The sequence below is a fragment of the Pseudomonas sp. TE3911 genome (assembly GCF_054062775.1).
Map to the genome: position 1 here is coordinate 2,465,809 of NZ_JBSSFP010000001.1, position 52,471 is coordinate 2,518,279.

At 57.4% G+C, this 52,471-nt stretch carries 70 protein-coding genes (1 of these 70 cut by a window edge); 32 read left to right on the forward strand and 38 right to left on the reverse strand.

Annotated features, from left to right (window positions below):
* Positions 1-68: 68 nt before the first annotated feature.
* Both ACVWXD_RS11185 and ACVWXD_RS11190 read left to right on the forward strand, forming a co-directional pair.
* The gene (locus ACVWXD_RS11185) at positions 69-329 is read left to right on the forward strand and encodes a hypothetical protein (RefSeq protein WP_122753971.1); all 261 of its coding nucleotides are present in this window, start codon (positions 69-71) and stop codon (positions 327-329) included.
* 80 nt (positions 330-409) lie between these two features.
* Positions 410-655, forward strand: a complete 246-nt coding sequence (locus ACVWXD_RS11190; RefSeq protein WP_457370999.1) for a hypothetical protein — start codon at positions 410-412, stop codon at positions 653-655.
* A gap of 105 nt (positions 656-760) precedes the next feature.
* On the opposite strand, the gene ACVWXD_RS11195 is transcribed toward ACVWXD_RS11190, so the two are convergent.
* From ACVWXD_RS11195 to ACVWXD_RS11245, 11 genes are all read right to left on the reverse strand, one after another.
* Entirely contained in the window at positions 761-1,525 is a 765-nt protein-coding gene (locus tag ACVWXD_RS11195) for a C40 family peptidase (RefSeq protein ID WP_457371000.1), read from the reverse strand.
* A 2-nt stretch (positions 1,526-1,527) separates the two neighbouring features.
* Positions 1,528-2,280, reverse strand: coding sequence for a phage minor tail protein L (locus tag ACVWXD_RS11200; protein ID WP_457371001.1), 753 nt, complete (start codon positions 2,278-2,280; stop codon positions 1,528-1,530).
* Between the two features lie 11 nt (positions 2,281-2,291).
* Positions 2,292-2,630 (reverse strand): phage tail protein, encoded by a 339-nt coding sequence (locus ACVWXD_RS11205; protein ID WP_095184924.1) that lies wholly within the window; start codon positions 2,628-2,630, stop codon positions 2,292-2,294.
* Positions 2,630-5,686, reverse strand: coding sequence for a phage tail tape measure protein (locus ACVWXD_RS11210; protein ID WP_457371002.1), 3,057 nt, complete (start codon positions 5,684-5,686; stop codon positions 2,630-2,632). Before ACVWXD_RS11210 ends, ACVWXD_RS11205 begins: the two co-directional genes overlap by 1 nt.
* A gap of 27 nt (positions 5,687-5,713) precedes the next feature.
* A complete protein-coding gene (locus ACVWXD_RS11215; protein WP_457371003.1) occupies positions 5,714-6,016 on the reverse strand; it encodes a DUF1799 domain-containing protein in 303 nt (100 codons plus the stop codon).
* Positions 6,017-6,033: 17 nt separating this feature from the next.
* Entirely contained in the window at positions 6,034-6,414 is a 381-nt protein-coding gene (locus ACVWXD_RS11220; RefSeq protein ID WP_457371004.1) for a phage tail assembly chaperone, read from the reverse strand.
* A 3-nt stretch (positions 6,415-6,417) separates the two neighbouring features.
* Positions 6,418-7,074, reverse strand: coding sequence for a phage tail protein (locus ACVWXD_RS11225; protein WP_457371005.1), 657 nt, complete (start codon positions 7,072-7,074; stop codon positions 6,418-6,420).
* Positions 7,075-7,147: 73 nt separating this feature from the next.
* A complete protein-coding gene (locus tag ACVWXD_RS11230; RefSeq protein ID WP_457371006.1) occupies positions 7,148-7,564 on the reverse strand; it encodes a phage tail terminator-like protein in 417 nt (138 codons plus the stop codon).
* Positions 7,561-8,157 carry a hypothetical protein gene (locus ACVWXD_RS11235; RefSeq protein ID WP_457371007.1) on the reverse strand — a complete coding sequence of 199 codons (597 nt, stop codon included), beginning with the start codon at positions 8,155-8,157 and terminating at the stop codon, positions 7,561-7,563. Before ACVWXD_RS11235 ends, ACVWXD_RS11230 begins: the two co-directional genes overlap by 4 nt.
* 113 nt (positions 8,158-8,270) lie before the next feature.
* On the reverse strand, positions 8,271-8,576 hold the full coding sequence (locus tag ACVWXD_RS11240) for a hypothetical protein (RefSeq protein WP_427584153.1): 306 nt from the start codon (positions 8,574-8,576) through the stop codon (positions 8,271-8,273).
* A 112-nt stretch (positions 8,577-8,688) separates the two neighbouring features.
* Complete coding sequence (locus tag ACVWXD_RS11245) at positions 8,689-9,057, reverse strand: hypothetical protein (protein ID WP_427584154.1); 369 nt, start codon at positions 9,055-9,057, stop codon at positions 8,689-8,691.
* Between the two features lie 81 nt (positions 9,058-9,138).
* Between ACVWXD_RS11245 and ACVWXD_RS11250 the strand changes: the two genes are divergently transcribed.
* Complete coding sequence (locus ACVWXD_RS11250) at positions 9,139-9,519, forward strand: hypothetical protein (protein ID WP_457371008.1); 381 nt, start codon at positions 9,139-9,141, stop codon at positions 9,517-9,519.
* Here ACVWXD_RS11250 and ACVWXD_RS11255 read toward each other — a convergent pair.
* The 21 genes from ACVWXD_RS11255 to ACVWXD_RS11355 form a co-directional block, all read right to left on the reverse strand.
* Positions 9,516-10,019, reverse strand: a complete 504-nt coding sequence (locus ACVWXD_RS11255) for a DnaT-like ssDNA-binding protein (RefSeq protein WP_457371009.1) — start codon at positions 10,017-10,019, stop codon at positions 9,516-9,518. The two genes, ACVWXD_RS11250 and ACVWXD_RS11255, sit on opposite strands and share 4 nt — an antisense overlap.
* Positions 10,020-10,078: 59 nt before the next feature.
* Positions 10,079-10,663, reverse strand: coding sequence for a hypothetical protein (locus ACVWXD_RS11260; protein WP_457371010.1), 585 nt, complete (start codon positions 10,661-10,663; stop codon positions 10,079-10,081).
* Between the two features lie 47 nt (positions 10,664-10,710).
* Positions 10,711-11,676 (reverse strand): major capsid protein, encoded by a 966-nt coding sequence (locus ACVWXD_RS11265; protein WP_042572010.1) that lies wholly within the window; start codon positions 11,674-11,676, stop codon positions 10,711-10,713.
* A gap of 12 nt (positions 11,677-11,688) precedes the next feature.
* Complete coding sequence (locus ACVWXD_RS11270) at positions 11,689-12,417, reverse strand: hypothetical protein (RefSeq protein WP_017479625.1); 729 nt, start codon at positions 12,415-12,417, stop codon at positions 11,689-11,691.
* Between the two features lie 430 nt (positions 12,418-12,847).
* Complete coding sequence (locus ACVWXD_RS11275; protein WP_457371011.1) at positions 12,848-13,933, reverse strand: minor capsid protein; 1,086 nt, start codon at positions 13,931-13,933, stop codon at positions 12,848-12,850.
* Complete coding sequence (locus ACVWXD_RS11280) at positions 13,908-15,326, reverse strand: DUF4055 domain-containing protein (RefSeq protein WP_457371012.1); 1,419 nt, start codon at positions 15,324-15,326, stop codon at positions 13,908-13,910. Before ACVWXD_RS11280 ends, ACVWXD_RS11275 begins: the two co-directional genes overlap by 26 nt.
* Positions 15,323-16,624 carry a terminase large subunit domain-containing protein gene (locus ACVWXD_RS11285; protein WP_457371013.1) on the reverse strand — a complete coding sequence of 434 codons (1,302 nt, stop codon included), beginning with the start codon at positions 16,622-16,624 and terminating at the stop codon, positions 15,323-15,325. The genes ACVWXD_RS11280 and ACVWXD_RS11285 overlap by 4 nt, the downstream gene beginning before the upstream one ends.
* Positions 16,611-17,072, reverse strand: a complete 462-nt coding sequence (locus tag ACVWXD_RS11290; RefSeq protein ID WP_095184938.1) for a DUF2280 domain-containing protein — start codon at positions 17,070-17,072, stop codon at positions 16,611-16,613. The genes ACVWXD_RS11285 and ACVWXD_RS11290 overlap by 14 nt, the downstream gene beginning before the upstream one ends.
* Positions 17,073-17,103: 31 nt before the next feature.
* The gene (locus ACVWXD_RS11295; RefSeq protein ID WP_457371014.1) at positions 17,104-17,727 is read right to left on the reverse strand and encodes a putative metallopeptidase; all 624 of its coding nucleotides are present in this window, start codon (positions 17,725-17,727) and stop codon (positions 17,104-17,106) included.
* Between the two features lie 45 nt (positions 17,728-17,772).
* Positions 17,773-17,955 carry a YodC family protein gene (locus ACVWXD_RS11300; protein WP_457371015.1) on the reverse strand — a complete coding sequence of 61 codons (183 nt, stop codon included), beginning with the start codon at positions 17,953-17,955 and terminating at the stop codon, positions 17,773-17,775.
* Between the two features lie 65 nt (positions 17,956-18,020).
* On the reverse strand, positions 18,021-18,272 hold the full coding sequence (locus ACVWXD_RS11305; protein ID WP_457371016.1) for a hypothetical protein: 252 nt from the start codon (positions 18,270-18,272) through the stop codon (positions 18,021-18,023).
* Positions 18,269-18,460: a hypothetical protein gene (locus tag ACVWXD_RS11310; protein ID WP_457371017.1), complete on the reverse strand. Its 192-nt coding sequence runs from the start codon at positions 18,458-18,460 to the stop codon at positions 18,269-18,271. The genes ACVWXD_RS11305 and ACVWXD_RS11310 overlap by 4 nt, the downstream gene beginning before the upstream one ends.
* Positions 18,460-18,690, reverse strand: a complete 231-nt coding sequence (locus ACVWXD_RS11315; RefSeq protein WP_054915219.1) for an Acb2/Tad1 domain-containing protein — start codon at positions 18,688-18,690, stop codon at positions 18,460-18,462. Before ACVWXD_RS11315 ends, ACVWXD_RS11310 begins: the two co-directional genes overlap by 1 nt.
* Positions 18,691-18,747: 57 nt before the next feature.
* On the reverse strand, positions 18,748-19,092 hold the full coding sequence (locus ACVWXD_RS11320) for a hypothetical protein (protein ID WP_457371018.1): 345 nt from the start codon (positions 19,090-19,092) through the stop codon (positions 18,748-18,750).
* Entirely contained in the window at positions 19,089-19,424 is a 336-nt protein-coding gene (locus ACVWXD_RS11325; RefSeq protein WP_457371019.1) for an MFS transporter, read from the reverse strand. Before ACVWXD_RS11325 ends, ACVWXD_RS11320 begins: the two co-directional genes overlap by 4 nt.
* Before the next feature lie 593 nt (positions 19,425-20,017).
* Entirely contained in the window at positions 20,018-20,695 is a 678-nt protein-coding gene (locus ACVWXD_RS11330; protein ID WP_457371020.1) for a hypothetical protein, read from the reverse strand.
* Positions 20,692-21,306: a recombination protein NinG gene (locus tag ACVWXD_RS11335; protein WP_457371021.1), complete on the reverse strand. Its 615-nt coding sequence runs from the start codon at positions 21,304-21,306 to the stop codon at positions 20,692-20,694. The genes ACVWXD_RS11330 and ACVWXD_RS11335 overlap by 4 nt, the downstream gene beginning before the upstream one ends.
* Positions 21,303-21,818: a hypothetical protein gene (locus ACVWXD_RS11340; RefSeq protein WP_401379748.1), complete on the reverse strand. Its 516-nt coding sequence runs from the start codon at positions 21,816-21,818 to the stop codon at positions 21,303-21,305. The genes ACVWXD_RS11335 and ACVWXD_RS11340 overlap by 4 nt, the downstream gene beginning before the upstream one ends.
* Positions 21,811-22,611, reverse strand: coding sequence for a hypothetical protein (locus ACVWXD_RS11345; protein WP_457371022.1), 801 nt, complete (start codon positions 22,609-22,611; stop codon positions 21,811-21,813). Before ACVWXD_RS11345 ends, ACVWXD_RS11340 begins: the two co-directional genes overlap by 8 nt.
* The gene (locus ACVWXD_RS11350; protein WP_457371023.1) at positions 22,598-23,575 is read right to left on the reverse strand and encodes a phage replication protein; all 978 of its coding nucleotides are present in this window, start codon (positions 23,573-23,575) and stop codon (positions 22,598-22,600) included. The genes ACVWXD_RS11345 and ACVWXD_RS11350 overlap by 14 nt, the downstream gene beginning before the upstream one ends.
* Positions 23,576-23,899: 324 nt before the next feature.
* Positions 23,900-24,115 (reverse strand): helix-turn-helix domain-containing protein, encoded by a 216-nt coding sequence (locus ACVWXD_RS11355; RefSeq protein ID WP_099601558.1) that lies wholly within the window; start codon positions 24,113-24,115, stop codon positions 23,900-23,902.
* 87 nt (positions 24,116-24,202) lie between these two features.
* Here ACVWXD_RS11355 and ACVWXD_RS11360 point away from each other — a divergent pair, with 87 nt between their 5' ends.
* From ACVWXD_RS11360 to ACVWXD_RS11415, 12 genes are all read left to right on the forward strand, one after another.
* Positions 24,203-24,871: a LexA family protein gene (locus ACVWXD_RS11360; RefSeq protein WP_457371024.1), complete on the forward strand. Its 669-nt coding sequence runs from the start codon at positions 24,203-24,205 to the stop codon at positions 24,869-24,871.
* Positions 24,871-25,110 (forward strand): hypothetical protein, encoded by a 240-nt coding sequence (locus ACVWXD_RS11365; protein WP_457371025.1) that lies wholly within the window; start codon positions 24,871-24,873, stop codon positions 25,108-25,110. The genes ACVWXD_RS11360 and ACVWXD_RS11365 overlap by 1 nt, the downstream gene beginning before the upstream one ends.
* Before the next feature lie 124 nt (positions 25,111-25,234).
* Positions 25,235-25,534, forward strand: coding sequence for a hypothetical protein (locus ACVWXD_RS11370; RefSeq protein WP_457371026.1), 300 nt, complete (start codon positions 25,235-25,237; stop codon positions 25,532-25,534).
* 17 nt (positions 25,535-25,551) lie between these two features.
* Positions 25,552-25,785 carry a hypothetical protein gene (locus ACVWXD_RS11375; RefSeq protein WP_457371027.1) on the forward strand — a complete coding sequence of 78 codons (234 nt, stop codon included), beginning with the start codon at positions 25,552-25,554 and terminating at the stop codon, positions 25,783-25,785.
* The gene (locus tag ACVWXD_RS11380; protein ID WP_457371028.1) at positions 25,782-26,000 is read left to right on the forward strand and encodes a hypothetical protein; all 219 of its coding nucleotides are present in this window, start codon (positions 25,782-25,784) and stop codon (positions 25,998-26,000) included. Before ACVWXD_RS11375 ends, ACVWXD_RS11380 begins: the two co-directional genes overlap by 4 nt.
* A gap of 133 nt (positions 26,001-26,133) precedes the next feature.
* Positions 26,134-27,225 carry an AAA family ATPase gene (locus ACVWXD_RS11385; protein ID WP_457371029.1) on the forward strand — a complete coding sequence of 364 codons (1,092 nt, stop codon included), beginning with the start codon at positions 26,134-26,136 and terminating at the stop codon, positions 27,223-27,225.
* Positions 27,226-27,229: 4 nt separating this feature from the next.
* Positions 27,230-29,437: a S8 family peptidase gene (locus ACVWXD_RS11390; RefSeq protein ID WP_457371030.1), complete on the forward strand. Its 2,208-nt coding sequence runs from the start codon at positions 27,230-27,232 to the stop codon at positions 29,435-29,437.
* 251 nt (positions 29,438-29,688) lie between these two features.
* Entirely contained in the window at positions 29,689-30,120 is a 432-nt protein-coding gene (locus ACVWXD_RS11395; protein ID WP_081797892.1) for a hypothetical protein, read from the forward strand.
* A gap of 215 nt (positions 30,121-30,335) precedes the next feature.
* On the forward strand, positions 30,336-30,554 hold the full coding sequence (locus tag ACVWXD_RS11400) for a DUF2388 domain-containing protein (RefSeq protein ID WP_401379801.1): 219 nt from the start codon (positions 30,336-30,338) through the stop codon (positions 30,552-30,554).
* Positions 30,555-30,769: 215 nt separating this feature from the next.
* Positions 30,770-31,180, forward strand: a complete 411-nt coding sequence (locus ACVWXD_RS11405) for a VOC family protein (protein ID WP_099601551.1) — start codon at positions 30,770-30,772, stop codon at positions 31,178-31,180.
* Between the two features lie 171 nt (positions 31,181-31,351).
* Positions 31,352-31,603, forward strand: coding sequence for a DUF1654 domain-containing protein (locus tag ACVWXD_RS11410; RefSeq protein ID WP_099601550.1), 252 nt, complete (start codon positions 31,352-31,354; stop codon positions 31,601-31,603).
* Positions 31,604-32,042: 439 nt separating this feature from the next.
* Positions 32,043-32,426 (forward strand): response regulator transcription factor, encoded by a 384-nt coding sequence (locus ACVWXD_RS11415; protein ID WP_099601549.1) that lies wholly within the window; start codon positions 32,043-32,045, stop codon positions 32,424-32,426.
* Between the two features lie 75 nt (positions 32,427-32,501).
* Here the strand turns inward: ACVWXD_RS11415 and ACVWXD_RS11420 are convergent, their stop codons facing one another.
* Positions 32,502-32,798, reverse strand: coding sequence for a cupin domain-containing protein (locus ACVWXD_RS11420; protein ID WP_095184960.1), 297 nt, complete (start codon positions 32,796-32,798; stop codon positions 32,502-32,504).
* Between the two features lie 138 nt (positions 32,799-32,936).
* Between ACVWXD_RS11420 and ACVWXD_RS11425 the strand changes: the two genes are divergently transcribed.
* The 7 genes from ACVWXD_RS11425 (at position 32,937) to ACVWXD_RS11455 (ending at position 38,758) form a co-directional block, all read left to right on the forward strand.
* Positions 32,937-33,233 (forward strand): hypothetical protein, encoded by a 297-nt coding sequence (locus tag ACVWXD_RS11425; RefSeq protein WP_095184961.1) that lies wholly within the window; start codon positions 32,937-32,939, stop codon positions 33,231-33,233.
* A 257-nt stretch (positions 33,234-33,490) separates the two neighbouring features.
* Positions 33,491-34,411 carry a hypothetical protein gene (locus ACVWXD_RS11430; protein WP_457371031.1) on the forward strand — a complete coding sequence of 307 codons (921 nt, stop codon included), beginning with the start codon at positions 33,491-33,493 and terminating at the stop codon, positions 34,409-34,411.
* 569 nt (positions 34,412-34,980) lie between these two features.
* Complete coding sequence (locus tag ACVWXD_RS11435) at positions 34,981-35,175, forward strand: hypothetical protein (protein ID WP_095184965.1); 195 nt, start codon at positions 34,981-34,983, stop codon at positions 35,173-35,175.
* Between the two features lie 168 nt (positions 35,176-35,343).
* Positions 35,344-36,150 (forward strand): phage recombination protein Bet, encoded by an 807-nt coding sequence (gene bet / locus ACVWXD_RS11440; protein WP_457371586.1) that lies wholly within the window; start codon positions 35,344-35,346, stop codon positions 36,148-36,150.
* Complete coding sequence (locus ACVWXD_RS11445; RefSeq protein ID WP_457371032.1) at positions 36,147-37,775, forward strand: YqaJ viral recombinase family protein; 1,629 nt, start codon at positions 36,147-36,149, stop codon at positions 37,773-37,775. The genes bet and ACVWXD_RS11445 overlap by 4 nt, the downstream gene beginning before the upstream one ends.
* Positions 37,772-38,365, forward strand: coding sequence for a hypothetical protein (locus ACVWXD_RS11450; RefSeq protein ID WP_457371033.1), 594 nt, complete (start codon positions 37,772-37,774; stop codon positions 38,363-38,365). The genes ACVWXD_RS11445 and ACVWXD_RS11450 overlap by 4 nt, the downstream gene beginning before the upstream one ends.
* A 69-nt stretch (positions 38,366-38,434) precedes the next feature.
* Entirely contained in the window at positions 38,435-38,758 is a 324-nt protein-coding gene (locus ACVWXD_RS11455) for a hypothetical protein (RefSeq protein ID WP_457371034.1), read from the forward strand.
* Positions 38,759-38,768: 10 nt separating this feature from the next.
* On the opposite strand, the gene ACVWXD_RS11460 is transcribed toward ACVWXD_RS11455, so the two are convergent.
* Positions 38,769-39,317: a hypothetical protein gene (locus ACVWXD_RS11460; protein WP_457371035.1), complete on the reverse strand. Its 549-nt coding sequence runs from the start codon at positions 39,315-39,317 to the stop codon at positions 38,769-38,771.
* Between the two features lie 64 nt (positions 39,318-39,381).
* On the reverse strand, positions 39,382-40,029 hold the full coding sequence (locus ACVWXD_RS11465) for a hypothetical protein (RefSeq protein ID WP_457371036.1): 648 nt from the start codon (positions 40,027-40,029) through the stop codon (positions 39,382-39,384).
* 44 nt (positions 40,030-40,073) lie between these two features.
* Between ACVWXD_RS11465 and ACVWXD_RS11470 the strand changes: the two genes are divergently transcribed.
* The 8 genes from ACVWXD_RS11470 to ACVWXD_RS11505 all read left to right on the forward strand — a co-directional run bounded on the left by ACVWXD_RS11470 (position 40,074) and on the right by ACVWXD_RS11505 (position 49,060).
* Positions 40,074-42,050: a DNA cytosine methyltransferase gene (locus tag ACVWXD_RS11470; protein WP_457371037.1), complete on the forward strand. Its 1,977-nt coding sequence runs from the start codon at positions 40,074-40,076 to the stop codon at positions 42,048-42,050.
* Between the two features lie 220 nt (positions 42,051-42,270).
* Positions 42,271-42,585 (forward strand): hypothetical protein, encoded by a 315-nt coding sequence (locus ACVWXD_RS11475; RefSeq protein ID WP_122822516.1) that lies wholly within the window; start codon positions 42,271-42,273, stop codon positions 42,583-42,585.
* Positions 42,586-42,879: 294 nt separating this feature from the next.
* Positions 42,880-43,269, forward strand: coding sequence for a hypothetical protein (locus ACVWXD_RS11480; protein ID WP_457371038.1), 390 nt, complete (start codon positions 42,880-42,882; stop codon positions 43,267-43,269).
* A gap of 49 nt (positions 43,270-43,318) precedes the next feature.
* Positions 43,319-44,110 (forward strand): DNA-methyltransferase, encoded by a 792-nt coding sequence (locus tag ACVWXD_RS11485; RefSeq protein WP_181640103.1) that lies wholly within the window; start codon positions 43,319-43,321, stop codon positions 44,108-44,110.
* A 50-nt stretch (positions 44,111-44,160) separates the two neighbouring features.
* Entirely contained in the window at positions 44,161-44,703 is a 543-nt protein-coding gene (locus ACVWXD_RS11490) for a hypothetical protein (RefSeq protein ID WP_242461005.1), read from the forward strand.
* A gap of 222 nt (positions 44,704-44,925) precedes the next feature.
* Positions 44,926-46,119: a tyrosine-type recombinase/integrase gene (locus ACVWXD_RS11495; RefSeq protein WP_457371039.1), complete on the forward strand. Its 1,194-nt coding sequence runs from the start codon at positions 44,926-44,928 to the stop codon at positions 46,117-46,119.
* A gap of 20 nt (positions 46,120-46,139) precedes the next feature.
* The gene (locus tag ACVWXD_RS11500; RefSeq protein WP_081797888.1) at positions 46,140-47,726 is read left to right on the forward strand and encodes an ABC-F family ATPase; all 1,587 of its coding nucleotides are present in this window, start codon (positions 46,140-46,142) and stop codon (positions 47,724-47,726) included.
* A 158-nt stretch (positions 47,727-47,884) separates the two neighbouring features.
* A complete protein-coding gene (locus ACVWXD_RS11505; protein WP_260367185.1) occupies positions 47,885-49,060 on the forward strand; it encodes an MFS transporter in 1,176 nt (391 codons plus the stop codon).
* Here ACVWXD_RS11505 and ACVWXD_RS11510 read toward each other — a convergent pair.
* Positions 49,054-50,091 (reverse strand): alpha/beta hydrolase family protein, encoded by a 1,038-nt coding sequence (locus tag ACVWXD_RS11510; protein ID WP_032891141.1) that lies wholly within the window; start codon positions 50,089-50,091, stop codon positions 49,054-49,056. The two genes, ACVWXD_RS11505 and ACVWXD_RS11510, sit on opposite strands and share 7 nt — an antisense overlap.
* Positions 50,092-50,302: 211 nt before the next feature.
* Positions 50,303-50,914: an FMN-dependent NADH-azoreductase gene (locus tag ACVWXD_RS11515; RefSeq protein WP_032891140.1), complete on the reverse strand. Its 612-nt coding sequence runs from the start codon at positions 50,912-50,914 to the stop codon at positions 50,303-50,305.
* A gap of 125 nt (positions 50,915-51,039) precedes the next feature.
* On the opposite strand from ACVWXD_RS11515, the gene ACVWXD_RS11520 reads away from it, so the two are divergent.
* Both ACVWXD_RS11520 and ACVWXD_RS11525 read left to right on the forward strand, forming a co-directional pair.
* Positions 51,040-51,948, forward strand: coding sequence for a LysR substrate-binding domain-containing protein (locus ACVWXD_RS11520; RefSeq protein WP_122754008.1), 909 nt, complete (start codon positions 51,040-51,042; stop codon positions 51,946-51,948).
* Positions 51,945-52,301: an MmcQ/YjbR family DNA-binding protein gene (locus tag ACVWXD_RS11525; protein ID WP_012723994.1), complete on the forward strand. Its 357-nt coding sequence runs from the start codon at positions 51,945-51,947 to the stop codon at positions 52,299-52,301. Before ACVWXD_RS11520 ends, ACVWXD_RS11525 begins: the two co-directional genes overlap by 4 nt.
* Here ACVWXD_RS11525 and ACVWXD_RS11530 read toward each other — a convergent pair.
* Positions 52,290-52,471, reverse strand: the final stretch of a protein-coding gene (locus ACVWXD_RS11530) for a DUF1294 domain-containing protein (RefSeq protein WP_032891498.1). It continues 202 nt past the right edge of the window; the window shows 182 of its 384 coding nt (coding positions 203-384); its start codon lies off the right edge, out of view; its stop codon occupies positions 52,290-52,292. The two genes, ACVWXD_RS11525 and ACVWXD_RS11530, sit on opposite strands and share 12 nt — an antisense overlap.

Here is a 52,471-nt window from a genome sequence, read left to right on the forward strand (position 1 = left end):
GGATGGAATACCAGTAACCGGGTTGATCGGCAGCGTAGTAGCTTTGTGCCTCTCAATTGGAGATCGCTATGGACGGAGAAGACGAACTTTCGCGCGCACTTGTTGAAGCACTGAAGAAGACTGAAGTCGGGAAGAGGCTGACCGTTAACTTCAAAGGCCAGCCTCATCCAGTTGATGTGAAGTACCGCTTCGCAGGTGGATGGATAGTTGAGCAAACTCTCATACCAGGCATGTCGTTAGAGCTCACCCGAGGAGAGGATGGCGTCCTCGAAGGAATTGATATCACCATTCAGCCCAATGACGGGTTGAAGGAGATTAAAGTCGATTAAAGGATTTCCCAGTCCTTCGCCTGCAAGCCCAAGGACTGGGGTTGCACCAATTTCGGCGCGTTTATGACCTGGAGGTCAGCATGACAACACCAATAAGCTCCACCGAGGCAGGGATCATCGCCGCATTCGGCGCGATATCGCTTTACTTGCGCTCGCGACCGGACTACGACGCGGCCGAACTCCAAAAGTATGTAAGTTTCTTCAAGAATACCCGTCAGCCGTCGGCAGATTCGGGGGCGTTTAACCTTGCCCTAGACGCTGTCGGGGGTGATCTGAGCAATGTTCAAGAAGCCATCAAAAACGGCGTGGGGGCTAAGCCTCTTTAATTGATGGGCGCATTGTCGCGAATTACAACTCCGGCAATGCGCACTTTTCCATCTTCAGTTACTTCAAATGGCTGATTCATATATATCTCCTGCGGCCATGCCGCGTCATGTTGGTTGTTTAGCGTCTTTGTGCCTGAGGATCAGGCGCGTTCGGTCGTGCCAGGGGCCGCCAAAGACGATGATTTCCGACGGCCTGCCGTACAGGTGGTGTAGCAGGAATGGGCCCGGGCCGAATGTGCCCGACTCTTCGCCTGGTAGCGCTGGGTCAGTGCCCAGGTAGATCCCCGCATGATTAGGGTGAGCCGTGCGCCCGACCTGCATAACAATCAGATCCCCTCGCTGTGGCCGGTCGACACGCACAAAGCCCGCAGCCTCGTAGTTCGCCTCGTACAGGCTGGCGTTCTCTGCGCGCTCCCACCAGCCATCGACGCGCTGGAAGGCTTCAAACTCCAAACCCCATTCGCGTGCAAACCAATCAGCGCAGACTTGCCAGCAATCCCAGGCCCCATGCACGAACGGGCGATTGAGCAGCGGCGTGCTGCCCGTAGGCGTGATCGTCCTTAAATCCCCCTCCGGCCACGACAGAATGTGCCAAGGCAAGGCCGTGGCCTCGCACATGGCCAAGTCATGCGGTGACGGCCTGCTGGTAGCGTCCGGGTGCGAGTGAACGATGCCGATCACTTCGCCCAAGTCCTCCGCCGCGGCGTAGTCCTCGGGGTCGAGCCTGAACTCTTCGCTCGGCTCCGTGGCAATGTTCCGGCACGGGAAATACTTCTGCTTGCGCCCGATGGCCAGCAGTAGGCCGCAACACTCTTTCGGATATTGGGCCGACGCGTGCGCCTGGATAGCCGCGATGATGTGCTTGCGCATGGTCAGCTCCGGGCAATCAGGGAAACGGCGGGAAATCCACCGAAGGACAGTTCGTTGTTCTCGCCGAAGCGCAGCTTGCAGGAAGACAGGCAGCCCTTGCACTGATCCTTCGACGGATCGTCTGTTGGGTTGTCTTCGTCATCAAACATAGCCGCGCCGGTATAGCCGCAGTCCGGCCCGCGGTAACCGTTGGTCATGGCCCAGTGGCAGAAGGTGGTCATCTGCCGGCCGGGCAAACCATGGTTGTCGATCTCACCCGGGGAAGACAGCTCCCAGACCACCGCCTCGCCGTCTTCGCTGGTTTTCTGGTCGATGTACCAGATCTCCAGCGCTTCCTGTGTCGGGTCAGCAGTTGGGTTGCCGTCAGGATAGTTCGCTGCGTCCAGGTACTGCGCCAGCGTCTCACGGACCGTCAGCTTGAACTTCAGCATGTCCTCGAAGGCCAGGCACAATGCCGTGACCCGCCCGTTGACGTTGCCGGCAGCGAACGTGGGCCGAGAGGCAGTGCCGTCGCTGCTCGAAGAAATGCCTTCAATCTGAACAGGCCAGGCCGCGTACTCCTGGCCCTGCCAGATAATCGACTTGGCGGGCAGATCCTCTTCAGAGCCTTCGTAGGCAAGCAATTCCTCTGGCGTGTGCGGGATAGCGTGACCGTGGAAGCGCAGGTAATCGGCGCCGTATTCGGTACCGTCAATTTCGAACAGGCGAATCTCGCCGCCGGGCTCCAGTTTCTGGATGTCCGTGATCAGTGCCATGGGCTGTTATCTCAGGGGTGAAAGGTTTGCTGGAAGGTCGCGGTGATGGCGTAGACCTGGCCGCCTCGGTGCACTGGCTTGTAGCCGTTGCACTTGTAGAGGCCAAGTTCACCCAGGGGCGGCTCCCAGAGGAAGCCCTTCGCCCCTTTGTGCCGGTCAAGGAACGCCATGATGTCCTTGATGCGCCCCTTCAAACCGGTGAAGGTCACCGGCCAGGACTGCGACCGGTTGTTGAGGCCATCCTCGACCGACTGCTCGTAGCCATCGCCAAACTTCTTGGAGCGAACGCGCTGGGCTATATCACCCTCTGCGCCCTTCTCCGTCGCCCAAGTGAAACGTTCGATCGCCATCAGCGCCCCTTGATTGCTTTGTTGATGACGCCACCCTGGCCCATGTCTTTGTTGCGCATCTGTTGGTATTTCTGCTCAACGAACGCGGCCAGCTCCTTGCCGAACAGGTCATAGCCGGGAGCATCAGCCGAGGACGAGGCGTTACCCTCGCCATCGATGTGCACCTCGACATTGATCTGCGTACCTCCCGTAGCGGCCCCGCCCATGGCCATAACGCCAAGCTTTCCGCTGGATGTTCGGGTGAGAGGCATGATCGCCTCTGGTCCGGCCTCGCCTGCTATCCCCATGTCACCGTTCGCCATGCCAAACGAGGTTGGCTTACTCACGATGGAATTCGTGAACGCGCCGCCGTCGGCGAACATCTGCACACCGCCCGACCATGCGCCGCCCAAAGCCTGGGGAAAGTAAGTACTGGAGTAGCCAGCCGAGGACGCGCCGAGGTTCGACGATGTAGCGCCAGCGGAACCGGCAGCCATGCCATTACCGCCGCCAGCAGCGCTACCACCGAAGTAGCTGGCCGCTGCGCCAACCAAGCTGCCCAGCAAGGCCGAACTCGCCTGACGGGTCGCGATACGCGCCATATCCGCCAAAATCGACTTGGTGAAGTCCGCAAAGGAAAGCTTCCCAGTCATGGCGAAGTTGACGATCGAGTCCTCCATGGAGCTGAAGGCGTTGCCGAATAGGCTTTTGGTCTGGCCAGCGATGTTCTGCGCCGAGTCCAGGTAGTTGTCCCATGCCGCAGTCGCCCCCTTCGTCCAATCGCCCTGCGCATTCTCCACATCCGCATAGTTCTGCCGGATCTGGTCCGTCGCGGCCTTATTCGCATCTGCGAGCGCCTGCGACTTCCGTTTGAACTCCTCCTCCGACATGTTGCGCGACGGGTCAGACTTTTGGTTGGCCAACTCCAGCGACTGCTGAGCAAATCGGTCTTGCTGGCTGTTCAGTTCGCCGCTGAGCGCGTTCTGGCGATCGCCCTGCCCTACGCCGAGAACTGCGCGCTGACCTGCAAGCTCCAAGGCCCGCTGTTGCTGCCCCAGCGCCTGCACGTATGTGCTGATTGCCCGCTCTTGCTTAGCGAGGCGCCCGGTCTCGTTGGTAGCCAACACTTCAAGCTGGCTGTCGGCATCCTTCTGCGCCTTGACCATACCTGCGCGCGCGTCGGCGATCTTCTGGTCCAGCTGGATGCTTTGCGCAGCCGACGTGGACTTCTTGCCCTTCGCTGCCTCCAGCGCCGCAATCTCAGCCTCATAGGCCGCCGTCGTCTGGTCGAGCTGGTTGCCGATCAGCGCCTGGCGCCGCAGCAGATAGTCTTCCTCGGACAGCAGGCCTGCCTTCTGCGCCGCTTCCAGTTCCTTCTGGTAGTTTTTGTAGGTGTCGGTGATGGCCGCCAGTTCGTTCTTGGCGTTGTTGAAAGCGGTCAGGTCGACCTGTGTGCCGGCGGCCTTGGGGTCCTTGAACTTGTCGTTGATGTTGGAGATGTTTTTATCGATCGTGGCCTGGGCCAGGCGCGGGTCGTTCGGCGAAACCTTGCGGATGTCGTCGAGCTGTTTTTTGTAATCCTTGAGTGCCTCGGTGCGCTTCTGCTCATTCGTCCAGGAGGACTTGGTGAGCGCGTCAATCTTCTGCATCGACGTGACAGCAGCCTGCTGAGCCTTTGAACGCTCGCCTTCCTGCTTCGCAATATCAGCCTCTGCGTCGCGCTGGTCCTCCAGCATGTTCAGTTGATTGGTGTAGTAATCAACCATCACCTGCTTGTTTTGGAAGAGGCCGATATCGCCGGATTGCGCGCTTGCCAGGTTCCGGCGAGCCTGCTCAATATCGGAACCAATATCTGTACGGCCGATGTTCTTGAGGTTGTCGGCGGCGCGCGCTACAGCGTTGTAACCCTTCTCCCAAAAACTGAGGTTTTCCAGGATCTTCGGTGTGCGCTCATTGATCGCGTCAGCGTATTGCTCGGTCGCCAGCTTCACTGCGCCGGCGTGGTCGCCCTGCTCCTCAAGTGCGGTGATCTGCGAGTAAACCGAGGCTGTCAGGTAGTGGTACTGCTCGTTCAGTGCAGCTGAGGCCTTCACAGGGTCATCAGCCAGCTTCACGAACTCGGCCACCGTATCGCTGATCGCCTTTCCGGTGGCTTCCTGCATCGACACTGCGGCCTGGGTAATGCTAGTGAAGCTGTCTCCGGCGATCTTGCCGTTGTCGGCCAGCAGCGCCAACACGGCGGCGGCCTGCCCGGTGGTGCCCACGGTTGCGCTGACCTGCCGCGCCATGTCGCCCAGTTGCCCGGCGCTGACACCGGCGTAGTTACCGGTGAGGATCAGTGACTTGTTGTAGCTGTCCTGTTCTTCGCTGCCTTTGTAGTACGCGTATGCAAGACCGCCAACAGCAGCCGTTGCCAGCGCCAGCGGCCCTAAAATCGCGAGCAGCCCAGCAGCGCCCGCCCCGGCACCAGCGCCCAACTGAGCCACGGCACGCACGCCGCTACCCCAGTCACCCGACGACAACGCATTACCGAGCTGAACAACGTTTTCCTGGGCCTGACGTGTGCCGAGACGCAGTTTGTCGAATCCTGTGGTTGTCTTTTCGAGCTTGGCGTAATCCTTGTCGATTTTACCCAGGGCGCTGTTGTACTGGTCCTGGCTGATTCGCCCGGCATCCAGGTGCTTGCCAAGTTGCTCGACCTGGGTGTCCAGCTTGGCCAGTGCAGCCCGAGCCGGGTCAATGGCACCCAGCAGGCTGTTCAGGGCCTTCTGTTCGTCGAGTGCAGACTTGGCCAGCGCGATCTGCTGCTTGTCCAGCTGAGCGGAGATCTTCGCTGCCTCGGCCTCGCCATAGGCACCGGTCTTGGTCAGCTTGGCGAGAGCGTCACGCTGCTTCGCCAGGTCCTGGGTGGTTTTGGCACTGGTGGAAAGCGATTTCTCCAGCGCCTGCATTTCGTTCATCAGCGAAACAGCGGACTGCTCGGCCCGGCCGCCGGCCTTCGCCATTTCGTCCAGGCTCGTCTTAGCCTGGATTGCATCGGCCGAGTCGATTTTGACGCCGAGCTCTGCAATATTCATCGACTCACCTTGAATAAGTGCCCGTGGTTACGGGCTGTTTTCCCTTTCCTCCGCCATGACGCGCAGGGCTTCGCCTTCCAGCACCTGAAGGTCAGTGAAGATTTCAGCGAGTTTCTTTTTCTTGATGCCGAGGAACCCGGCCACGTCGCGGATGCAGCTGTAGTCGAGGCCGATCGCACCGCCGGCGCCTGCTCTCCACTGGGTCGACATGCGGTTGAAAAGCAGGAAGGCCGGCCAGTTGCAGGGCCAGACCTCCACTTCCTCAACCAGATCTCCAGGGGCAAGGCCGAACATCCCGATAATCGCGTCGGGCACGCTCGGCGAGTACATGGCGCGGGCGGCGTCGGTCAGTTTCCCAGGCGGGCCTGGCTATACGCGCCTTCATAGGCCTTGACGACGGACTCTGCAGCGCCCTGGCATGACTTCACGAATGCGACGATGTTGTCGTCGTTGTATTCGTCATCGAAGCCCCAGCCGACTACCAGGTCTTTGATCTGCTGTGTTTGCTGCTCGGTGTCCACGGCGACCACTTCCGACCAAGAAGGCTTCTCGCCCAGCGCGGCCCGCGCCTTGTTCCGCGCCTCGTTCCACTCATCGAACAGAGCGGCAAGCTCGGTACGATCCCGGTACTTGAAAGTGAACTCGACCTTCTCGGGTTCGCTGCCGACGATCGGGATCAGCACCGGCGCATAGAACGTAGCGCTTTGCGCAATACGAATTTTGGCCATGGGTTACACCACCGCAGTCAGGTAACGGGTCGGCTCCGACTGCAGGGCCAAGTTGACGGTACGGGTCAGCAGGTTGTTTCGCGATACCGCTGGTTGCTTGGAAAACGACGTGTAGGTGCCGTACAGCAGAGTGTCGTTGCCGGGCAGGTTGAGGCGTGCGGCTTCAACCTGCTTGCCGGCGTCAGCCTTCAGCAGAACACTGTTGAACGCCTGGGCCGGGTCGTCGGCGATGGTGAGCACCATGCTTGCCGCCGATTTGTCGGTGGGGATCTGCTTGCCCTGGTCATCTTCGAGGAAAACCACGTCGAGGTAGTTTTGCTCTCCGCCGGAGAAGGCCACGTCCGAGATCTGCGGGATCTGCACCCAGGTCAGCACCTTGCGCATAGTACCTGCGCCGCCTGCCGCCGGGAAAACCTGAGTATCGGTGGTGTCGATACCTTCCAGGGTGATAGCCGTGGCGGTGGCCGCCTTCACGCGCACCACCTTGCTATCCAGTTTGCTCCAGCCGGAAGTGAGCAAAACGATATCGCCAGCAGCAATGTTGCCGCCGACAACAGTAGCCACCGCCTCGCTCGCATTGCTGATGGCAGCGAACGCCAGTGCCGCGCCGTAGGTTGCGGCGTGCTGGAAGGTGCCGCCGTTCGGGAGTTTGTAGCCCATGGGGTATTTCCTCTTTGCAGATGTGAAAAAACCCGCTCAATGGCGGGTCTCTGGGTTTGCCCAATGGGCGGGATCAGTTGGTGTCGGCTCGGTACAAGAACGAGACCGGGACGGTGTAGGTCGAATCGCCAGTGATGCCTGGCCCTTGGTCGACTGGCGACATTGTCACCACGGTAGCCGCGCCCTTCGTGTCCCGCGCGTAAAGAGGGAACAGGTCGGTCAGTTCTGCTGCGATTGGATTCGTCTTAGCCTTGCCGGTGTCGGCCGGCGCAACAATGCTCACCTGGAACACTCCGGTGAACAGCCGGTGATCGCCCCCGAGCGTGTTGCTCGCAGTGTCGCCCGGGATAGTAAAGGCTCGCAGGTAGGTCTCACCCGCCGCCGGGGTGTAAGCAGTGTTCTCGAAGACGAGCTTCAGCTTCTCCGACCTGACAGCGTTCCAGGAGATGAGCTTTGCCTCGTAGATCGAGGCGATGATTGCGTGACTCATACCTGGTTGTTCCTGATGGCATCCAGCACGATCTGCTGGAAGCGAGCCACGGTTACCCGGACCATACCGCCGGGGGCCTGGGTGGAATGGCCGAACTCCAGCGGGATCGCGTAGGGCAAGTTGTTGATGATGTAGGCCATCTGGCCGGCGGTGAAGTCGCTCATTGCGGCCACCAGCGCTGCGGTGGTTTCTGCGCCGCTCGGGTCGACCTCGTCGAAGGTGACACTCTCGACAACGCCCAGCGAGATGTGCCAGTTCGCGCGGAACCGGCCGCCGACGTAGCCCTCTGGCGCCTTGAGGTCCATGCCGTCGTTGAGCTTGCGGCCCTTCTTCAGCCGCCCGCCCTTCGTAAGGTTCACCGGGTCGCTGCGCAGCGCGCTGTTGTGGTCGTCGACAGCCTTGTTGAACTGCGTCGCCACAGCATTCTGCGCCCAGATCTCCGGGTTACCCACGGGAGACATGCGAATCAGGCTGCTGCCGACCTCGATGATGATCTCTCGCACACTGGCATCAATGGCTTCACCCGTCTGAGCGGCAAACTCGGCCAGGCTCAGGGCGAAACTGCCGGATTGATTCGCGTATCGAGTAGACACAATCAGCTCCTTGTAAACCAAGCATAAAAAAACCCACTCAACGGTGGGTTTAGTAACGACGAATAATTGGTCGGCGCGTACGAACGCAAATCAGGCAATTACGCGCCTCCAGCTCAGTACTCCTTAAGTGCTTTGTCGGCCTCAATATCCTGATCAGCACAGGCTTTGACCATGGCAAATCCGTATTGGCGCATTTGCTTCATGCAACGCGCCACAGTTTTCTTGTACTCGTCTGGAATTTGCTTGATTTCAGCCACTGCGCTTAGGTCCTGATCAACGCAAGCCTTCACCATCGCTGATCCGTAACTCCCCATCTGAACCTTGCATCGATCAATGATCTCTTTTTTTACATCGGTGTCCGCAAAAGCTGGAGTTGAGAAAAAAGCAGCCATGCCAACCAAACTGATAATGCCGCGCATATCCATATACTTTGCTCACAGCTAGAAGATTAAGGCACAACGCTATTACGACCTCAATTTTTTGTCCACTCATACGATAGCTTCAATTACGGAGCAGGCCTCAACTCCTGAATCATGACCGCACCTGCAGTTCATACACGATTGGCGTGCCGGCGGGGTTCACTCCTTTCAGCGGCGGAACGATAGCCCAGGTGCGGCCCTGGACAACGACCTTGTCCAGCAAGTCAGGCACCCAGGCCAAACCCTGCGCAGCGATTTTGAGCTTTTTGTCGCCCTGCTTGATGAGGCTGTTGTTTTGGAATTCTTGGCCGGTGAAGTCGACCAGGATGCCTTGCGCGACTTGCTCTACGGGCACGCCAGGAGCTTCGCCGCCCGTCTCCGGGTCGTACTCGCCCGGCTCCGTCTTGCTGATGGTCACTGCCTGGCCGAACTCTGTGATCATCTCCAGAGCCATCACCGCCATTTCGTCGTAGAAGGCCATGGTGGCTCCAGATGCATATGCGTTATTGGGCGGTTACTATCGACAGCTCAGCAAACCGCCGGAAAAGAAAAGGAAATCAAGATGACCACTGAAAATCAGCACGCAGTCGAAGTCATTGCCAGGATGCGCAGTCTGTGTTCTCAGGCCAATGACTTAATGGCATTGCACGCAGGTAAAACCAGATTCAATCGACTGGAGAAAGATGAGCTTCAGCAGGGGTTTCGGTCTCTCAAGGAGGAACTGAAGCGGTACGCAAAAACTGGAACGATCGATGGAAAAAAGCGCGATCGCACTGAGCTTGAAGAATTTTATTTTGAGCCCGCAGTAAGCACTGCTGCAGCTAATATCCTGGTAAGCGTGAATGCTGACCCAGCTTCACAGGCATGGTTCTCATGTGTCTACGGAATTCAAACGGACGTCGACCATCTACTTTCTCAACTGTCAGAACAATTTCCAAACTAGGCCCGGACTGCGAACAGCCCACGCTTTTGTAGGTAGTCGGCAAACTGCGTTGCGCTCGGCCGGTCAGGTGCCGCCGGTAGCAGGCGGTTACTGGTGGAATGGATTGCTGCATACTGCCGCGTTACAGCACCCTCAACACGATCAAGCAAGACGGCGCCTTTGCGCTTCTCCACCGGGTCGATATCGTCCTGATGGATTTCGGTGGCCAGGGCCATCTGCCCGTACTGAATGCGCGCCGGCAGGTAGTTGTTCGGCTTGATCTCGTGATCCAGCAGCACTTCCCGGCGCGGCCAAGAAAGTCCCTGCTCGCTGTTCGTCTTGCGCCCCTTCCAGGTCATGCCATCCATCGCCAAGGCGGCCCGGCGCAGCAGCGCTTCCTGCTCGGGAACACCAGCGGGGATGACCGTGCCGAACTTCACGGCATACATGGCCAGATCCTCGGCGCTCGCGTAGCTTTCGGCGTCAGGCTTGCCGGTGCCGTCCTCGATGATGAGTGTCATGCGTTAACTCGCTGGAATGGTTTGAAGATTAGCCGCCGGATCACCAACAGCCAGCAGTATTACTCCTTGGGCAGCTCAGCGACGAGCTTTTCCAGGGATTCTTTCGAAGCGTTGGCCCGGTACTGGACATTGGCTTCATCGAGTTTGGCTTTCAGCGCCTCGATTTGAGTGGCCTCATCCGCCGGCGGTGTGGTGGCGGCCTTCTTCAGCGCTTCAACCTCGCCGTTCAGTGCGTCGACAGTCAAGGCAAGGCCGTCACGCTCAGTAGTCAGGTCACCTACTAAGGCATGGATGGTTCCCAGCACTTCGAACAGGCGCAACGCCAGTTCACCAGCCTCTGGACGGTGGATTTCGCCAGCCTCAAGGCCACCAATCAGGATCTCGATCGTTCCATGTTCAGCCCGCAAAGCCGCGATCACCTTTTCCAGTTCGGCCTGGTTGCCCGCACCAACAATCTGCACCCGCTTGGCTTCCTTGACCGACACGTCAATGCCGGCTGCTTCGTATGCGTCGACCACGCTTGGCCAATCGCCAATCACCAGCACGCTGGTCACGCCGGCTTCGGGCTTATCGAAGTGTTCCGGATTGCGGTAACGCTTCTCCGGGTCGAAGCCGCTCAGCTGGTTGCTGTAAGTCAGTTCCATGTGTTTCTCCAAGGCGGCCATCGCTGACCGCGCGTTGAGTTCGATGCTTAGCCGCCAGTAACCGGAGGCGTTGCAGTGAGCGTGATCATCACGCCAGCGGTGACCTTGTTGCTGCCCGCGTGCTTGACCCAGTTGGCAGCGGAACCGACCGCGGCCAGGGTTGGGTTGGAACCGCCAGTGGTGGCTTTCCAGCTGTAACCCAGCACATCGATGTTCACGGTGCCTTCAGCGCGGTAGCCGATACTCAGGTTCTCTTCGTCATTCACTTCGTAGGAACGGAAGCCCGGGGCCTGGGACTCGGTAATAGTCACTGCGTTTGGCAGCAGGCCGAAAATCACGTCCGCCGGCGCGGTGTCGGTCACCAGTACAGGCTTGCCCAGCGTGCCCGGCAGGCCGCCGTAGATCACGACACCGGCCTCTTCGTAGATCTTATTGGTGATAGCTTCGTCGACGATGTCGAAGTAGGCGCTGGAGTGCATGACCCACAGAGCGATCCGGCCGAACTTATCGCCGAACTTGCGCATGCCGCGAGTCAGCGTCTTCTTGCCGTCGGTTTCGATGTTGGCCGAAACCACCATGTCAGCGTTGGAGCCGATGGCCGCGCGCAGACCAGCAGTTGCGTACTGGATGAAGCCTTCCAGGGTCGCGTCAGCAACATCGGCGCCGACGATCTGGGAGAACTCCTCGACCGGACGACCGCGGCGCTTGAACGCCTCTTCGGTGGTCTGGTACGGGCCGTACTTCCAGGGAGCCTTGACGCCTACAGCTTCGCCGGCGCTGATCTTCTTGGCGGTAACCTTTCCGTCAGAGTTGACGTCACGGTGTTCAAGCGATCCGTTCAGCTTGTAGAGCGCACGCTTGCGGAAGTCACCTTCGATCAGCTCGTTGTCGAGCACCATCGCGCCGTTCGACGATGCGTTGAACACATCCAGGTTGTCCTGGACACGCTCCAGGTATGCGGTTTGCGCCTCATCGTTGTAGATGATCAGGTCGCTATTTACGGTTGTAGCCATGGGTCAATCCCCTTACTTGGGCAATGCGAGATATGCGGTTTGGCCGTGCTTGCGCTGAAAGTCGCGCTTCTGCTCGGAGGTCATTTCGGAGCGCTTGAATGCAGCCTTGCCGCCACCCCCGCCCGGGGCAAATGTCCCTGAAGCCCTTGGCCACAGATGAGGTGCGCTTTCGCGCAGAGATTCCGCCCATTCGAGCGGAGTCAGAGGGGTCTTGCCGTCTTTACCGAGGATGACCTGGCCGGATTCATCAACGGCGACTGCATCGCCATCTTCGTTAAGGGTGAACACGCCTTTGGCGCGCAGGATGATGTCGTCTGTCGCTTCAGGGAGCGCACCAGCCTTCAGTGCTGCGCCGCGTACCGAGTCGCCCAGGACTTTGCCCTGGAACTTGGCAGCGAAGGACTCAGCTTTCTCGGCACGCTCGCTGATGGTCTTCAACTGCTTGTCATAGTCACCGCGAAGGCGCTCAGTGCGGCGGTTGAAGACCTCGTCGACCTTGCCCTCGGTCAGCAGCTTGGTTTCTTCGTCCTGGCCAGCACGACTGAGCAGGCCTTTCACTGCATCAATGTCGATGCCTTCAAACTGAGTTTCGAACTGGGTCAGCTTGCCGGAGGTTTCCTTCAGCTTGCCCAGCAGTTCCGAGTTCTTGGTTTTCAAACCCGAAACAGATGCTTCAACGGCAGTCGCGATAGCGGCCTTGATTGCCGGGTTTTCCAGGTCGATTTCGTTTTCTTCTGCCACTTTGATGCACCCCTTGGGTATGTGTTGCCCACTTTGCAGGCGTAAAAAAGCCCCGGATATACCGAGGCTGTCTTTCAGGCAGGCGCAAACTTGTTATTGTCGAGCCTATTCTTTCGGTCCATTGATACGTATGCATTTAGTGCTCAGCACTAGGTCAAGCCGCACCCACCCGAAACCGGATGCTTCAGCTGCGTCCCTGACCTTCTGTATCAGTTCGTCTGGATATTCCAGTGCACAATCGTCCACCGGGAGATCTCCCGTAATCCAAAGTCTCCCTGACATTGCTCGAAGACTGTTGATGGTCAGTTCAATTGCAAGCCTGGCGCTTCGTTCTAATGCTGTTTCCATGTGTGCTGCCCTTCGATTGATAGTTCAACAGAAGGCTACCACCTAAAAAACACGCCACTTGGGCGGGGTTTGCATGGCTTTTTTAGATTCCCGCACGCTCGAACGCCAGCGGCTCCAGCCCCTTCATTTGCAATAAGGTCAGCGACGCAAAGTTGCGATCAAGCTGCAGTTCGGTGAAACGCTCTACAGTCAGCCCGCCTTCACGGAAAAGCTTGGCCCGGACTGGGCCGATTGCCACGTCCTGGAACGACGTCGGTTGAAGCTGGAGCCAGTGGTAGTAATCGAGGTCGGCACTGACCTGCTGTCCGCCTTCAGCCCCCACCGAGGCACGCGTAGCGCCTTTGGCGAACAGCGCGCTGAGCTTGGTTAGTAGGATGAAGGTGGTACGGCAGTTCGGGTGGAACGGCGGCCGAGGACCGGACTCCACGGGAAACTTGCGCTTGTCCATCGAGCGGCATTGCTGGCTGGTCTTGCTGTCCAGCGTGGCCACCATCTGGATCTCTTGCACGATATCCGTGTTGGCCTTGGCGACCTCCATGCGCGCCTGGGACGACACATGCTGAATCGCGGTGTGCACAACCGTGCTGGCATTGCGGCTGGTGGTGGCAAGAATGCCGTCCTTGTAGCCGGCCGCCTTAGTACCGCGAATGTTGCGGATGATCTGGAAATTCGTCTGCCCTTCGAAGAAGCCTTGCCGAATGGTGCCGGTGACGCGCTCACGCTCTGCGCTGTTCCAGCCTTTGATGAAGGCCTTCAATAACTTGCCGCCACCAGTACCGCGCACACTGAGCGGGTTCGTCAGCACTGCGGTACGAATTGCTGCGGCCGTCGGCGCAACCACATCCAGCGAGACGCCAACCGGCGCCGATCTGGCAAGGCTGGTTGCCTCAAACTCGGCCTCGTAATTGGCGATGTCCACCAGGTCGAGGTTCAGTTGCGCGCTGTAGCGGTCGAAGATGCCCAGCAGCAGACTATCCACTTCCTTCAGCAGCGCTTCGAGGCGTTTGACACTGTACTCAGTCAGGTCCGACTGGGTCAGCCGGTCGCGAATTGAGCGGTCAATCTCCTTGAGAAAGGGAGCGAACTTGCCGACCTCCCCTGCCTTGAGCTTTTCGAGGAAGACCGCGTGCCGGATCGTGGCATCAAGTACTGCCGGATTTACCGCCATTTGGTTTGTCCTCGTCGTCCAGGTCCAGGCCGTCGCCCTGCTCTTCCAGCTCGCCATCGATTTGTAGGTCTGTTCGCTCTGGCGCGATCAAGCCCAGCTTGCGCAGGTACGCCCGAAAATCCGCCTTCGCGAAGCCGCCGTTCTGCCACAAGCCAACCAAGGCTGTGATCATCTGCGGATCCGCCGTCAGCTCGACGAACTCCTGATTCACCTGGTAGGCGACCTTCTTATCGGCAACCCCCATGTAGGCGCAGCACCACATGATGGCTCGCGTGTATGCCTCGCTGACGTTTGCCACACAACCAGCGAGCACCGATGTGGATGCCGACTGATCGCCGCGTGACTCGGTAGCTGTCTTGGTGGCAAGTGACGCCACCACCATCCGGGCGCCCAGCTCAATCATCATCTGGTTCTTATCGGCCATCGCCTCTTTGACCAGCGTATTGGGTAAGGGCTGCGCGTAACCGAACTGGCCGCCAGCTGGCAGCATCATCGGTGCCCGGGAGCCTACATAAACACCGTTCTTCTCCATCCAGTCGCGCCACTGCTCATCCAAACCAGAGATCCACGGCTGAGCCTGGCCACACCAGAAAACGCTGTCTTCGTAGTCGGCGCTGTTCCGGTAATGACCCAGGTTGATCATGGCGATGTCGTACAGCGGCGACTCGTCGATGCTTGGGTCGTTGTTCTGTGCGCCGACGAAGGTGAACGGGATTTCTTTGAAGCGCCCAGTGACACCTTCAGGCCTGAATTCTTCGATGACCTCCAGTGGGCCGCCACCCTTTGGTCCGGACCGGCGCCAAACCCGGCAAACAAAGCCGTCTTCCTCCAGCGCCAGTTCCCGGTACTGCTCAGCTGTCTTGTAGCCAAACCCTTCCGGTATCTCCGGCGACTCGCGCAGCACCACCAGCGTCAGCACGCTGTGGCCGTTCACCATACCCGTGCGCCAGTTGATGATGTCTTCTGCGCAATAGGAAAGGATCACAGAGTGACCGCCGATGCCGTCGTCTTGGTGATAGTCGACGTACAACCCGTGGCGCCCAGCCTCAAGCACCTTCTCCAGCGTGCCTTGGGAGTGCTGGTAAATGCTGACACCGGAGCCGTTTGCATTGTCCTGCAGGTATTCCAGCTTCTTCGGCACCGCGAGGGTCGGATCTTTATGGAAGGCCAGACCCAGCAGCCCGTTTCGGGTGTGCCCGGTGGCGTTCTTGAACACCGCCCGCTCGCGGTAAGCCCTGTTCCGGTCTACGTTCTCCGGCGATTTGTCGTGCGCGTTGATGTACGGCAGCCGATCGACCACCCGGTGCTGGCCGGCGCAGACGTCACGAACGGTCGCCCAGCGGTCCAGCACTGCAGTGTATTCCGCCCGTTTGAAGGAGACGTCATTGCTCATCGGGCGTATCCCATTTTGATAGCGGTGACCGGTTTGATGATCGGATACTCGCGGTGGATGAAGTAGCCGCCGGCGTCGTTCGCGTGATCGATGCCTGCGGTTTTATCTGGCTCCCCGTTCGCGCCCCACACCTGTTGCTCCAGGCCATCGGCGTAGGTTGGGCAGGTGAACGGGTTGATCAGGTAGCGGCGCTCGCCCTGCGCATTGCAGAAGACGGCGTTCATTGCGTTGATTCGATCCTTCACCGGCGGGTTTGCAGCTGGAGCGATGACCGCGAACCCGGCCTGCCTGAGCATGGCAAGGTCGGTGATGCTGGCGTTCACGGACTTGCGTGAATCGCCCGAGGCGTCCGGGTAGATCCTGATTTCGCAGGTCTTCTTGAAATCGTTGCCGTCGTGCTGCCAGTAGCGTTCTTTGATCCGGCGGATCATGTCGGGCGTGTCGTAGCCATCGATCAGCTCATCTACTGCCCTGGGCAGCCCCTGGTCACGTTTGACGTGGGTGATCGCCGCCATCTTGCCTACGTTGAAGTCCATCCCGATGAACAGTGGCTCACCGGGCTGCACGGTGTCGAAGCACCCGTTGAGCTTGCGGTCGTAGGCCGTGTAGATCGTGCCGGACGTCAGGTTGACGAACTGGCCTTTGAGGTACGCCATGATCAGCTGCGGCGGATACGACTCCATCAGGGAGGCGATGTAGTCATCCGGCAGATTGAGCTCGTTGTCGAAGGTGCTGGCCTGCACCAGGCCGTACATCTCCTTGAGCGACGGCTTGTCGCGGAGCTGCTTCACGAACTGCAGAAAGACGAACTTAAAGCCTTCCGGCGTTGTGGTGACGTCCACCCCGTTCTTCAGTCCGGGCAGGTTGTAGCGCATCCGGGCGATGATCTTGCGCCAGGCCTGCTGTGCCTTGATGGCCGTCAGCACGTCCAGCTCATCCACCAGAGCGTGACCGATCTTGAAGCCAACGATGGTCTGAGGCTTCTCCATAGACCTGCAAATCACAGTGCCGCGGCACTGCCGGCCGCTGTAGATGTGAACCTCGTGGTTCGCCTGGTTGATTTTGGTCTTCAACCCCCAGTCATAGGCCACTTCATCCATGGTCGGATAGAAGATGTCCCGGATCTGCGGGTAGGTCGGCGCGAAGTACCCAGCGTTGACGCCGGGCCACTCCATGAAGTGCTTGCTGAGTGCCGAGCAGCCCACCCATGTTTTCCCCGAGCCGAACCCAGCAACGAAAGCACGAAACTTGTGGGGCAGCGTGAGGAACTGAGCCTGCGGAACGTTAAGGCTCGGCATTCGGTTTCCTCGCATCAACCACGTCGACCTGAATCCGAGTCGGAATTACCGGTTCGTCGCCCGCCTCCTCCTTCCGCGCTCGATTGACGTAGATGTCGCCGGTTTCTTTCGCGGCCTGCTCCAGGATCTGCATAGCCAGACCAATGTTCTTCATCGACTCGGCCCTCTCCACGAAGCGGTTCATGGCACGAAGGCGGAAGGCACGATTGGCGATCGGGATGTCAGCTGTCTCTTCGCGGAACCGCTTACGGGTGTCGTGAAAGAGGGTCTGCCACTTAAGCGCCAGATGGGAGCCGGCGCGCTTTGTCGGGTCGTGCTGCTCAACCTGCTGGCGGGTTATATCTACATCAAATTCTTGCTTCACCGCTTGTGAGACCTGGCTTGGGGTGTCGAAGCACGCCAAAGCCTGAACGATGAAGCTCTTCACCTCATTTTTCAGGGCTGCCATAAGTTAGATTCCGTCTCACGCCTGTCTTACATCAGGCCAACTTGAGCAGACAGGTTCCGCAGGCCCTCGCAATGTTCAATTTCCCCACCTCAGCAGGACTGTTTGCAGCATCCACCAACGCTTGAACGTCAGGGCTTGCACCGTAGCGGCGGACCACGCCGACGAACTCTTCGACGTCGTGGCCCTGCAGCTTGATCTTCGGTGCGCCATCTTGGGTGAATGCTGGTTGACCGTACTTGTCGGTCGCGTGAGCCAGGTGATAAAGCTCGTGTTCGATCAGGGCGCAGAACTCAAGGTCACTGCACTGGGCGCAGTAGTCGGCTGCCAGGGTGATGATGAAAGCCGGCACATCGCCGAACCAATCCCGCATCTGTTGCTCCATCCGTGCCTTCTGCCAACCGCCGGCGCGGAACGCTACCTGTTCGGCCTGGCCCAGGACTGTCCGGCCCTGCCTCTCGAAGCTCGAAGACGCCCACATGATCCGAATGTCTGCATCCAGTAGGTGGGCATGGTCTTCGTTGTGAATGCTGCCGGTGTCGGCGAGGATCTCGGCTTGTACCCAGTCCCACGCCTCTGGCGCTGGAGTCAGGCGGATACCGAAGTCCGAAAGCTCGGAAAGTTCAAGCAGTGACGATGGTGGGTATGGCCTGTCCATGCGCCCCCCCAAGAAAAGCCCCGCGCTTGGCGGGGCTCTTACTAATTACTCAACCGCTTTCAAAAGTGCGGGCCCAAAGTTTTCATACTGCACTGAGTCGTTTTTATCGAACCAAGTGCATCTAACCAGCGGCTCACCAGTACGGAAATCGTTAGGGAGGCTATCCACAGTCATCGCAGGCCCACCACTTTTCAACGTCACAACATCACCCACAGAAAAATCAGCCATCTCACAACTCCTTGTTTGTTGAAGGCTGAACATAGGGCTGAAGCGCCAGCATTTCAATAGCAAATCTATTCACCGCGATCCAGCAGCACATCAATCAGCTTCTGCTCACCCAGGCGCATCGCACCGAGGCATTGCAGGTCGTCACACTTAGGGCCGAGGCCGAACACGGTCACCTCTCCCTTCGCGCCGATCAGCGTCAAGGCGCCCACGGTGCACTCGGGATGCTCGCCCGCGTCGAGGTCATCGGCAATCTTGCGCAGGGTCTTGGCCGCGTCGCGCCAGTCTTCCCGCTTAAACTCCAGAACCTTGACGGTCATACGTTCACCATCTGGTGTGTCTGTGCGTGTGCGTGGCCGTGGAGCAATCCAGCGACCAGGCCCTGAGGAAGTCCGGCAGACTTCGCAGCGTCCACAGCATCGGCAATAGACTTGTCGAGGGCAGTCACAGCAGCGTTGATGTCAGGGCTCATTGGCAGTACGTGTCGCAGGCGAGTTACGTTGCCCATCAACTGAATGGATCGGCTGGCTTGGCGATCGAGCGCACGAACCACATGAAGCCCTGCTGCAGGTTGGTCTTGGCCAGGGCCAGTAGGCGTGGGTCAACGCCTTCAATCTGGCCGATCTGCTTGAACAGATCACCCGCATCAGCTTCCAGAGCCTTGATGGAGTTCATCCCGTCGATTTCGGACTGGGTGAGGTCGCGATAGCCGGTGATTTTCTTGTGCTGGTTGTCCATGGGTGATTCCTCATGATTGCGCGCCACGATTTGGCGCATTCGAAAACGTGGCGCGGTTTACTTGCTCCGGCGCTCGATACCACCAGGTGCCTTGTCACAGTGCAGGCAGTGCTCGCAGTTCAGCGTCCGGCACAGCCAGGCTTTAACTGGCTGCCAGTACGTGACCATGAAGATGTGGCGGGCGCCAGCGAGGGCCATGGACACATGCAGCGTCAGGCCAGCGCTGCTCGGGCCGAAGAAGATGTTCTGGCTACGCGCCATGACGACGAAGCCGCTGATGGCGATGGCCGAGTAGATCAGCTTCCCGAGGATGCCGTCCCTTACCTTCCCGCTCAGTACGCACCAGGCTGCCCACAGCGCGATGAGGCCGCAGGCGATGGAGTTGATCAGTTCAAGATTCATGGGTTGCCTCCCCCGAACCGCTGGCGAATGAGCGCCCAGAGGTCAGCGGATTTAATGGCTCGATTGATGGCCGCCAGGAGCGAGCCGCCGAAGGCCCCCAGCAGGAAGCCGATACCGGCGACGATCTTCGGCTCGGTCACACCCAGGTAGGTGCTGACCATGCTCGTCAGGTAGATCGAGCAGGCCATTCCGGTGACAAGGAAGATTACCCAGGCACGCCAGTCGTTCAAGTCGTCCTTGTGCCACCAACTCGCGATCACAGCCCCGATGAGACCTGCAATCAACAATTCGAACCTGTCGAGTTTGTCGAGCAGACGCTGTAGATACTCCATGCGCTCGACTCCGTGGGGCATGTTTGAAATAGGTCAGCCCCAGCAGCACTCCCAGCTCGGAGCAATGGGTGTGGTGGAGCCGAAAACAAAAAAGCCCCGGCGATTGCCGAGGCTTCAGGATTGTGGAAACAAAACAGCCCCGCACCTGCGGGGCTGTTTCATGAGGTTAAACCTCGGATAAATCGGGGACCTTGCCATTTGCTACGCATCCCGCCAAGACGGCGACGGCTGATACAAGTGTTGCATTAACGAATGTTGCTATAAGTTTTTTGATCATCTGTTACTCCTTACCCGCAGATTTGTCTGTCGCGGTCAGCGATCCAATGAAGAGTGAAGCCGAGGTCAAAATGACCATTGTTGCGAAAAGGATCGCCATCAAGGATGGAGTCGTAACCGGGATCGAACCGAGTCCCCCTAAACGGGTTGGCAGGTGGTGATCCTGCTCATGCGTCAATTGTACCAGCGAGTGATAGCCGGTTAAACACTACTTATGAAAAACCCGGCGCTTGGCCGGGTTCAGGGTTTCGTGTGCGTTTCGCGTTACTTGTGCACTATGGGAAAAGTACGCGCAAAACCCCGTCATGTCAATATTATTATGCCGCCTCTTGATCTTTTTCCGAGTGAATCACCTGCCATAGTGGCTGCTGCGCCAGAATATCCACTTCCCTGATAACTTCTTTCAGGGATTCCCACAAGTCGAGCCAGTCGCGCGTCCAGTTCTTCGGATCGATGGTGACGCCGAAGAATGTCAGCATCTCGGCGGCTACCCGCGCCGGTCCCCACTCGGCAGATCCTGCAACCTCCCCCTTGTACGATTGCAGGGATAGGGTAACCAGGTACTGCGCCTTCACGCGCTTGGCCGACGTCAGGTCTGGCAGCGCAGCCTTTGCGGTAATCAGCAGCACTGCATTCAGCAGGTGCCGCATGTTCATCGCCGGGTGGTAAAGGTAGTGGCCGAACTGCTGCACCTGGAAGGGCAGCGTGTCGATGGCGCGCAACACCTTACCGATGGTCGCCAGGTGCGCGGCGCGGGCAGTGGAGCGGCCGGCGGGCGTACCGCGGGTCTCGCTGATGCTGATCTTCTGGCGCACAACCTGAATGCGCTCTTCCTTGTCATCCCCCAGCGCAGCGAACACGGCCTCGGCGCGGCGCATGCGCTGCCCCTTCTTAATCGGTGCCGATTGCGCTTTATCGATGGCTACAGCGCTGATCGACGCATTCGATTCGTGCTGAGCTTCGGTCCATACCTGCCTTGCGTTGATCAGTTTCATGCTGCGATCCCCTTCTTCAGTTGTTTTGTCTTTGCTCGGTAGTCGGCGGTCATCGCCTTCAATTCGTCCACGGTGTACTTCTTGGCCTCGTGAGGTCCTTCCAGCCACTCCACAGCCTCGGCGCCGATACGCTTCACCAATTCAATGCGGTAATTCACGATGTTCCCGGAAAGCCGGGTGTTGCAGGGCGAACACTGGCGGTGGCAGTTCATCGGCTCGAAGCGCAAGGCCGGATTGCTCCCCACTGTCCGGTAATGGCCGGCGTCGTACTTGCCCTGGTGGTGGCGGCCGCAGCTGACGCACGGAAGCTCAGCGTCACGGGCGCGCACCCAGGCGTTGAACGCCTGCTGCGTGTCCTTGAGGTGATCCGCCCTATTCTTCAGCTTCTCCTTGCGGACCTTAATCTGCCGGCGCCCTGCTTCTGCCAGGGCCTTCCCGGCGATAGCTCGCCCCTTCTCGGACTTGCCGTATGCGATAGCGCACTCGATCTCCCCGCACACAGCCTGCGATTCTCTGGAGCGCGTGAACATTACTCGGCACTCTGGGCAGCGCTTGCGCCGCGGTAGACCTGATTGAAGTGGGGTTTTTCGCTGTAGTGGGGTGCGCTTCATGCTGCCTCCTTGAATGCTTCAAACTCGGCCATCTCGGTCAGTCGCTCTTCCGTGAGGGTTGGCCAGTCGCGCAGCACCAGGTACGCGCAGCACTGACGCCAGAAGTCTTGGAATGTCTCCTCCCCCATCGAGTCGTAGGAAAGGCTTCGGGGTGTCTTGCGGGTGAGCTGGCCCAGACCTGGAATGTCGAACAGCTCCTCGTCGCAGTACACGCCCGACTCCAGCTGCAGGGCCTTGATTGCGTCGTGGGACTGCTTGCCGGAAAACCGGTCAATGTTCTGGCTCAGTACCCGGCCCAAGCCGTGGACCAAGCCATTGAACCGTGGGTTACGCGGCTGCTTGAGGTCGGCGCGGATCTTCGTGTTGATCCGGAAATCCCGCTCGCGGAGGATCGACCGATCGGCATCGGAGGACGGCACGAACGCAGCAACCTCCTTGCCTGTGGCTGGATCAACAAGGCGGCGTAGCACCAAGTACACAGGCATTGAGCGGGGCTTTGCTGGCTTAACCATGAGCGGTCTCCATACCTTGCGCGGCCGTAATCGCTTCCCGAGCTTTTCGCTTACGCAGGTACGTATCAATGCGATCAGCCTGCGCACTCTTGAGTCGTTGTCGCACTTGTCGAGCTTTCGCGGCATCGACAATCTGGCGAACTTCGGCAAGTTTTTCTCGAATGCGGAGAGAAGGCTCGACGACCGATCCAGTGAGAAGACCAGTGATTGCCTGTCCGTCGTTAGTGATCGGAGCAATTCGAAGATCCGCCAAATACTGTTTTCCGGCCTGCTCATTAATCAGTTGCATGCGAACTGCTGATTCAATAGCCACTACTCTCCGCAGCGGGTCATGACCAAGTGATACGTTCCAAGTCGTAGGTACAGCCTCAGCCCGAGCATTGGTGATCAGCCGTTCATAAGCGCTAATGAACGCCATGCGGGCACCCACTTTGTCGCCGGCATCGAGGACAGGTTTCGCAGCCGCCAAGGCCAACTGGATTTCGTCGGTAAGCACCACAGTTTCAAACTCATCGTTGGTGGTCATGGCGATGGCCCAGGCCTCGTCCTTGCCCGGGCGGCCATCGGAGGACTGGACGCGTTGCAGGATGTCAGCCATAGCCAGCTTGCCCTTCACTTCAAAACGGCATGCTTTCAGCGCCGCCTTGACGACGGACACCGGGTAGGCACAGAGGTCTTCGGCCATCATCGCGGCGGTACCGGGGTTCATTTCCTGACCCATGGCCTCGGCCGTTGCGCAGATGGCGGCGGCAAGACCGGCGACCTGTTGGTCGTTCATTTCAGAGGTATTCATTGCGGTCACCTGCTTGGCGTTTGGCCAGAACCATCTGGGCGGCCTGCTCGGCTGCGGAGAGGTTTGCCTCGGTCCTTTCCATCTGGCGGGCGGTTGTGCCGTTGATACGCTGCCCGGTCACCCACTGGGTGTGGTAGCTCTCGGCGTTGGCCAGCAGTTCGTTGAGGCTGTGGCACTTGCGCAGGACGGCGGCATCGCTGGTTTTCAAGAAGTGTGCTGCGACGTGGTGGGCTACATCGGCGCCGAGGCGGTCGACCAATTGGCCGAGCTGGCCGCCAACCTTTGCGTTCCAAACCGGCCAGGCGCTGTAGCGCTTGCGGTATGCCATGGCGTAATTCGCCCAGGCCTTGAAGGTTTTGCAGGTCTGGTCTTTGGGGCCAGGCATGTCGGCGGGAATCTCAACCCGTGGAGCGTCGGTACGATCAACCACCAGCACCAAGCCGCGGGACTGAGCCGGCTTGCCGGTGGCGTCCTGCAAGTCCTGACTGGTGTCCTGACTGGTCCCCTGATGATTGGTATCCTGATTTGTCGGAGATTTATCCGACCCTTGCTCGGATTTTTTTCCGACCTTGCTCGGAGATTTATCCGAGGTAGATCGGATATTTTTCCGACCTTTGTTTTTTGGTGGGGTCGGATATTTTTCCGACCCATCAAGCTTTTTGTTCCACTCGACGGCCTTCTCGGTGAGACGAAAAAGCGTGATGTTAGAAGTGCTGGAAAGCTCAATCAAACCGGCCTCTTCCAGGGCCTTCAGCATGCGGTAAGCGGTGTCCGGCTTATCAGTGAGAAGCGGCAGTTCCTCAATGATCTTGGCCTTGCTGAGCGCGAAGAAGATCCCGTCATCGGTCTTGATTGGCTTGGTCCAGCTCGGGCAGCCGTAGACGAAGGCGAACAGCAGGGCCTGCTGAGAATTCAGCCCCCACTCCAGCGCCTTCACCTGGTTAATCGTGACGGTGTATTGCATGTCAGACCGCCGGGAAAAAGATATACGAGCAAATGCGCGCCACGTTTTCAGATTGCGCAAAAGGTGGCGCGAGATTGGTAGCGCTATTGATTTGTGGCTGGGTTTCCATATAATCGGCCTCACAAAGTGTTATCGAATTAGCCGACCTCGACCGTCGGCTTTTTTGTGCCTGTAATTCAGCGCCGAAGCGCCAACCTCCCCGCCCTACTCCCCGTTTCGCCTTTTCAAAAACCACTGGATAAAACTCCAGCGACCTCAGGTTTCTTACGTTGCAGACCGGCCGGGCCGATACTGGCTACATGGATTGGCGGATAGGGATCTCGCTTAGGCAGCCATCTCGGCCCACGGAAACGACGGGCACAGGGATTCTTTTTTGAAAGCACCTCCAGTCAACGCCTCAGCTCGCTTGGCAACCACTGGAGACATGCCGTGTTTTTCACGAACCCAGCCGGAAACGGTACTTTGATCAACCTTGAGCTTTTCGGCGGTGATCTCCTGGGTGCCGAAGAAGGCAACGAGGTCCTTATAAATAGTGTTCATGCTGCCCCTCCATACGGGAATGCCCATATACTAGTTTATGGGAATGCCGATTTGCAAGGATATGGGAGCACCCGTAATACTCGCCGGATGGAATTCAAAGACCGTTTAAAGACTGCACGCCGACATGCCAAGCTCAATCAGGGCGAATTGGCTGTAAGAGCAGGAATCACACAGACCTCTATCTCTGACCTTGAGCGTGGAAAATCAAAAGCCACCGCTCACGTCGTGAAGATAGCTGACGCCTGCGGAGTGAGCGCTAAATGGCTTTCCGACGAGATCGGACCAATGCTGGTGCCTGGGTCCCCATCCAGTTCTGGTCAGTCGAACATCTCCCCCGCCGCCCATCCAACAAAGTCATTCCGGTACCCGGTAGTCAGCTGGGTTGCCGCCGGCGCCTGGGCGGAAGCCGTGGAGCCCTATCCGACTGGAATCTCGGACACCTACGAGTTTTCGGAGTACGACTCCAAAGGCCCTGCGTTCTGGCTGACAGTCAAAGGTGACTCAATGACAGCGCCCGCCGGCCAGAGCATTACCGAGGGCACGCTGATCCTTGTGGACACTGAGGCTGAAGTTGCACCGGGTAAGCTGGTCGTGGCCAAGCTGCCGGACAGCAACGAAGCCACATTCAAGAAGCTGGTCAGCGACGGCGGCCGACTGTTCCTGAAGCCGCTGAACCCGAGCTACCCAATCGAGGCAGTCGACGAGAATTGCCGGATCGTAGGCGTAGTTGTGCAGGCGCTGCAGAAGTTTTATTGATGCGATCCGCTCTTGGAAAACCTTCGACCTCATGGCGAGAGCAGAGCTTTTGGAGCAAGGTGTGGACCTATACTCTGCTGGCGCTCATGGTGGTTTTCACAACCGAAGCTGGCAGTTGGCCGGACGGCAGCTCATCCAACCGCAAGCGGGTTTTCAGTGCTGGCTTCGTTGTGCTCTGCACCATCGTGGCGGTGGTTGAGTTGATACTGCTGAATCACTTTTACGGCGTGCGCGGATGAGGTGAAGGCGGGAAGGATTTTGCGTGATGCGTAACGAGACACGTATTCAGGAGCGCGTTCTGCTCGTATGGAATGTTAGAAAGCTATAGGGCAACAGAATCACAGAAAATGACATGGAGGTTTTATGAAAAAAATTATCGCACTTCTTTCGCTATCCATATTGGCTGGATGCGCCTATCAAAAGTCTCAATATGTGCTTGATGTCGAAAACGCACCGCTACCACCTACTGACGAAGCAAAATCCGCTGAGTGCGTTCGCATTTACGGCGAGATCGATAGAAACAACAGCGCCATGGCTAAGAGCTATCAAGACGGCACATTCTCAATGAAATATCAGCATGAGAAAGACGCCAGGAACGAAGCCCTGTCCATTCGAAGGTTCAAGATAAACTGCCCTTCGCGATCACAGTTGCTCGGGCGCTAGACGCCTCAGGATTTGTCATGTCCCTCACCAAACCCAATCAGCAGCTCCGTAGTGACCTAAAGGCGATAGCCTCCAACCTTGAGCAGTCCTGTGTCGACCTGGGCAGGTTGGCCAGCCGACTCAGCGATGCCGACGCCATTGCCCTAATCGGGCTGGTGGGTACGCTCTACGAAGAAGCGGACAGGTTGGTGGGTTACGCTGACGAGGTGAAGGACGGCCGGATAAGTCGGGCTGCGGAACAGCGCAAATGACTGCATGGCGAGAGCAGCGCTTCTGGAGCAAGTTTTGGATCTGGGCCTGGGTGGCGTTCATGGCCGTTTTTACCCTCTGCACCGGCGCGTTCTGGCTGGGTGATGGTTCATCTAATCGCAAGCGAGTCTTCAGCCCTGGCTTCGTTGTGCTCTGTGCCATCGTGGCTGTGGTTGAGCTGATAGCGCTGAATCACTTCTACGGTGCGCGCGGATGAGGTGAGGGCGGGAAGGATTGTGCGGAAGACAACAGCATGACCAGCGCTCAATCACGTTACAAAAATCGAATTATCCTTGACGAAAATCAGAAAAAATTAGACATTTGACTCAAATTTTAAGGTTTCTTGTCAAATGTCACAACATTTAGCTGTTGCAGAACATGATCTTTTGGGCCTGATAGAGGGAGCTCTTAACGCCGATTACACGGCCGTTAGACAGGTCTGTAATAAGATCGCAAAAGACTGCATGACAGCCTCACCGGAAGTGAGTAAGCGTATAAAGCTTGCAACCCGGCGCAACGGCGTTCCGCTTCGCGCTGCAGGTTATTCGGAATCACTACCTGTCGACCCGAAATCTAGGGGTGCGCTTGTTGAGGAGCTACCTTGGCCTACATCACCAATATTTCTTGATGGCGCACTGAAACACACGTTCGATTCGTTCATTGCGAGCGCTAAGAAATATGACCTGCTGGCAAAACATGGTTTGTCAGGGCGAATGAATCTACTCATGGCGGGGCCTCCCGGAACAGGAAAGACCTTAGTGGCTGGCCACATCGCCGCAGCTTTATCCATGCCTTTATATGTAGTCCGCCTAGATTCACTTATGTCCTCTTTGTTGGGAGACACAGCAAAAAACATTCGCAGCGTATTCGATTTTATACCTCAGAAGAACGGCATAATATTTTTGGATGAGTTTGATGCTATTGCGAAACTCAGAAATGATAATCATGAGCTTGGTGAACTAAAGCGAGTCGTCAATACGCTTATCCAGTCTATTGACTCGCTTGACGATCGGGCTGTCGTTATTGCTGCCACCAATCACCCCGAGCTGTTAGATAGAGCTATCTGGCGTCGCTTTCCTTATAGAATGAATTTCAACACGCCTGATGAGGATCTTCGAAAACACCTATGGAGCTACTTCCTTTTTAGTGATGATGGAGAGTCCTGTGCGGTAACCGCTCTTGCAAAGATCTCTTCAAAACTCAGCGGAGCGGATATAGAATCGATCTCTTTAGCCGCTCGCAGGCACGCCGTAATTTATGATGCGACAATCGACCTTCACCAAGTTGCCAAAGATGTTCTCCAGCCTCAGATTGAAGCTGATGCGAATGACAAGAAAGCAATATGCAATTTACTGCACAGGACTTACCACCTTAACCAAACAGAGATACTAACTTTAGTAAAAGTTAGTCGCCAAACTTTATCTACGTATCTAAAGGACTAGCTAGATGCCTGCACAGCCGACTATTAACCCAATTCTAACCTACCTCAGAAAACCTATTCCAAAAGGGGTTACTGGCGGTGGAAAAAACGCCGACGGGATTAAAAAAGAAAGCTTGCAGGAGAAGAGAGATAGACTTTCGAGCCAAGTACAAAGCATAGATTCACGCGACTTGAATAATGTAACTTTTTCGGGAGTTACACATCTTATAGCGAAAATGGATAACGATGCATTATCTCCTACCTGGACCCCGACCGATTTATTCGATTCAAGAACTGGTTGTAGACTTATCGCTCCAGGATACAAAGGTTTTATCATCGAAATAAGTCGAGAAAAATTAAAAGACTTACGCAAACACATAGAAAACTCAAAAAACATTAAAGATCAAGTAGACATATCTAGAATTTCAAAGATTGATATTTTTGATGAGCTAGAAACCTTTAGAGGCTTCAGCCCTGAAGAATTATGGTCAGAGGTTAACCAAGCAGGATCCGCAAACATATGGCTAAAACCTTTTAAGAGTTTATCAGCTCGTAAAGCTCTAGCTTTAAAAATAAAAAAAATGCTAGTAGATGAAAAATATATTTTTGGGCATCCGGAGTATGATAGCCCACCTAGCGCTGACATCATGACTTACAATGCGGTCGATGAGCTCTTCGAGACTTATATGGAGAGAGGACATGCCGCATTTTCCTTACAGTTTTCCTCTAAGAATGCATTTCAAAAGCTAGTCTCATCAGGGGCAGTTTATCGAATCGAACCTGCTCCACAGATCAAGGTTTCTCATAATCCTGGCACGGGGCCAGAGCCTTCACCGAAAAAAGTACCAGCAGACTCTCCAACGGTTGTAATTATCGATGGCGGAGTAAATGCGCAAAGCTATCTTCACCTTGAAAAAATTAGCTTGGTTCCGCTTGTAAGCAATAGTCACGCAAACTTGACTCACGGAAATAAAGTTGCATCTTTAGTATGCCACGCTCACGCTTGGAACAATCAGCGAGCGCTGCCGAAGCTTGACTGCACTTATATCTCAGCCCAAGTTATATGCAAAAACAGCGTCCCAAAAACACCAAGCCACAACCAGCTTTTAAGATATCTTGAAGACGTAGCCCAAAAAACCGCAGGACACTCCAAGGTATGGAACTTATCGTTTAATACTGTTGCATCGTTAGCTTCAAACGAAGAGGTCAGTTTACTGGGACATAAACTGAGCAAGCTGGCTAGAAAGCACAATATTCTTCCAGTTATTTCTGCTGGAAACCACGATCATAACCCTGTTACTGGCATTCTGTGTCCGCCGGCTGACTGTGAAGCAGCGTTGTCAATTGGTGGAAGGCAATTTAACGCCCTTACAAAAAAGCCAGGAGAAAAGTGCTTGCACAGCCTCAAGGGCCCCGCGCCTGCGGGTATGAAGAAACCAGATTTGGCATGGTACTCCGAACTTAGAGTACTAGGCGGGAGCAACGAAATCGGCACTAGTTTTAGCGCCCCACTCGTATCATCACTTGCAGCACATACTTTTGCCAATATAAAAAATGCTACTCCCGACTTAGTTAGGGCGCTTCTTATTAACAGGGCGGAGTTATCATCGCATAGTAACGGCCTAGGCTGGGGTACCCCCTGGGAGGAAGATAAACTTCCTTGGCACTGCCCCCCGGGGGATATCACCATGGCTTGGTCTTCTGAGCTAAAACCTGGCAACTGGTATTACTGGAATGATATCCCAATCCCCCCGGAGTTTATCAAAAACGGCAAATTCATTGGGACAGTGGTCCTAACAGCTGTTTTGGAGCCTCTAGTTTCCGACATGGTCGGCGAAAATTACTTTTCATCAAGAGTTCAAACTGCCCTTCAAGCAACATCCGAAAAGGGGGGAATAATCAACCTTGCGGGCCCGATGAAAGAACACAAGGAAAAAGAAGCAAGCGCCAGATCTGATCTCGCTAAATGGAGTCCCGTCAGAAACCATTTCAAACCCCATACAGGTACTGCTATATCTGGTACAACAATGAGACTCAACGCTAGAATTTTCGCAAGGGATCTGTATCAGTTTGATATAAATCACCATTCAGAGCTTCCGCCTCAGAAAGTTTCGTTTGTGCTTACGTTGAGATCAGCTGACAAAAATGACTCCGTCTATGACTCAGCCGTACGAGCACTAGCCACAGACATTGAAAGCGCTGTGATCAACCAAGATATTCAGATTAGTTTGTAACCGCATCGATAATGCCCGGCCCAGCGCCGGGCTTCTTGTATCTGCCCATTCACACTGGGCCTCCTATGGTCATCTGAATTCCTAGTGCCCGCTAAAGCCTACCTCCGCAGACGAATCCATCACGGCATATCTTGTTACAACCATTCACCTGCAGGCACCTCCCGCAAAGAACTTCAAACTTTTGCACTAGTCTTAATGCTAGGCGTGCTTTAACCGTGAGCGCCTGCTGACAACCCATAGAGGTTCACAAAATGAAAATCACACTACCCGCGCTATTTTTGGGTGCCCTCATTTCGCAAGGAGCACTAGCTGCCGGAGATGGCACAGCCGCTCTTGGAGGCGGCGTTGGTGGTGCACTTGGCAACATCGTAGGTCAACAGCTCGGTGGGTCTACCGGCGCAGCGGTAGGCGCAGGCGTAGGTGGTGCTGCCGGTAGTGCTGTCGGCGCGCAAAGAGGCAACAGAGCTGAAGCAGCATTAGGTGGCGGTATCGGCTCGGCTGGCGGCTCTCTCATTGGTAATCGCCTCGGCGGCACAACTGGTTCGACTATCGGTGCAGGTCTCGGCGGCGCGGCGGGTGGCGCGCTAGGAAACAACCTGGCGGATGATGAGAGCGGTCATCGATCGGATGGTAAGAAGCACAGAGGCAACAACAAACATAAACACAAGAACAAGCATCGTTAGTCCCTGACGCTCCTACATCGAAGCCCGGCCCAGCGCCGGGCTTCTTGTATCTGGCGAGCGCTCTGCTCTGCTATGGTGGCGCACTCAGATCGCAATGGAAGCATCGAAGAATGGACTCATGGAAGATTGTAGCTGCAGCCCTTATGGTATCGATCAATGCTCATGCTTCAGAGGGGTCCGATGACTCCTATAATAACTCGATGCTATCAGTGCTAATGGCTCCAACCTACACCGTTGCGGGAACCACCGGGCTTACCATGCTTGCATCGAACAACTTCAAGCCTGCTAAGGCTGACGCGCTCGCATTCATTGGGTCAGAAGGTCAGATTCGCGGAGCCCAATTTGAACAGGCAGTTCGCTTTTATCGCACGACATACCTGCCGCCTCTAATGACCGATCGGCAGTTGGCACAGGCAATCGCCACTTCGTACTGAGCACGAGCATTCACGAACTTTTCACACTAGGGCGCCTATGGTTATCCCAGCTCCTAGTGAAACCCTTTAAGCCCGCTACCCCCCATCGCGGGCTTTTCTTTGTCTGAGATTTGGAGGGCCGAAACTCGCCCTCCCCAACTTACCCAACGACGGCTATACACGCCCACCGTCAAAATGACACGATAACGCCTCGCCTTCGTAAGTAGGAATACAGGATGTTCAGTCACGTAACCGTTGGGACAAACGATCTTGATAAGGCCTCTACCTTCTATGACGCGGTGCTGATCCCCCTGGGGCTCTGTCGTAGGCCTGTAACGCCTGATGGCGGGCCACCTTCGGCATGCTGGATTAAGCCAAATAGCGTCCTCCCTCGCTTTTATGTGTATAGCCCTTATGACCGCAATGAAGCCGGAACAGGAAATGGCAGCATGGTGGCTTTCACCGCACCCTCTTCAAATGCGGTAGACAGCGCCTATGCAGCTGGGCTTCTTGCGGGCGGATCTGATGAAGGTGAACCTGGCCAACGTCCCCACTATGGTGACGGTTACTACGGTGCGTACCTACGTGATCCAGATGGCAATAAGGTGCATATCGCTCATCGTGGTGATTTGGACTTGGCGGGGTAGCCGCCGCTCACCGTATTCGCTTGAAGCCCGCCCACAGCGGGCTTTTTCATTCCTGCCGGAAAGCACCCATCATAAAATATGCATTTATGCATTAAACTTCTTGCTGCCCTCTTGCCAATACATGACAGCACCAATACTGTGTATGCATACAGTGTTTGCAAGGAGCTACACATGAACCAGGAACCCTACCCCGCACCAAAACCGAGAAATTCCTACGAGCTTGTTGGCCGCCGCCTGCAAGGGTTGATCGCCTCTCCCCGGGTACAGCGGATTCAGTTGGTCGAGGTCTCCAGGCGCGACGATGAAAGCCCTGAAGCCTGGCACCAGGTCATCCAAGACATTGGCGATACCGCCGGAATAAGAATTGAGCACCTAGATGACGGCGCCGTCAGGATCGGCTGGCGCGAGTACTGCGACTCTTAAAACAGCCCGCCGTTGAGCGGGCTTTTCATCGCCCCCAATAATAATATGGGAATACCCATTGACGATAAATATGGGATTGCCTATATTTACTCCATCGCAGCAACTTACGAGGGACTGCGAAGGGCCTCAAAGCCTACCGCTCTTTAGCGACACCCCTTTGCCGGATCACCACCGGCCCAGATTCAAAGGCAGCGATGAACCGGCCTCAACGGTTCAGAGGGTTGGCAACTGACCCGGGCGTGCAGCGTAAAGCGCCAAGAACAGTTATCCAGCGGGGGAACAAGCCGAAAGGCCCGCGGCTGGAAGAACAATTTGGAACTAACGAGGATTTCTCGGTAGTTCGATTCGACCCCGGCCTGACGCCAGTAGCGAGGTCGGGGGTTTCACCGATAGTCCTTGGCAACAGGGCCTAACGGGAAACCAACCGAGGGTAACGACGATGGAAGCAACAATCATCAACGGCGCATGGAAGGGTCATCTCGGACGTGGCCTGGCGCCGCGAGAGCTTCAGTTTCTGCTTTGGATTGCCCAGGGCTTCACTTCGAAAGAGATCGCCCGAGAGGCAGGCATAGAGGCAGGCACCGTGAAGAAGCGCCTGACCAATGCGATGTTCAAGCTGGGCGTGACGAAACGCACGGCCTTGGTGGCCGAGGCCATGAAGCGCCAGATTATCACGCCGGTGTGCTTTGTACTGGCGGCGCTGATCGCCATGCACTCAACGATCAGTGACGACTCGCTGCGTCGTGATCGCCGGGCGCCGGAAAGACGGATGGCTCAGGCTCGGATGGTGCGCCGGGCGGAATGTCCTAGGCTGACCGCTTAACAGAAACAGCCACGACAGCCTTTCGTTAACTGTCTGGTCAGCTGCGTGCCGGCCAGTTCCGGCACCTGCGGCCTTTCAAACATCAATGATGACAAGTGTCCCGTAGCTTCCAGACAAAACTGCATGCGGAACACCAGCTTCAGCCAGATAAATTTGTCCCTCTCCCACGCGCACGCACTCACCATCGACTCCCAGCAATAACTGTCCGGAGATGACTAGCAAGCCCTCGGTGTAGTCATGCACCTCTGCCTCAACGGACATTTCATCCATGCGCAGGACTTTGATATTGGAGCCGCCTACCCGTCCTAGAACGGTGGACTTCCAAGCTTGAGGCAAGGCCTTCGAGGTCAAATCAAGATCCACCAGGGACATAGAAAACTCCTTATTTCGAACTTCCCTACTTATACCCCTCCTCACCTCTACCCGTCAGCACTCACCCCGCGCCCATCGGCAACCAGCGGGAGGCATGAGTGTTGACGAATACAGGTGAACCAACGAACGGAGAGAGTCATGGCCAAGAAGGTTGGCGTAAAAACCAGGAGCGCCCAAATCGGCGTTCGAATCAGCCCCCGCGTTAAGTACATGCTCGACGTGATGGGTCGCATCCAGCGCAGAACCATGAGTGGAGTTATCGAATCGGCTCTTTTGGCTTATGCCAAGTACGACGAAAAACGCTTAGCCGACCAGACATGGTCAACGGATGAAAGCGAACGATTGCTCAACCTTTACCTAGTAGCGCCTCACCTTCTGTCATTCGACGAAGAGATTGAGGCCAAGCGGCTAATCGCAGCCAAAGCCACCGCCTAACCCCAAGCAATGGAGGACGCCAATCGTCAATGCGCTCTGGGTCGAGTTCGATGCCAGCAAGCGCCGGTAACGGTGGGCGGCACCCGGCTCCGGTTGCGGTCAGCTTAGGCTGACTGTGCGATGAGAGCCTTCTAACGATGTCGGACGCCAACCCCGCAGGTGCGAGACACCTAGCATAAGGTATGCGTTCTCACTTCTTGGGGAGGTAGTACGAGCACATATCTGGAAGCTTAGATACGACGACAGAGTTGCTCATATTGAACGCCAACGATTGGATTTTTGCTTTGGAAGCTGGATCAGATTTGACTCGGCGAACTTCTGCTCTAAGCGACTCGGTCGTCTCCGGATCGCTATTTAAAGCGTTCTCAACGCTGCTATTCGAATCTGGATTGGCCTTGACGCAAAGGCTTTCAATGGCCAGCAAATTGACGGCGTTTTCGGTGTCGTCCTCTGCTGCGCTTGCCAAGGTACTTGCGACCGAAGAAACGCTCAATAGCAGAAGCGCTGCAGAAATTCGCTTTAAAAACATCATTGATCTCCCTGAAAAAAAACTGAAATTTATCATAGCGCTATTGATTGACGATTTTCCAGTTATCCCCCGCATAGACACCTCCCCACCCACTACCAACAACCTTACCGGTCAGGTGCCCGACAGGCCTATTTATGCCGGGATTCAAAGACGGCCACTTCAAATACGTCGCTTACACCGACTAACCCACGCAGCCGCCTCGGAGGCGACCATGAGCGCAGTATTGAAATTATGCCAAGAGCGATTCGACGCTCAGTTGCCTCCAGATGTCAGCGACGCGAATCCGGAACAGGAGTGGCTGGAGCATTCGGCGGAACAGCTGGTGTGCGGCATGGACATCAAGTGGAAGCGCCGCCACGGCCAGCCGCAAGTGGTGACGTTTGATCGTTACTGCACGTATCTTCAAGGCCACCTGAATCAGCGCCAAATCGACGGTCTGGACGAGCGTGATTCGTTCGCTCGACTGTTCCTTTCCTCGATCCTTGGCAGTCAGTCGGATTCACGCGGGCACGCTGCCGATTTGATCGGTCAGCCCCGCCCTATCGAAGCCGCCGAGCGGATCGCCATAGAGATGCTCAAGCCATACGCCGTCGACGCGGTTGCAGCAGAGCGGGAAGAGGCAGAAGACGACGTGGATGCGGACCTATGAGCGCGCATGTAGATATAACGGCTGCGTTGCTTGCCCTTGACCCTTCGGACGCAGCGCCCCTCGCCGAGTCGCAGGTAGAGGGATTGATCGTTCGCCACTTCACCGAAGGCACCATCAATGCTGAAGAGTTTCATCATTACAGTGCGTGGCTACTGAGAGCCAGTCGGAAGAGGCTGGCTCGGCTGGTTAGATAGGCCGTTAGATTACGTCGAGCGCCCTTCGTTACGACTTTGTTGTTTTCTTACGTTTTTCCCAGTTAAACGTTCGTATTGGTGGTGAATAAACCACACGACCAAAAGCAGGCCAGACAAGCCAATAACGAACAGCAACAGCTCTAATGCGGGACCTTCGTGTGAAAACATTTTTCGTTCCTCGTCCTGAAGTAGCGTGACCCGAAAACGGTCACTACCGAAATTATTCGTAACAATTCATACATTTTCAGGGTAGACGCCGAGGATCGAGGTGGCAACCCCCACTACTCACAGAACCATTGATCTAGACACGTCACTCGTCGAAAAAACCGTTCACGAGCACGACAGCGCCAGCGATACACACGCAAGGAGAAGGTCATGACTACTGCACCAGTCCAATCGCTAATCGAAGAACAACTCAACGAAATCGAGAGTCGAATCGCCATCCTGGGCTTTGGCATTCCTTTCAATGAACTGATCGGCCGCAAGCGTGAAGACCTGGTAAGGAATCTTCCGCAGCGGCTGGCGCCGACAATGAAGGGCGGTCGCATCGCAGTGAGAGTTCGGCCTTGACTCCCCACCAGCGCACCACGCGCATTCTCATCTGGCGTGGCGCTTTCCCTGCCCTCGCCCTATTCACCTTCCTGATGTTGCTCAGCGCCCTCGCTGATCGAATCACTCAATAACCAACACCTTCAATCGCTGCGAGCATCGCGGCAAGGATTCCCCATGTCCGCAGTAATCAAGCAGGACGACAACACTCCTGCGATGTCGGAGGCCGCGCTCGTTGAAGTACTGAGCAGCAGCCTCTACCCCGGCGCCGAAAAGAACTCTGTAGTGATGGTGTTGGCTTACTGCCAGGCCGCGCACCTGGACCCAATGTTGAAGCCGGTGCACATCGTCCCGATCTGGAACTCGAAGACAAAAAAGATGCAGGACACGGTGATGCCTGGCATCGGCCTATACCGCATTCAAGCGGCACGCACCGGCCAGTACGCCGGAATCAGCGAGCCTGAATATGGCCCTCCAGTAACGGCAAAACTGAGCGGCGTAGAAGTCACCTACCCCGAGTGGTGTCGTGTGACGGTCAAGCGGCAAATGAGCAACGGTTTGGTTGCCGAATACACGGCCAACGAGCGCTGGCTTGAAAACTACGCGACATCGAGCAAGGACACCTCGGCGCCCAACGCTATGTGGAAGCGTCGAGCATTTGCGCAGCTCGCAAAGTGCGCCGAAGCACAGGCCCTACGCAAAGCCTTCCCCGAAGTCGGGTCGGCGCCAACGGCCGACGAGATGGAAGGCAAGGCATTCGAAGAGCCTTCGCGCGAGGTCAGCCCTCGGCAGCACGCCCATCCTGAGCCAGAAGCGCTACCCGCCTATTCCGACGACCTGCTGACCGAGAACATCGAGAAGTGGCAGCCACTTATCGACTCGAACCGAACCAGCCCTGAACACCTCATTGCGACCATCAGCAGCAAGTACACGCTGAGCCCGCCGCAGATTGAAAAAATCACCAACCTCAAAGCCCTCGATGGAGACGCAGCATGAAAATTCACAACGTAGCTCAAGGCTCCGCCGAGTGGCTTGCCCTCCGCGCCCAGTTCCGCACCGCCTCCGAAGCCCCAGCAATGATGGGCACTTCGAAGTATCAATCCCGCACCGACCTGCTGGTCGCCAAGAAGGCCGGCATCACGCCCGATGTCACGCCATCTCAGCAGTTCATCTTCGACAAAGGCCACGCAACCGAAGCCATGGCTCGCCCGCTGGCCGAAGCACTGATCGGCGAAGAGCTGTATCCGATCGTTGGCACCAAGGGCAACCTTCTCGCTTCCATGGACGGCGCCACAATGCTCGGCGAGACCCTGTTCGAGCACAAGCTTTGGAATGAGTCGGTTGTGGCCCAGGTGAAGGCTGGTGAGCTGGCCCCGCACTATTACTGGCAGCTTGAACAGCAACTGCTAATTAGCGGCGCTGAGCGAGTGATCTTTGTTTGCTCGGACGGCACCGCGGAGAACTTCGTACACATGGAGTACCGGCCCGTCGCCGGCCGTGCGGCCCAGTTGATCGAAGGCTGGAAACAGTTCGAGGCGGACCTGGCCAACTTCGAAATGGCCGACGCTCCTTCAATCGTAGTCGGCAAAGCCCCGGACGAGCTGCCAGCGCTGCGCATCGAGCTGACCGGGATGGTCACCGCAAGCAACCTGAAGGTGTTCGAAGACTCGGCGCTGGCTGTCATCGACTCGGTGAAAACCACGCTCTCCACCGACCAGGACTTCGCCGATGCAAAGAAGGCGGTCAAGTGGTGCGGTGATGTCGAAGAGGCCGTGTCGGTCGCCAAGAAACAGGCCCTGTCGCAGACCCAAAGCATCGACGAGCTGTTTTCGTCGCTGGATCGCATCAGCGCCCATGCCCGCGAGACCCGCCTGAAGGTCGACAAGCTGGTGAAGGCTCAAGAGCTGCTAGTGAAGACCGCGATCAAGCAAAAGGCCGAGCTGGCACTTATAGAACACATCGCCGGGATCAACAGGACCTTGGGCCAGGTGGCGCTGCCTAATGTGCACGTCGACTTCGCCGGCGCCATGAAGAACAAGCGCACCATCGCCAGCCTTCAGGACGCAGTTGATACCGAACTGGCCCGGGCAAAGATCGACGCGAGTCAGGCGGCGGATAGCATTCGCTTGAACCTGACCAGTCTGGCGGAGCTCGCTGTTGATCACGCCTTCCTGTTTAGCGATGTGCAGCAGCTGGTAACCAAGGCCAACGATGACCTGGTGACGCTGATCAAATTCCGAATCTCCGAACACCAGAAGGCGGAGCAACAAAAGGCCGAAGCGAAGCGTATCGCCGAAGAGCAAGAAGCCCAGCGCCTGGCAGCTATTAAGCCAGAGCCAGTCGTGGATAAGGTCGCGACACCGGAGCCTGTCCGCACCGCCCCGGTTCAGACTTCAGCACCCGTGACCCAGGTCGCAAAGCCCGTAACTACCCAAGCGGTCGAGCAGGTAGCGCTTCAGGCCAGCGTGACGGACTTCGAGGCACTGGTGAAGGCCGTAGCAGATGGTCAGGCGCCGATTACGCTGCTTCTGGTCAACTGGGATGCGCTCGACGCAATGGTCGCAGCGCAGGGTTCAACCTTCAGCATGGCCGGGGTGACACTCGGCAAGGCGGCAGCATGATCAGCATCCTCCGTAACGAAGTGGAACGGCTGCTCCCGGCGCACGATGAACTGGCCGCGCAGATGGCTGAGTTTGTGGCATCTGGCGGTGAGATCGAAGTCGCGCCGCCCACTGGCTACAAGCCAAAACCCATCACCTACAGCAACCAGATGCCACCTGCGCCGAAGCCGTTCGTTCGGCGGTGGGTTGAAGCGGATCACCTGCCCCTCGACAAGGACGACATCCGCACCCAGGCGCGCCTCAAGCTGGTAGAGCAGATACGCCAGCTCGGCGTCACGCACACCCAGACCGAAGTCGCTGCAGCGTTGGGTGTAAGTCGGCGGCTGATTTACAACCACGCCGCGCAGTACGACATCACGTTCAAGGCGCCAACCCGAGGCGGTGCGCGCAATCTGGTGCACAACGCGGTTGATAAGGAGCGGGATGCGAAGTTCGCCGAGCGGATCAGGGCATTTATGGAGCTTGGCATCAGCCGGCGCCAGTGCTGCGGGAAGCTGGCAATCGGCAGCAAGGCATTCGAGCGCATCATCGCCGCCCACGGCATCGACTATCCCAAAGCGCGTCAGGGCAAGACCTCATGCGCCGCATAGCCCGCACCCAGCAACGCAAACGTCAAACCTGGCTCGCACTGCCGGCCAGCGGAATAGAAGAGGTAGGCCATGGCCAAGGACAACGCGCAGATCCAGCGGGACAAGCGCGCGAAAGAGAAGGCGCTGCTCGACCGGATCGGCGCCGAGAAGCGAACGCTGATTATCTCGAAAGCGCTCGATGATGCACTTCAGGTGCTGGGCGAGCGCCACGACTTTGAGGAGTGGCAGGAAACGCTCTCGACGTTCCTGATCAACCTGGCAGCAGCACCAGCCGAAGAATCTGCCCGCTTCGTCACCATGTCGCGACCGGCTTTCGAAGTAACCGAAAAGCAGTCGCGACAGCTTGATGAGTTCGGAAAGCGTGGGTCCGAACAAGATCGGCAGACTGGTTAGATCTATTTAATCAAATAAGCTTGATTTCCTCCACGACGTCGGAATCGAGCTTATCTCCTAAAGCATTTACTATTTCGATTCGGCGAAGAAGCGCACTCCTTGCCTCATCAACTCGCGCATTCGCCGCAGATATATCACGCTCAGAAACTTCAATCGGGTCGCCTAAAGCCATCTGGCCGAGCACCCGCACGTAGTCTCGCGAACTCTCAAGATTTATGTGCAGCTGCTCTATTCCTTTGCACATTTCAAAAAAGCTGAGAAGCCTCTTTGAAAGTCCGGCGTTGATATACAGGCGGGCTGAAAGAAAGCGCTCGCTGTAAGGTGAAAGATCTCTCTCGGTCGTAAGGAGACCTTTATCCACGATGATATTTCGCACAGATACGAGGGAAGAGTACAAATCCCTCTGATATTGGTGAGTTCCAATTCGATTAGATGTTCTCGCCTCGGTTGCAGACTTCCAAGCAAAAACAGCCGCAATCACCGAAACGATGAAGGCGAGCACAGCGATTAGATTTGCCCAGCCTGCTGATTCCATTTTCATCCCTAAAGCCGGCACCATGCCGGTCACCCGTAATAGCCCATATCAACGAATCACGCCAGCGCGAACTTCGCAACGTCATGGTTTATGAGAACTCTTTAGAACGTATCGATTTTGTAAGGCTTTTTATTTTTCCGACTATCTCATCGCATTGTGCATATGCAGTTCGCTCAGCGGCATGAATTATTTGCATAGCAACAACTTTATCCTCAAGCAAGTCAAAAAATTTATATTCATAGGTTCTAACCACCTGCGAAAGCTCATCGTGCAACAGAAATAGTTCTCGCTGAAATTTAGATACAACAAACAGCTCGCACTCATCAATTGCGCGTCCCATTTCTGTATCCGCTGAAACCCACGCCTGTTCTGCCTCTGAGGCTCGTTCCTCCATTTTTGGAAATTGCCCGGCGATTAAACCGTTAATTCTAATTTGATTTCTTGTAAAAAACCGAACATATCTGCCGGCGCACTGAATATTGTCAGACGCCAGTTTCAGCCGCGCCAAGCATTCAAACTTCTTACTATGCCGGAACTGTGTTCTCCAACTTTTAAGCGCAAGAATCGCCGCTACACAGGCAGCGACAGTAGCGGCATAGCTAATACACTCCAAAGATTCTTTGAGGGAACCGAACCCGGAGACACCATATCTAGAACTTAGCAATATCGGAGACCAAACTACGCCAGCCATAAATATAAGAATACAACCAATCCACACCACAGCATCCGATTTCAAATTGCCTCCTTGGAAACCACTCGATATTTCGTAGAGGATACCTTATGTCCGCACAACAGAAGAAACACCCCTTCGACTTCAAAACCCAATACGGACTCGGCTTCAACCCTCAGGACGATGAGATCGTTGTCGACTTCTTCTGCGGCGGCGGCGGCGCGGGGACCGGCCTGGAAATTGGCCTGGGCCGCACGGTGAGCGTAGCGAAGAACCACAGCCCGCAGGCCATCAGCATGCATACCGTCAACCACCCTGGCGCCAAGCACTTCACCACCGACGTGTTCGAGGGTGATCCGGACACCGAGTGCGGCGGTAAGGCCGTGGGCTGGTTCCACATGTCACCGGACTGCACGCACCACTCCCAGGCGGCCGGCGGCCAGCCGCGCAAGCGCGAGATCCGCAACCTGTCGTGGATCGGCCTCAAGTGGGGCGGCAAGAAGCGGCCACGGGTGATCAGCCTTGAGAACGTGAAACAAATCCTGCAATGGGGCCGACTTATCGCCAAGCGAGACAAGGACACCGGCCGCGTCGTCACCCTCGACCAGGTTCCGCACCCGACCAAGAAGGGAGCGACCACCAACCGGGTCGCTGCGCAAGGCGAACGGGTTCCGGTTTCCAACCAGTTCTTGGTGCCTGACCCTAAGCAGCGCGGGCGCACCTGGCGCCGTTTCGTTGCCCTGCTGGAAGGCATGGGCTATGTCGTTGAATGGAAGGTGATCAAGGCCTGCGACTTCGGCGCGCCGACCAGTCGGGAACGCCTGTTCATGATTGCCCGGTGCGACGGCCAGCAAATCGTGTGGCCGGAGCCAACCCACGCCAAGAACCCCACCAAGGGCCAGCAGAAGTGGAAGACCGCCGCTGACTGCATCGATTTCACCGACTTGGGCAAAAGCATTTTCGGCCGCAAGAAAGACCTGGCACCGGCCACTCTGCGCCGCGTTGCCAAGGGCATGAAGAAGTTCGTTATCGATAGCGCGGCGCCATTCATTGTGCCGATCGCCAACTGGTCAGGGGAAACGGTGCAGTCCGCCGGCGAGCCGCTGCGCACGATCACATCCTACCCCAAGGGCGGCGCCTTCTCGGTGGTCAGCCCGTTGATGGTTGGGGCCGGCGGCCCGGAGTACTCAGGCAAGCCGGTGGGCATGGACCAGCCGGTTGGCACGCTGATGACCCAGAACCACCGCGCGCTGGCTTCGGCCTGCATTGTACAGGCTGGGCACGGGGAGGGTTCAGGAGCAAACAAACGTCGATCCTATGGAGTGAACGACATCTGCGGCCCTATCGGCACCGTAACTGCCAGCGGCGGCGGCCAGTCCGTCAGCACAGCGGTGATGATTCAGGCCAACGGCGGATTCAACACCACGCACGCCAAAGGCATGCACGAACCCATGACGACGGTAACCAACACCGGCAGCCAGCAGCAGTTGGCGGTGGCGAACCTGGTGCACCTGCGTGGCAACTGCGATGCGCGCGACCTCAATGACCCGCTTCACACCGTGAGCGCCGGCGGCCAGCACCACGGGTTGGTAAGTGCTTTCATGGAGCGAGCATTCGGCGCCAGCGTGGGCCAGGGCCTGGAAGAACCGGCGCCGACCATCACGGCAGGCGGCGGTGGCAAGAGCTCTCTGGTGTCGCTCACCTTGTCGCCTGAACACGAAGCCGGTGCCCTGCGGGTCGCTGCGTTCCTGATCAGCTACTACGGAACAGAGAACATCAGCGCTTGCGATGCGCCCGCGCCGACAATCACCACCAAGGACCGCCTGGCCATGGTCACTGTGATGGTGAAAGGTACGCCCTACGTGATCGTCGACATCTGCCTGCGGATGCTGAAGCCGACCGAGCTGTACAAGGCACAGGGGTTCCCGGCCGACTACATCATCACCCACGGCGCGGACGGAAAGGCGTTCACCAAGACCCAGCAGGTGCACATGTGCGGCAACAGCGTCAGCCCGCCGCCGATGGCAGCACTGGCGCGGGCCAACGACCCGTGGCGCACTGAGCAACGCCAAGCGCGGGCAGCTTGATGATCAGCTCGAACCAGGGGGAATACCGTCCTTGTTGAAGTCCTTCAGGCGCTCCCGCTCCTCCTCGGTGGAATGTGCCGGGGTTTCTTGCTCGGGCTCTTTCTTCTTTTCTTCATTCATCGCTATGTCCTCTGGGTGGTTGCTGTTTCGGCACCTGGTGGAATCAGCAGTTCAAATCAATCAGCTCCACAGCCCGGGCATGGCCCGGCAAGGACTCCCCATGACTACAGAAAAAAAACTAGCTGATCCTTTCGGACCGCACGGCCGTACCTTTCACATTCACCTGAGCGTGCGCGGGGCAATTCGCGACTTCACCAAGCGCCAGCTCAAAGGTATGTTCCGTGTGGATGGCCGTGAATGCACCGCCGACGAGGCGAAGGATTATCTGCTCGAAGCGCTAGCCCTCGGCAAGGAAGTACTGCCATTCGGGCCGCCGTGTGAAGGCTTTGACTTCGCTGGCAAGGGCTGTCCCGGACACGAGAACCCGCCGCCGGTTATGAATGCCCATGATCTGGTAACGATGGAGGCTATATGAGCGACTGGGCGAGGATGTGATCAGTGGACCAAGGCGTTGAGTTACTAGCCCAGAGGAAGGGAGTTGTTTAACTCGCAGCTAACTACTTCGGCCCACTGAATCACTGCCCACAGCTTGAAGGGCGCGCTCCAATGACTTGATAGAGCGCCAGCCGGCAATGCACCTCAATAACAAATATCTGAAATGCGTGCGCGACATGTCATTTCTAGCACAACTCTCGATCTCGTCCAGGATCGATTTCAAGTAAACCCCTCCCCCTTCAAAGTCAGCCGCTATAGCGGCAAGGACGAAGTCATGCCTGAAGAAAACAAACAAGACCTGGGTGCAGCTGATCGCAAGCTACTCATTCAGGCCGCGCACTCCGCCCGCATCGATATCGAACCGTGCACCTGCGACGATCCTAAGTGGCCTTTCCGGCTGGCTGGCAAGTCCGGTGTCCGTGGACACTGGAACCCGCTCATCAACGACGGGGATGCGCTGCGCTTGGCGGTGGTCATGGGCCGCATGGAGCGCCTGGGCGTGGCCATCCACATAGTCGAGCCGTTCGACGGCGACGCCGGGCCGTATACCTACGTGGATGCTGAGCGCTTCGGCGAACACACCATGTACCACCACGCCGATCCGTTCGGGGCAACTCGCCGCGCAATCGTCGAAGCCGCAGCTGAAATTGGGAGGCGCTCATGATCGCCACCCTCTGGTTCGCCTATGTCTTCATCTACAAGGGGCCGAGGCCATGAGCGAATACTCGCTTTACCTCGGTGATTGCCTGCAGGTCATAAAGCAGTTGCCAGATGCCAGTGTTGACATGGTACTGGCCGACCTTCCCTACGGTACAACCCAGTGCGCCTGGGACACCATCATCCCGCTCGAGCCGCTCTGGCATGAGTACTTGCGGGTCGCCAAGCCAGAGGCTGCCATTGTGCTATGCGCGGCCCAGCCGTTCGCGTCGATGCTGGTGGCGAGCAACCCGAAGCTGTACCGGTACGAGTGGATCTGGGAGAAAGGCAACGCTACGGGCTTCCTTAACTCAAAGAAGCAACCGCTGCGGGCACATGAAAGCGCCCAAGTCTTCTACCGTAAACAGCCGGTGTACAACCCGCAGATGTCCACTGGACACGAACGCAAGACAGCGAAGCGCAAGACGGTGAACTCTGAGTGCTACGGCAAGGCCTTGGCCCTCACTGAATACGACTCGACGGAGAGGTACCCGCGTTCGGTGCAGTTCTTCTCCAGCGACAAGCAGACCGGCAGCTTTCATCCGACGCAAAAGCCCGTGGCTTGGATGTCGTTCCTGATCAGCACCTATACCAAGCCCGGTCAGGTGGTCCTAGACAACAGCATGGGCAGCGGCACAACTGGTGTCGCTTGCATGCAGACGGGCCGGCAGTTCATCGGCATCGAGCGTGATCTCGACGAAGACGGCAATCGCCTCGGCTACTTCGATATCGCCCATCAGCGCATCGCCGACGCAATCACCGAGCGCGACGCACCGGTACCGCAGATCGATCTGTTCGCAACAGCCTAACCCCCAATCCCCGTACATGCCTGCCGGTGAGCGGCGGGCGAGGTATTCCTATGTCTGCAATTCTTGAGCGTTTCCACCGAGTAGCAAACGACGCGCTGGTCAAAATCAGCGAAACCCTTTGGCCTGGCGCGAAAATCGCGCTGGTCATCTACACCCCCGGCAAGCCAGAAGAAGAAATCGTCTTGAAGGATCAGGGGCTGGTGGACGACAAGGTAGTCAGCACGCTCCGCCAGCGTGGCCTGAGCATCGATGGCGACAACGCCTACAAGCGCGACCTGTGCGATGCAGTAGTCGGGGCCTTGGCCATGGGTGCACAGAACACCAACCCGCCGCCGGCGGACCACTGGGGCCAACGCTTCTGGGATATCGGCCGGGAGGAACGCGCCAGCAGCGAGCAACTGCTAAAAGCACTGACAGCGCTCACCCAGGTGGCAGGCGAATGCGAGCAGATCGCCAGCAACTACAGCGGAACCATCGACGGAATCTTCGAGCACGGCGGCGACGATCACGAAGACCCTAGCTGCGCGATATTCCACCGCCTGTACTACGCCATGTTCGACGCGCGAGCCGCAATCAAAAAAGCCACCACCTAACCCACCTTCTGCCGCCCAGCGCGGCGCGGAGCATCCAATGTCAGCAGCGGAACAACTCAACGACGGGATCACGGGCGACAAGGTGCCCGAGGCGCAGATGGCCGAGCTCCTCGGTACCACCCTCGCCGCCCTGCGCTCAAAGCGCGCCCGCAACCAAATCCCCCTCGGCGTCTGGAACAAGCAAGGCAGCCGCGTCATGTACAGCATCAGGAGATATTACGAATGGCTCGAAAGCCAATGGGTTTGCCCGCAGGAATGGACCTCCACCACGGATCGATCCGCATCCGCTTTATGTGGAACGGCAGCCGGCGCAGTGAAACGCTCCCCTATCCCCCGACACAGAAAGGAATCAAGTCTGCCTCACAGGTTGTTGATCAAGTAAAAGGCCTGATTAAGCTGGGGCTGCTCGACGACGATAAGTACGCCGAGATTTTCCCCAGTTCCAGCAACGTCGCTGGGGGGAAGATCAACTTCGGCGAGTATGCCCAGCTCTGGCTAGACAGTCGTGAGGTGGTCGGTGGAACGAAGGCGAACTACAAGGGTGCACTGAACCGGTACTGGATGCCCGGCCTGGCCCTGGTACGAATCGACCTGATCACCACTACGCTGCTCCGCCGGGTAATGGCAGCCAGCGAATGGAAGTCCCCCGGGGTGAAGCGCAACGCGATCTCAAAGCTGTCGACCATCCTGAACTCAGCAATGTCCGAAGAGCTTATCCCGAAGAACCCCGCGGCGATCCTGGAGTTACCCAAGCGCAGCAAGAAGGAAATTGACCCGTTCACTTTGGAAGAGGCAAACCTGATCATCGCCAAGATGTACGAGCACGATCACTGGCCCAGCACGATCTATGCAGCATTTTTTGAGTTTGTGTTTTTTACAGGAATGCGCCTTTCCGAGGCCCTGGCAATGCGCTGGGATGCGGTAGACGAAGAGAAAAGGACGGCCCACGTCTGTCGTGGGATCGCCCTGGGGGAAGTGGTAGAGCGTACAAAAACGGGTGGAGACCGCTTTGTTTTGCTGAATGAACGCGCCATGCATGCGCTGAAATTCGCGAGGGAATACGCAGAGCGTCGGAAAAAAGGTAAAGGGAAGGTGTTGGAAACGCCTTTCATTTTCCCGCCGTCAAAGAACTCGGAGTACGTGAAACAGACATCTGACCTGCACAAGCAGTGGATTCCGACCCTGAAGGCTCTGAATATCCGTCGTCGCCCGCCATACAACTGTCGTCACACCTATGCGACAATATGCATTATGTCTGGCATGAACCCCGCCTTCATCTCCCAGCAGCTCGGCCATAGTGTGCAGATGCTGCTCTCGACTTATGCGCGTTGGATCAACTCAAGCTCGGACTGGAGCGAAATGCAAAAGCTCCAGATTGGTCCCAAATTGGTCCCAGTTCAAATAAGCGCACCCTAAGCTATTGATAGGTAAAGTAATTGATCTCCACAGCTAACATCACCATGCAGTTCGGCGCCAAGCCGCTCTTTGAGAACGTCTCGGTCAAGTTCGGCGCCGGCAACCGGTATGGTTTGATCGGTGCCAACGGTTGCGGCAAGTCGACCTTCATGAAAATCCTCGGCGGCGACCTCGATCCGTCGGGCGGCCAGGTCATGCTGGAGCCTAACGTTCGCCTGGGTAAATTGCGCCAGGACCAGTTCGCCTACGAAGAATTCACCGTGCTCGACACCGTGATCATGGGCCACGAGGAGCTGTGGAAGGTCAAGGCCGAGCGCGACCGTATCTACTCGCTGCCGGAAATGAGCGAAGACGACGGCATGGCCGTGGCCGAGCTGGAAACCGAGTTCGCCGAGATGGACGGCTACACCGCCGAATCCCGTGCCGGCGAGCTGCTGCTGGGCCTGGGCATTCCTCTGGAACAACACTTCGGCCCGATGAGCGAAGTGTCCCCTGGCTGGAAACTGCGTGTATTGCTGGCCCAGGCGCTGTTCTCCGATCCTGAAGTGCTGTTGCTCGACGAACCGACCAACCACTTGGACATCAACACCATCCGCTGGCTGGAAAACATCCTGACCCAGCGTAACAGCCTGATGATCATCATCTCTCACGACCGTCACTTCCTGAACAGCGTGTGCACCCACATGGCTGACCTGGACTACGGCGAGCTGCGCCTGTTCCCGGGCAACTACGACGAGTACATGACCGTGGCGACCCAGTCCCGCGAGCAGCTGCTGTCGGACAACGCCAAGAAGAAGGCGCAGATCTCTGAGCTGCAATCCTTCGTCAGCCGCTTCTCGGCCAACGCCTCCAAAGCCAAGCAAGCGACTTCCCGCGCCAAGGCGATCGACAAGATCCAACTCGCTGAGGTCAAGCCTTCGAGCCGGGTGAGCCCGTTCATCCGTTTCGATCAGAACAAGAAACTTCACCGCCAGGCTGTAATGGTCGAAAAAATGGCCAAGGGTTTCGACGGCAAGCCGCTGTTCAAGGATTTCAGCTTCCAGGTTGAAGCGGGAGAGCGCGTTGCGATCATCGGTCCGAACGGTATCGGCAAGACCACCCTGCTGCGCACCCTGGTCAACGAGTTGACCCCGGACGCAGGCTCCATCAAGTGGACAGACGCTGCAGAATTGGGCTACTACGCCCAGGATCACGCTCACGACTTCGAAGATGACGTGACGCTGTTCGACTGGATGGGTCAGTGGACTCAGGGCGAGCAGATGATTCGCGGCACTTTGGGCCGCATGCTGTTCTCCAACGACGAGATCCTCAAGTCGGTCAAGGTAATCTCCGGTGGTGAGCAAGGTCGCATGCTGTTCGGCAAGTTGATCCTGCAAAAGCCGAACGTGCTGATCATGGACGAACCGACCAACCACTTGGACATGGAATCCATCGAAGCGCTGAACCTGGCGCTGGAAAACTACCCGGGCACGCTGATCTTCGTCAGCCACGACCGTGAGTTCGTATCGTCCCTGGCCACCCGCATCATCGAGTTGAGCGCTGACGGCGTGATCGACTTCAGCGGCACCTATGACGACTACCTGCGTAGCCAAGGCGTTGTGTTCTAAATAACGCCCGCTGCACCCAAGAGCCCCGTCCACTGTGACGGGGCTTTTTACATGTTGTGGCGAGCGGGCCTGTTCGTCAGACCAAGTAGTTAGGCTGCTTCCTTTTACCCCGAGCCCTTGCCATGATGCCCTCACCGCCCGCCCGCGAACGAGTGCCCATGTCTACCGCCACCCCCTCCTCCCTGTCGGTCACCCTGCAGATCGTCTCGATCGTCTTCTATACCTTCATTGCCTTCATCTGCATTGGCCTGCCGATTGCGGTAATCCCAGGCTACGTGCACGAACAATTGGGGTTCAGCGCGGTGGTGGCCGGGATCACTATCGGTTCGCAGTACCTGGCGACCCTGCTTAGCCGCCCCATGGCCGGGCGGATGTCGGACAGCGTTGGCACCAAACGAGCGATTGTGCTGGGGTTGGCGGGCATTCTCGTGAGCGGTGTGCTGACGTTCTTCGCGACGTTGCTGGAAAGTACGCCCAACGTAAGCCTAGGCATTCTGATCGTCGCCCGGCTGCTGCTGGGCGTGGCCCAAGGTCTGATCGGCGTGGGCACTATCAGTTGGTGCATGGGCAAGGTCGGCGCCGAGCATACGGCGCGGTCGATTTCCTGGAACGGCATTGCGTCCTACGGTGCCATCGCCATCGGTGCGCCGCTGGGGGTGGTGATGGTGGCCGAGTATGGCTACAACAGCCTGGGGATCGCCCTGACCGTACTCGCAGCGCTGGGCCTGATGCTGATCCGCAACAAACCGTCGGTGCCGGTGGTGCGCGGCGAGCGCTTGCCATTCTGGGCGGTGTTCGGGCGTATCGCGCCGTTTGGGGTCAGCTTGTGCCTGTCGTCGATTGGCTACGGCACGCTCACTACCTTTATCACCCTCTACTACCTCAATCGTGGCTGGCAAGGCGCGGCGTACTGCCTCACGGTATTTGGCGTGTGCTTTATCCTGTCGCGCCTGGTATTTATCTCGGCGATCAGTCGTTTTGGCGGGTTCAGCGCCGCCATCGCCTGCATGCTTATCGAGACCCTCGGCCTCACCTTGTTGTGGCTGGCGCCCTCCACCGGTGTGGCGTTGATCGGCGCAGGACTGACGGGCTTTGGTCTGTCACTGGTGTACCCGGCGCTGGGCGTGGAAGCCATCAAGCAAGTGCCCAACAGCAGCCGTGGCGCGGGATTGAGTGCGTATGCGGTGTTTTTTGACTTGGCCCTGGCGATTGCCGGGCCGTTGATGGGTTTTGTGGCGCTGAACCTGGGGTACGGCTGGATCTTCTTCTGCGCGGCGTTGCTGTCGGTCACGGCGCTGGGCGTGACTTTACTGCTCAAGCGCCGCGCTTACTGATCAGCCGTCTGCAAACCCGCACGAGTGGACGTGCCAAGGGTACGAGTGAAAAAGCGCCCGGCTTCGGAAATCAGGTCGCGGTGAATGCCTTCGCGGTCGACGCCATCGGCGTCAGTGCAGATCGCCGGCATGGCGGCCAGTTGGTCACTGTCGCACGGCGCCATGAACACGAAGTGCCCTGCCCCGGCCAGCAGCTTGAAATTCGGCGGCTCAGGCAATTTGCGCGCGAGTGCCGCGGCGTTCTTGTCCACGGCCACCAGCTTGTCGCCGTCGCCGCTGTAGAGCAGCACCGGCACATGCACGTCGGCCAAGGTGTGACGGCCGAACATCAGGCTCAACGGCGCCATTAGCATCAAGGCGTGGATGCGCGGGTCGGATTGGGGCTGTAAGTCGTCACGGTCCACCACCAACTCGCCTTTGGTGGTGCAGGCGTCGCGGTCTTCCGGGCGTTCCTGGCAATAGCGGCGCAGGCGATCGAAATCCGGCTTGGCGCCAGCCAGGATCAACGCGGTTTCGCCACCGGCGGAATAGCCGATCACCCCCACCTGGTTGATGTTGACGAACGGAGACAGCATCGGATCCGCCAGGGTGGCGGTGATCGCCTCGGATATCTGGATCGGCCGCCCGTACAGGTTGCTCAGCGTGCCCAGACGGCTATGGTCCTTGTAGTTGTCGCCAGGATGCAGCACCGCCACCACCACAAAGCCTTTGCGCGCCAGGGACGTGGCCAGGTCGTGCAGGGCCAGCGGCGTGCCGGTGTTGCCATGGGACAGCATCAGCATCGGGAAACGGCCGATGGCGATCTTGGAATCTTCGGTGGCGGCGACGTGATAGGCACCCAGCTGCGTGGTGTGCTCAAGGCCGGTTGACGGATAGAACGCCACGGCTTTCATTGGTTGCAAGTCGAGCGGATCGAGAAACGTCATGCGATGAAAGCCGACGCTCCAATGGGGGTGCGGCGCAGGCGCGGCGTGCACTGAAATCAGGCCGCCCAGCAGGGAAAGAACCATAACAGCACAAAGACGCATCATGGGGATGTCCACCTTTGCTGCGTGAGAACCGACATGTCGAATGAAAAGTCCAGGGCATTGACCCCATGCCTGCACAAGCTGGGCCACATCAAAGAAGACAGCGGGTAAACGAAAAAACTCCGTACTCCGGTCGCGTTCAGACGATCAGAATACAGAGTTTAGACACTCGGCTTCAGATTGAAACCGAGAGGAGGCGGTATTTACTAAAGCCTTACGCGGCAGCGAACAATTGTTCGTTGATCAGTACGTTAGCGTCGCTCAGGGACTTGCTGCGCACTTCATCACCATAGGCCAGGCCTTCGGCCCGCACGATTTCGATGTTGGTGATGCCGAGGAAGCCGAACAGCAGTTTCAGGTAACCTTCATGGGCAGCGCCCGACGCTTGACCGGCATGCAGGCCGCCGGCAGTGGAAACGATGATGACTTTCTTGTTGCCGCACAGGCCTTCCGGACCGGCTTCGGTGTAACGGAAAGTCTGACCAGCGACCGCGATACGGTCGATCCAGGCTTTCAGTTGGGTCGGGATAGTGAAGTTGTACATCGGCGCACCGACCACAATGGCGTCGGCAGCGAGGAATTCAGCCAGGGACGAAGCGCTCAGTTCAGCTTCGTGTTTTTGCGCAGCGTCGCGCAGTTCAGCGGCCGTGCCCAACGCACCCAGGGTGGCGCCGGAGAAGTGGTTGATGGCGTCGCTGGCCAGGTCGCGGTAAGTCACTTCCACACTCGGCTCAGCCGCTTGCCAGGCTTTAACCACACCAGCGCTGAGCTGACGGGAAGCCGAGTTGTCGCCGAGGATGCTGGAATCGATATGCAACAGTTTCATGATGGATCTCCGAGGTGGGATCGACTAGGGCGATCAGATGGCGGTGATGCTACGCATGAAACGAATAGTCGATAAGCCGCCTGTAATGCGATAGTTTGTCCCACTGACAGGACAATAGGCTCACCATGCAAGACCTCAACGACCTCTACTATTTTGCCAAAGTCGTCGAAGCCGGCGGTTTCGCAGCCGCCGGTCGGCTGCTGGGCATCCCCAAGTCACGGTTGTCGCGGCGCATTGCCGAGCTCGAAGAGCGCCTGGGCGCACGCCTGCTACAACGCACCACGCGCCAGTTGACCCTCACCGCCGTCGGCGAACGCTACCTGCGCCACTGCCAAGCGATGCTGCTGGAAGCCGAGATGGCCGATGAGGCCGTGGCCAGCATGTCCAGCGAACCCCGTGGACGTCTGCGGGTGACGTGCCCGGTGGGGCTGGCACAGAACATGATGCCGGACGTGGTCGCCGGGTTTCTGGCAGCACATCCTCAGGTGCAGTTGGAAATGACCTTGGTCAACCGCCGAGTCGACCTCGTGGCCGAAGGCATCGATGTGGCGCTGCGAGTGCGTGAGCAAGGCGATGAAGACCCGCTGCTGGTCACCAAGCGCCTACGCCCGGCCCAGACCGTCCTGGTTGCCAGCCCGAACTTCATGCATGGCCGATCTATCAGCACCCTTGATGACCTCAAGCAGCTGCCGATACTCGGCGCATTGGAGGCGGACCGGATGGTGCACCAGCGCATCCTCGATCCTCAGGGCAACCCCCACGACCTGATCATGGAAGCACGCCTGGGCGTTGATGACTTCAACGTGCGCAAGGCCAGCGCCATCATGGGCCTGGGCTTTACCGTGCTGCCAATGATGTACTGCGAGGAAGAATTGGCCAACGGCCACTTGGTGCAACTGCTGCCGGAATGGTCACTGCCCGGCGGTTGGTTGCAGGCCGTCTACCCACACCGGCGCGGTGTGCTGCCGGCCATTCGTGCCTGGATCGATTACCTGGAAGAAGGCTTTAAAAGCTGCGGAGACCGTTTGCTATGAAGATGACCGAAGCGCAAGTCGCCACCTTTTGCCTGAGCCTGCCCGGCGCACGGGAGGACTACAAATGGGGCGGTGTGCGAGTGTTCTCGATTGCCGGCAACAAGATGTTCGCCCTGCAAAACCTGCGCGGCGACTCGTTGGCGTTCAAGGTCGACAAGGAACTGTTTCTCGGTCACGTGGACCGCCCCGGTATCCACCCCGCGCCATACCTGGCGCGTGCGCAGTGGATCATCATGAACACGCCCTACCCGCTGGGCGCCGAGGAACTGCGTGGCTTGTTGCAGCGCTCCCACCAGCTGGTGGTGAGCAAGCTACCCAAGCGCACGCAGATTGGTTTGTTGCTAGAGGACTGACAGTAACGTGCCGCCAAGGAACAACTGGTCCAACCAGAACACTTGGTGCAACAGCACAATCACCCAGAACAGCACCTGGAAAGACACCTTGCGCGTCTTGTGCCGGAACACCTGCTGAGCAATCAACGCCCCGGGCCAACCGCCGGCCAACTCAACGGCGTGCAGGATGT

Excerpts from the sequence above, each read along its gene's own strand:
- ACVWXD_RS11185 (WP_122753971.1), top strand. The coding sequence starts at position 69 with ATGGACGGAGAAGACGAACTTTCGCGCGCACTTGTTGAAGCACTGAAG.
- ACVWXD_RS11190 (WP_457370999.1), top strand. The coding sequence starts at position 410 with ATGACAACACCAATAAGCTCCACCGAGGCAGGGATCATCGCCGCATTC.
- ACVWXD_RS11195 (WP_457371000.1), bottom strand. The coding sequence starts at position 1,525 with ATGCGCAAGCACATCATCGCGGCTATCCAGGCGCACGCGTCGGCCCAA.
- ACVWXD_RS11200 (WP_457371001.1), bottom strand. The coding sequence starts at position 2,280 with ATGGCACTGATCACGGACATCCAGAAACTGGAGCCCGGCGGCGAGATT.
- ACVWXD_RS11205 (WP_095184924.1), bottom strand. The coding sequence starts at position 2,630 with ATGGCGATCGAACGTTTCACTTGGGCGACGGAGAAGGGCGCAGAGGGT.
- ACVWXD_RS11210 (WP_457371002.1), bottom strand. The coding sequence starts at position 5,686 with ATGAATATTGCAGAGCTCGGCGTCAAAATCGACTCGGCCGATGCAATC.
- ACVWXD_RS11215 (WP_457371003.1), bottom strand. The coding sequence starts at position 6,016 with ATGTACTCGCCGAGCGTGCCCGACGCGATTATCGGGATGTTCGGCCTT.
- ACVWXD_RS11220 (WP_457371004.1), bottom strand. The coding sequence starts at position 6,414 with ATGGCCAAAATTCGTATTGCGCAAAGCGCTACGTTCTATGCGCCGGTG.
- ACVWXD_RS11225 (WP_457371005.1), bottom strand. The coding sequence starts at position 7,074 with ATGGGCTACAAACTCCCGAACGGCGGCACCTTCCAGCACGCCGCAACC.
- ACVWXD_RS11230 (WP_457371006.1), bottom strand. The coding sequence starts at position 7,564 with ATGAGTCACGCAATCATCGCCTCGATCTACGAGGCAAAGCTCATCTCC.
- ACVWXD_RS11240 (WP_427584153.1), bottom strand. The coding sequence starts at position 8,576 with ATGCGCGGCATTATCAGTTTGGTTGGCATGGCTGCTTTTTTCTCAACT.
- ACVWXD_RS11245 (WP_427584154.1), bottom strand. The coding sequence starts at position 9,057 with ATGGCCTTCTACGACGAAATGGCGGTGATGGCTCTGGAGATGATCACA.
- ACVWXD_RS11250 (WP_457371008.1), top strand. The coding sequence starts at position 9,139 with ATGACCACTGAAAATCAGCACGCAGTCGAAGTCATTGCCAGGATGCGC.
- ACVWXD_RS11255 (WP_457371009.1), bottom strand. The coding sequence starts at position 10,019 with ATGACACTCATCATCGAGGACGGCACCGGCAAGCCTGACGCCGAAAGC.
- ACVWXD_RS11260 (WP_457371010.1), bottom strand. The coding sequence starts at position 10,663 with ATGGAACTGACTTACAGCAACCAGCTGAGCGGCTTCGACCCGGAGAAG.
- ACVWXD_RS11265 (WP_042572010.1), bottom strand. The coding sequence starts at position 11,676 with ATGGCTACAACCGTAAATAGCGACCTGATCATCTACAACGATGAGGCG.
- ACVWXD_RS11275 (WP_457371011.1), bottom strand. The coding sequence starts at position 13,933 with ATGGCGGTAAATCCGGCAGTACTTGATGCCACGATCCGGCACGCGGTC.
- ACVWXD_RS11280 (WP_457371012.1), bottom strand. The coding sequence starts at position 15,326 with ATGAGCAATGACGTCTCCTTCAAACGGGCGGAATACACTGCAGTGCTG.
- ACVWXD_RS11285 (WP_457371013.1), bottom strand. The coding sequence starts at position 16,624 with ATGCCGAGCCTTAACGTTCCGCAGGCTCAGTTCCTCACGCTGCCCCAC.
- ACVWXD_RS11290 (WP_095184938.1), bottom strand. The coding sequence starts at position 17,072 with ATGGCAGCCCTGAAAAATGAGGTGAAGAGCTTCATCGTTCAGGCTTTG.
- ACVWXD_RS11295 (WP_457371014.1), bottom strand. The coding sequence starts at position 17,727 with ATGGACAGGCCATACCCACCATCGTCACTGCTTGAACTTTCCGAGCTT.
- ACVWXD_RS11300 (WP_457371015.1), bottom strand. The coding sequence starts at position 17,955 with ATGGCTGATTTTTCTGTGGGTGATGTTGTGACGTTGAAAAGTGGTGGG.
- ACVWXD_RS11305 (WP_457371016.1), bottom strand. The coding sequence starts at position 18,272 with ATGACCGTCAAGGTTCTGGAGTTTAAGCGGGAAGACTGGCGCGACGCG.
- ACVWXD_RS11310 (WP_457371017.1), bottom strand. The coding sequence starts at position 18,460 with ATGGGCAACGTAACTCGCCTGCGACACGTACTGCCAATGAGCCCTGAC.
- ACVWXD_RS11315 (WP_054915219.1), bottom strand. The coding sequence starts at position 18,690 with ATGGACAACCAGCACAAGAAAATCACCGGCTATCGCGACCTCACCCAG.
- ACVWXD_RS11320 (WP_457371018.1), bottom strand. The coding sequence starts at position 19,092 with ATGAATCTTGAACTGATCAACTCCATCGCCTGCGGCCTCATCGCGCTG.
- ACVWXD_RS11325 (WP_457371019.1), bottom strand. The coding sequence starts at position 19,424 with ATGGAGTATCTACAGCGTCTGCTCGACAAACTCGACAGGTTCGAATTG.
- ACVWXD_RS11330 (WP_457371020.1), bottom strand. The coding sequence starts at position 20,695 with ATGAAACTGATCAACGCAAGGCAGGTATGGACCGAAGCTCAGCACGAA.
- ACVWXD_RS11335 (WP_457371021.1), bottom strand. The coding sequence starts at position 21,306 with ATGAAGCGCACCCCACTACAGCGAAAAACCCCACTTCAATCAGGTCTA.
- ACVWXD_RS11340 (WP_401379748.1), bottom strand. The coding sequence starts at position 21,818 with ATGGTTAAGCCAGCAAAGCCCCGCTCAATGCCTGTGTACTTGGTGCTA.
- ACVWXD_RS11345 (WP_457371022.1), bottom strand. The coding sequence starts at position 22,611 with ATGAATACCTCTGAAATGAACGACCAACAGGTCGCCGGTCTTGCCGCC.
- ACVWXD_RS11350 (WP_457371023.1), bottom strand. The coding sequence starts at position 23,575 with ATGCAATACACCGTCACGATTAACCAGGTGAAGGCGCTGGAGTGGGGG.
- ACVWXD_RS11355 (WP_099601558.1), bottom strand. The coding sequence starts at position 24,115 with ATGAACACTATTTATAAGGACCTCGTTGCCTTCTTCGGCACCCAGGAG.
- ACVWXD_RS11360 (WP_457371024.1), top strand. The coding sequence starts at position 24,203 with ATGGAATTCAAAGACCGTTTAAAGACTGCACGCCGACATGCCAAGCTC.
- ACVWXD_RS11365 (WP_457371025.1), top strand. The coding sequence starts at position 24,871 with ATGCGATCCGCTCTTGGAAAACCTTCGACCTCATGGCGAGAGCAGAGC.
- ACVWXD_RS11370 (WP_457371026.1), top strand. The coding sequence starts at position 25,235 with ATGAAAAAAATTATCGCACTTCTTTCGCTATCCATATTGGCTGGATGC.
- ACVWXD_RS11375 (WP_457371027.1), top strand. The coding sequence starts at position 25,552 with ATGTCCCTCACCAAACCCAATCAGCAGCTCCGTAGTGACCTAAAGGCG.
- ACVWXD_RS11380 (WP_457371028.1), top strand. The coding sequence starts at position 25,782 with ATGACTGCATGGCGAGAGCAGCGCTTCTGGAGCAAGTTTTGGATCTGG.
- ACVWXD_RS11385 (WP_457371029.1), top strand. The coding sequence starts at position 26,134 with ATGTCACAACATTTAGCTGTTGCAGAACATGATCTTTTGGGCCTGATA.
- ACVWXD_RS11390 (WP_457371030.1), top strand. The coding sequence starts at position 27,230 with ATGCCTGCACAGCCGACTATTAACCCAATTCTAACCTACCTCAGAAAA.
- ACVWXD_RS11395 (WP_081797892.1), top strand. The coding sequence starts at position 29,689 with ATGAAAATCACACTACCCGCGCTATTTTTGGGTGCCCTCATTTCGCAA.
- ACVWXD_RS11400 (WP_401379801.1), top strand. The coding sequence starts at position 30,336 with ATGGCTCCAACCTACACCGTTGCGGGAACCACCGGGCTTACCATGCTT.
- ACVWXD_RS11405 (WP_099601551.1), top strand. The coding sequence starts at position 30,770 with ATGTTCAGTCACGTAACCGTTGGGACAAACGATCTTGATAAGGCCTCT.
- ACVWXD_RS11410 (WP_099601550.1), top strand. The coding sequence starts at position 31,352 with ATGAACCAGGAACCCTACCCCGCACCAAAACCGAGAAATTCCTACGAG.
- ACVWXD_RS11415 (WP_099601549.1), top strand. The coding sequence starts at position 32,043 with ATGGAAGCAACAATCATCAACGGCGCATGGAAGGGTCATCTCGGACGT.
- ACVWXD_RS11420 (WP_095184960.1), bottom strand. The coding sequence starts at position 32,798 with ATGTCCCTGGTGGATCTTGATTTGACCTCGAAGGCCTTGCCTCAAGCT.
- ACVWXD_RS11425 (WP_095184961.1), top strand. The coding sequence starts at position 32,937 with ATGGCCAAGAAGGTTGGCGTAAAAACCAGGAGCGCCCAAATCGGCGTT.
- ACVWXD_RS11435 (WP_095184965.1), top strand. The coding sequence starts at position 34,981 with ATGACTACTGCACCAGTCCAATCGCTAATCGAAGAACAACTCAACGAA.
- ACVWXD_RS11445 (WP_457371032.1), top strand. The coding sequence starts at position 36,147 with ATGAAAATTCACAACGTAGCTCAAGGCTCCGCCGAGTGGCTTGCCCTC.
- ACVWXD_RS11450 (WP_457371033.1), top strand. The coding sequence starts at position 37,772 with ATGATCAGCATCCTCCGTAACGAAGTGGAACGGCTGCTCCCGGCGCAC.
- ACVWXD_RS11455 (WP_457371034.1), top strand. The coding sequence starts at position 38,435 with ATGGCCAAGGACAACGCGCAGATCCAGCGGGACAAGCGCGCGAAAGAG.
- ACVWXD_RS11460 (WP_457371035.1), bottom strand. The coding sequence starts at position 39,317 with ATGGTGCCGGCTTTAGGGATGAAAATGGAATCAGCAGGCTGGGCAAAT.
- ACVWXD_RS11470 (WP_457371037.1), top strand. The coding sequence starts at position 40,074 with ATGTCCGCACAACAGAAGAAACACCCCTTCGACTTCAAAACCCAATAC.
- ACVWXD_RS11475 (WP_122822516.1), top strand. The coding sequence starts at position 42,271 with ATGACTACAGAAAAAAAACTAGCTGATCCTTTCGGACCGCACGGCCGT.
- ACVWXD_RS11480 (WP_457371038.1), top strand. The coding sequence starts at position 42,880 with ATGCCTGAAGAAAACAAACAAGACCTGGGTGCAGCTGATCGCAAGCTA.
- ACVWXD_RS11485 (WP_181640103.1), top strand. The coding sequence starts at position 43,319 with ATGAGCGAATACTCGCTTTACCTCGGTGATTGCCTGCAGGTCATAAAG.
- ACVWXD_RS11490 (WP_242461005.1), top strand. The coding sequence starts at position 44,161 with ATGTCTGCAATTCTTGAGCGTTTCCACCGAGTAGCAAACGACGCGCTG.
- ACVWXD_RS11495 (WP_457371039.1), top strand. The coding sequence starts at position 44,926 with ATGGCTCGAAAGCCAATGGGTTTGCCCGCAGGAATGGACCTCCACCAC.
- ACVWXD_RS11505 (WP_260367185.1), top strand. The coding sequence starts at position 47,885 with ATGTCTACCGCCACCCCCTCCTCCCTGTCGGTCACCCTGCAGATCGTC.
- ACVWXD_RS11510 (WP_032891141.1), bottom strand. The coding sequence starts at position 50,091 with ATGATGCGTCTTTGTGCTGTTATGGTTCTTTCCCTGCTGGGCGGCCTG.
- ACVWXD_RS11515 (WP_032891140.1), bottom strand. The coding sequence starts at position 50,914 with ATGAAACTGTTGCATATCGATTCCAGCATCCTCGGCGACAACTCGGCT.
- ACVWXD_RS11520 (WP_122754008.1), top strand. The coding sequence starts at position 51,040 with ATGCAAGACCTCAACGACCTCTACTATTTTGCCAAAGTCGTCGAAGCC.
- ACVWXD_RS11525 (WP_012723994.1), top strand. The coding sequence starts at position 51,945 with ATGAAGATGACCGAAGCGCAAGTCGCCACCTTTTGCCTGAGCCTGCCC.